The following is a 56,264-nucleotide window of genomic DNA, read 5'->3' on the forward strand; positions in this document are numbered from 1 at the left end:
ACACTGTCGCCCCCCTTCAAGGCGAGCATCTCGCGGGCATCAGCCGGAGTGGCGATCTCCAGCCCCAGTCCCTCGAGGACCTGCCGGATGCGGCGCACCTGGACAGCATTGGAGGTTGCGAGTTTCCCCGGACCGTCCCAAAGGGAATCCTCCAGCCCGACGCGAACATTGCCGCCCATGGCAGCCGCCATCGTCGTGACGGGAAGCTGATGGCGCCCGGCCCCCAGCACGGACCAGACATAGTCATCTCCAAACAGCCGGTCGGCCGTGCGCTTCATGTGCGAAACATCATCCGGATGGGTGCCGATGCCCCCAAGGATGCCGAACACCGTCTGGATGAACAGCGGACCCCTGACCAGCCCCCGGTCGCGGAAATGCGCTAGATTGTAGAGGTGGCTGGTGTCATAGCATTCGAACTCGAAGCGCGTGCCGTTACCGCCGCAATTCTCCAGTATGTGCTCGATATCCTTGAACGTGTTCCTGAACACGGTGTCGCGGGTCTTCTCCAGATATGCCGGCTCCCAGTCGTGCTGGAAGTTTTCGTAGCGGCCGAGCATGGGGTAGAGACCGAAGTTCATCGATCCCATGTTGAGAGACGCGACTTCGGGAGCAAACCTCAGTGCCGGCTGCAGGCGCTCTTCCACGGTCATGGTGGGGCTTCCGCCGGTGGTCAGATTCAACACCGCGTCTGTCGCCTGCTTGATCCGTGGCAGGAAGCGCGCGAAGGCTTGAGGATCTTGGGTCGGCCGGCCATCTTCCGGGTTACGGGCATGCAAGTGCAGGATCGCCGCACCCGCCTCGGCCGCTTCTATGGCATTTGCGGCGATCTGGTCCGGGGTGACAGGCAAGTGCGCAGACATGCTCGGCGTGTGGATACCGCCTGTGATGGCACAGGTGATGATGACCTTGCGGGATGATCGAGCCATAGTCTTTTCCTTCCTTGATCTCAGATGTTCTCGACGTTGCCGCAGACGCTGATGGCTTGTCCGGAAATATTGGCGCCACCGGGCGAGGCTAGAAAGAGCGCCATGGCGGCGACATCCTCCGGCTCGACCATGCGGCGCAGCGAGATGTTGGAGAGATACTGCGCCTCCATCTCCTCGTAGCTGAGACCGGAGGCTGCGGCGCGCTCGCGAATGACGTTTTCGATGCGAGCACCCCGCACGATGCCCGGCAAAATGGCGTTCACCCGGATGCCGTCCGGACCCATCTCCTTCGCCAGGCTCTGGGTCAGCCCGACAATGCCCCATTTCGCAGCCGAATAGGGGGTACGAAGTGCATAACCCAACCGCCCCGCTACGGATGAAATGTTGATGATCGACCCGGCGTCGCTGGCGCGCAGCAGCGGTGCAGCCCGCCGCACCACCAGGAACTGGCCCATCAGGTCGATATCGAGGGTGCGGCGGATGTCGTTGACGGATAGCTCGTCGATCGCGCCGGTCGGTCCAGCAATGCCGGCGTTGTTGATCAGCACATCCAAATCGCCGAGCTTCGCCGCGGTCGCGACCAGAAGCGCGTCGACCTGGGCCTCGTCAGAGATGTCGGCTTTTAGGACGGCGACCTCCGGATGATCTTGCGCAAAACATCGAAGAGCCTCTTCGTCGACGTCACAAATCAGCACCTTCGCCTCGGCTTCCAGGAAGCCGCGGGCGATCGCGGCGCCGATGCCGGAAGCACCGGCAGTCACCAGAACCCGAAGACCGGGGCGCGGGCTCATCCGCTTGATCATGTTCATTTGCTGTCCACTTACTTGCATGCGGGCGATGCTGCCTCAGGCCACTTCGAGCCAGTTGCGCCTTACGTCAGGATGAGCGTCCAGCTCTTCGGGCGTGCCCTTGAAGACGAGCTCGCCGTGGTCCATGACCATCACCTGCCGTGCGACCTTGAGAGCGATTGTCAGTTTTTGCTCGACCAGCACCACCGCCACGCCGCGGCGTCCGATATCGAGGATCACCTCCATCACTACCTCAACGATCTTGGGTGCCAGACCTTCGGTCGGCTCATCGATCAGCAGTACGCGGGGGTTGCCCAGCAGGGAGCGGCAAATCGTCAGCATCTGCTGTTCACCGCCCGACAGATAGCCGGCCCGGATCGCGCGCCGTTCCTTCAGGCGCGGGAAATAGTCGTACATTTCATCGACCGACCAACGATGTGCGCCGGGCGCTCCTTTTTGCACACCCATGGTGAGGTTTTCCTCGACCGTGAGGTTGGGAAAAACCAGTCGCTCCTCGGGCACGTAGCCGATCCCCTGGCGGCAGATGTCGAAGGGTCGCTGCCCGGCCAGTTGAACCCCATCCAGCGTTACCGTCCCGCCGCTCGGCGGCACCAGACCCATCATCGCCTTCAACAGGGTCGAGCGGCCGGAACCGTTTCGACCCAATAGGGATACGACTGACGATTCCGGCACCTCCAGATCGATGCCGTGCAGGATGTGGCTTTTGCCGTAATGGGCGTGCAGTCCCTTTACCTGGAGTAAACTCATGACGCCTCCTGACCCAGATAGGCTTCCTGCACCTCTCGGTTGGCGCTGATGCGCGCCGGCGTATCGGTTGCAAGGATGTTGCCGTAGACGAGTACCGAAACCCGATCGCAAAGGCTGAAAACTACGCTCATGTCGTGCTCGACCATCAGCAGGGTCTTGCCTTCTGTGACGGAGCGGATCAGTTCCACCGCCTGAGCTGTCTCCTCGCGCGACATGCCGGCGGTCGGTTCGTCCAAAAGGATGACATCCGCGCCGGTGGTCAGCGTCATGCCGATCTCGAGCGCCCGCTGCTCCGAATAGGTCAGATCGCCTGCAAGGTCGTGGGCGCGAGCCTCAAGCCCCACCCGGGCCAGCGCCTCAGCCGCTTCCTCGTTCACCTGCTGCATCCGCGCAATCCGGCGAAATAAGCCGTACCGTACGCCATGGCGGGCAAGGACGCCGATGCGCAGGTTCTCGAACACGCTCAGACGATGGAAGATGTTGGTGATCTGGAACGAGCGTGCCAGCCCTCCCCTGTTGATGCGATGCGGCGCCAGACCGCCGATGCTTTGGCCGTTGAGCATGATTTCGCCGGACGACGGCGCGAACATGCCCGAAATCAGGTTGAAGAGTGTGGATTTGCCGGCACCATTGGGTCCGATCACCGCATGCCGTTCGCCCCGTCTGACGTCGAGTTCCAGCCCCTTGATGACCTCGATCGGGCCGAACGACTTGGTAACGCGCGACAGCCTTAGTGCCGGCTGGTCGTTGATCGGGGCGATCATGTTGCACCTCCCAGTACAGCGACGTCTGCCGTGGCTTGCCTACTTTCGTCCATCCTTCCCCAGAGCGCATCGATACGCCGTCTGGCACGAACCATCACGGCGACACCGCAGACCAGGAGGATCAGCGGGAGGAGCCAGGTGAGAGGGCTCACCGGCCGCCATTCGATGCCGAAGAGCGGATAGGACGGCAAGCCGCCGGCTGTAGCCTGCCTCGCCATTGCATATTCCTCGCCGAAGAGAATTGAGACGGTTTCGGTCATGAAGACCACGCCGGCGGCCACCAGCACGCCACCAAGGATCGCGACGAGATAGGGACCTGCGAGCCGCGACCAGTCCAGCTGGCGACGATGGCGAATGTGGTGTTGCAAGACGCCGCCAATTCCCGCAGGTGCATAGAGCATCACCAGCACGAAGATCAGCCCCTGGTAAAAGACCCAGGATCGCGTGACGTCCGAAAGCAGAAACGAGAACAGGGTGAAGGCTGCAGCGCCGATGACGGGGCCGAAGAATATTGTCGACCCGCCGACGAAGGTCTGCAGGACGACCTGCGCCGAAACATCGCTCGCAAACAGGGAATAGTTCGCCGTCTCGTTTGAGATTGCCAAGAGCGCGCCCGCCACACCCGTGAACATCGCCGAGATCGCGAATATGATCACCTTTGATGAATGGGCGTTGTAACCGAGGAACCTTACACGCTGTTCGTTGTCACGCAGGGCAAGCGTCAGACGCCCGAAGGGGGTGTGGGTGTAGGACCAGAGAGCGAGACCGCAAAGCACCACCCACGCCAAGGTCAGGTAATAGACTTCCAGCGTGGAGCCGAAAATGATCCCGCTCCAGGGCATCCGCATAGAGGACACACCCGCTTCGCCGCCGAAAAGGTCCTCCAGCCGCGGCGCCAGCGAATGGAAGAGCTCGGCGATCGCGAGCGTGACCAGGGCGAAGTAGACGCCCGAACGCATTGTGGCGAAGTAGCCGGCGATGAGCCCGATAATGAGGCCGATCGCAGCGCCCGCAAGCGGAACGAGCGGCGTCGGGAAGGGAAAGCCGTCATCGATCGCAATCATCAGATGAAGTGCTGCGAAGGCGCCCAGTCCGAAATAGGCGGCATGGCCGAAGGAAAGCAGCCCCGCCTGGCCGATAAGCAGATTGAACGCCAAGGCAAAGAGGCTTGCGATCAGCACGTTGACCAGCGCGTTCTGCCAGGCGATCCCCATGAACGGAGGGATGACGATCAGCAGGACCAGCAGGACGATGGGAAGAAAAAGTTTACGCATCGGCATCCTCTCTAGTTGCGCTCGCCCATGAGACCTGCCGGGCGGACCAACAGGACGATCAGCATCAGAGCAAACGGGATCGTCGCACTGACCGAGGAGAGCTCCAGTGTCATCAGTCCACCAAAGGAGCGCGCCCACTCGCCCAGGCCTACCAGCGAGAAGAGGGTCGCCAGCGACCAGTCGAGGCCGACGGCAAACGAGGAGAAAAGCCCGATCAGAAGTGACGCAACGAGCGATCCCTTCAGTGACCCGAGGCCGCCGACGACCACGACGACGAAGACAATAACGCCGAGCTCCAGCCCCATGTTGGGATTGGTCGGGTAGAAGGCTCCGGCCACCGCTCCGGCAAGCCCGGCCAGTGCGGCACCCGTCGCGAACACGAACATGAAGACCATCGGGATGTTGTGCCCTAGTGCCTCGGCCATGGCCGGAAGCCGCTCCGCCGCCCGCACGATGATCCCCGTACGGGTGCGGGTCAGAAGCAACCAGAGCGCCGTGAACATCACGATCGCCACGCCGCCGATGAAGAGCCGGTAGAAGGGATAGTCTGCGCCGAATATCTGGAAGGCTGAAAAGCGCATTTCGGCGGGCATCTGGTAGTTCACGGGGAAGTCGCCGAAGCAGAGCTTGATGAGCTCCTCGATGATCAGTGCCAGGCCGAAGGTCAGCAAGAGTTCATGCGCGTGGCCATGGGCATGCACGCGCGGCAAGAGAAAACGTTCAACCGCCATGCCCGTCACGCCAACGAAGATCGGCGCGACGATGATGGCGGCCCAGAAGCCGAAGACGGAGGACACCGCATAGGCGACATAAGCGCCCAGCATGTAGAACGACGCATGGGCAAAGTTTAGCACGCCCATCATGCCGAAGATGAGCGTCAGACCGGCGGAAACCATGAACAACAACAGTCCATAGGTCACGCCGTTCAACGTGGAGATGATCGCGAATTCCATGAGTGTTCCGGGAGCTGACGGTCAGGATGCTGGTCCGTGTCTGGTACGGACCAGCGTTCGATGACGGGGGCCTATTCGGCCGGGCGTTCCATCTTGCAGCTGTCCTGCACCGAGTTGATTGCCTTGTCGCCGGCAATGACCTTCACCGTTTCGAAGCCCATGTTCGTGCCATCGGCAGGATACTTGGGATTTTCCACGACCCTGGAGACAACTACGGGGCGGATCGTCTGGTGATCGTCCTTGCGGACCGAGATCGGGCCGATCGGGCTCTCGTAGGTGGTGTTTTCCAGCGCCAGCGCGATCTTCGTCGCATCAATGTCGCCGCCGCCGAAATCGACGGTCCCCAGCGCCTGTTGCAGGGCACCAAGCGCGAAGGCGGTGTGGCCTTCAACGAAGATCGGATAATGGCCCGTCGCCGCCTTGTAGCTTTCGGCGAATTTACCGTCCGTCGCGGCGTTGTCATAGTTGTTGGCGATATAGTGGCCGATCGCCGTCTTGCCGGCGTTGGCGATATTGCCGGGTTGATCGAGGAAAGCCGTGGCGAATGTGACATCGAGCCCCGCATCGCCTGCCGCCTTCATCAGCAGCAGGAGGTCGTTTGACCAATTCCCAGTGAAGACGGTGTCCGGAGCCGCAGACCTGATCCGCGCGACGAAGGGCGCGAAGTCCTGGATCTTGTTGACGTCGTGGAGAACCTCGTCGACCACCGTGTAGCCGCCCTCTGCTGCCGCTGCCTCGACGGCTGCCTGCATGTCCTGGCCCCAGGAATAATTCTGGTTGATCGAATAAACCTTGTCGCCGAGGTCCCCCGACTCCTTCATCGCGCTGACAAGCGCGCTCACCCGCATCGGAGCGGTCGTGGTGTAGCGGAAGTGGTAGAACTGGCACTTGTTGCCCGTCAGTTCCATGGCCTCGCCGCCCAGGTTGATGAAGATCACTTCCTTGCCGGGATTGCGGATGTTGTGCTTGCGCACGTCCTCGGTGAGCTGACCGGCAATGGCCGAGGAAGCGCCTTGGAAGATGATGTCGACGCCGTCCGCTACGGCCTGGCGAAATTTGTCGGCCGCTTCGGGCGAACCGCCGGCGTTGTCGTATTCCGTGACGGTGACGGGCTCGCCGTTGAAACCGCCCGTATCGTTGATGCGATCGACACCATATTTGACGGCATTGGCGTAAAGGCGACCCGTCGACGTCTGGGCGCCAGAAAGGCTCTCGACAATGCCAATCTTCAATGGCTCGGCGTGAAGTGCAGTAGCGCTGAATGCGGCTGCAGCCGAAATCGCGCTCATGACGAGACTTCTCATATTCTTCTCCTCCCGAATGTCTGTCCGTGTGCCGCACCGTTCAGCGTCGATCGCCAAGGGTCCTCCTGAGGCACTGCAGGCATGTAATCACACACGTCCCGATGTGTAAAGCCTTGAGATATGTGATCACACATCTCACAGCCGCGGCAATATTGCTTTTTGTTGTGAACTCCGCCGATTGAACGTAGAACGACTGATGGCTTGGAGGTCGCGCGGGCGTCCGAGCACCCCAACACTGATTCAACGACCTAGCGAGGCCAGAGGACGTGAACACTTTCGATCCGACAATAAGAAGCCAGCGAACGCTGGTGCCGGTCGATGTGTCGACAGTGCAGGATCGGGTCTACCAGAGCCTTCGACTTGGTCTGCTCAAGGGAGAATTTCTTCCAGGCGAGCAGGTTTCCATTCGCGCCCTCGCGGAAGTATTCGGAACAAGCCCAATGCCGGTGCGTGAGGCGGTGGCACGGCTGATTGCGGAACGGGCCATCGAGCAATCCGGGCCGCGGACGCTTCGGGTTGCGCCTTATCTTGCCTCCGATCACGAGAACTACATTCGCGTGCGCATGCAGCTGGAAGGTTATGCGGCCGAGCGGGCGGCAAGCGCGCCGAAGAACCCGGCTTTGACCGATGCGCTGAGGCGCCATAACGACAGCATCCAGGAGGCCCTTGAGGTCCGCGACTTCGACGCTGCACTCGCTGGCAACCAGGCGTTCCATTTCGAGCTCTATCGTGCCGGCGGCTATCCGCAACTGCTCGACATCATCTCAACCCTCTGGCTTCGCACCGGCCCGATCGTAGCGTCTGCGCGCAAGGATGAGGGGCTCTTCTATCGGATCTTCAATAACGGCGTTCAAATCCACAGCAACGCTATCGAGGCGATTTCCCAGCGGGACCGAGCGGCAGCACGCCACGCGATCAACCTCGACATCCGGTCGTCCCACCTGTCGATCCGACGCTTCTATCAACGTGCGTCCGCGGAGTCAGGATATTGAGTCCCTGACCCGCGCAAGGCCTGCGCGGGTAGGCTTCAGCAATCGGGCACCAGGAACAGGCTCCCGGATGGCAAATGCGTGGCCACTATGATCTGAGCGCTAGCTGATTCCCGAATTGCATCAAGAAGGCGAAGCAGTTCTAGTTGACTCGTTGGGAAAGCGCGCTTTCCGGCTCGTTCCGGCACCCAAAGGCGCTTCAGATATGGGGCGGCAGGCCCGTCAATTTGTCTTTCGCATCGCAGATACAGGCGCGAGACAATCGTCAAGAGTTCATGACTTGAGAAACGCGGCGCCCCGGGACTGGCCTTGCCGAAGAAATTGAATCGGCAGGGAGTGTCAACAAATCAGTCTCTCCGCCTATCAAGCTGCCGTGTCGCTACCCGCAAGACCCAACTGGCGCTGCAGGATGGAGGCTGCGTTGTAGCAATGAAAGGAGACGACCTTTCCATCCCGCAGGTGAAAGACATCGCAGCAAGGAACATCGATGGTCCTCCCGGTGGGAGCGATCGGGCCATCTGGTGTCACCAATGCTCCACTATGCGTGCCGCGAATGGCGAGCTCGACCACGATCACATTTTCCATCGCGTAGATGTTGAAGAGCTCTCGGTGAATATCTGGAAAGGCCTGAGCCATGCCGCCGGCGACCATGGCGATATCCTTGCCGCGGAACTCCATGTTGGTCGGGATATCCCGCACATAGGCATCCCCGGAGAAGAAGGAGACGAACTTGCCGACATCCAGTCCGTCTCCCTCTGCTGCAGCGTATAGCTCTTTGATCATTTGGATATCGTCTCTCATTGACAGCTCCTCGTAATGTTTCCGGCTATCCCGACCTCTGGCGGCGGGCGACGGAAGACATGTAGACACCCACTTGCTCGATGGGTAGAACATACCAAAAGGTAAGCGCGAGGTTGTTAATGGACGGACCGAGCACCCAATGTGGCCTTGACGTTTCGCTGGCGGTTATCGGCGGCAAGTGGAAGCCTTTGATCCTTTACCATCTCCAGGATGGCCCTACTCGATTTTCCGAGATCAGAAGGCGGGTCGGAGGCATCAGCGAAAAAGTGCTGATCCAGCAATTACGGGAGTTGGTCGCAATGACCGTTCTGGTACGCCACGATCACCACCAGGTGCCTCCGGTGGTCGATTACGCGCTGACGCCGTTGGGGGAAACGCTCGTTGAGGCGCTGGTTCCGCTATGCGAATGGGGAAATCGGAACCGAGCTGAGGTAGCGGGCATGCTGCAGCGATCGTCGAAGGTGGCATCCGTGTGAAGCGCGGATGGGGAGGCTAGGAAGCTTTCGCGAGAACTGCTGTCTGCGCAGCGACGTCAGACCTTCGAGTACGAGCCGGATTGGCAACAACTGGTCCTACCGACGGCGGTCGAATTCTGAGGAACTACTCCCGACGGCCAGCCACCGTCTATTTTTCTTTCCATCCTCGAAGCGTCTCCTTGAACAGTTCAAAGGCCGCTGTGCCCCGCCGGTCGGGGTAATAGAGATGGTAACCTGGAAAGGGCTCGCACCACGGCTCCAGAAGGCGGATGAGACGACCGTCGACAATTGGCGTCGCGACCAGATCCTCCAGAATGTAGAGGATACCCAAACCCTCAACGGCGGCGGCGACAAGCAGGTCGCCGTCGTTAAACACCGGCCCCCGACCCGGCACGACCGTCACCGCGCGACCATCGCGCTCGAATAGCCAGGGAGACAGCTCGCCATGTGCATCGCCGTAGGCTATGCAACGATGCGCCGTAAGGTCGGAAGGCCCGATAGGCGCCGGATGGTCGCTCAGGTAGCCGGGAGCAGCCACCACCGCGACGCGAAGGGGTGGCCCGATCGGCAGCGCGATCATGTCCTTCTCCAAACGCTCGCCGAGCCGGATACCCGCGTCGTAGCGGCCAGCAACGATGTCTGTCATCCCGCTCTCCACGCGTACCTCAACTTCGATGCCGGGGTGGTGGCGCATGAAGGACGGGAGCATCGGCCACAGCACCGTGTCGGCGGCATGTTTGCCCGTCGTTATCCGGATGGTGCCGATCGCCGCTCCCCGTGCCTGGGACAGCGCCTCGATCTCGTCGTCCAACCCGGCCAGTGCCGGCGACAGGGTTGCGAGCAGGCGCTCACCGGCAGCAGTCGGGGCGACGCTGCGTGTCGTGCGAGAGAGGAGCCGAAAACCCAGTTGGCCCTCCAGCCGCTTCATGGTCTGGCTCAACGCTGACTGCGTGACGCCGAGCCGCCTTGCGGCGCGCGTGAAGCTGCGCTCCGAGGCAATAGCCGCGAAGACTGCAAGGTCGCTGAGCTGATCCGGCCGCATTGATAATCCCTGCTACTGGGGTCCATTACCTATTAGCGAGTTATCACGATATATTACCAACCCTACATAGCTGATGACGCTCAAGGAAGAGAGGAACGGCTATGGCTAGGGTTTGGTTGGTGACGGGCGCAAGCCGGGGACTGGGCCGCGAGATCATGCGTGCGGCACTCGATGCGGGCCAAACGGTGGTGGCAACGGCGCGGTCCGCTGATGCGGTGCGCGATGGCTTTGAGGTTTACCAGGATCGCCTGCACCCCGTCGCGCTCGATATCACCGACGCCGAGGCAGCGAAGTCGGTCGCTGCGGAAACTGTAAAGCGGTTTGGTAAAATCGACGTGCTGGTCAACAATGCCGGATATGCCGAACTGGGCTTCTTCGAGACCTTCACGGAAGCCGCTGTGCGGCGTCAGTTCGAGGTAAACCTGTTCGGCACGATGAACGTCGCGCGCGCGGTCGTCCCCCACATGCGCAAGCGTCGCTCAGGCCTCATCGTCACAATCTCATCGGTTAGCGGACTGGTCTCCAACGCTGGAGGGTCGGTATACTCCGCGTCGAAATTCGCGGTCGAGGGCTGGATGGAACGCTTTGCGCAGGAGCTTGCCCCGTTTGGTGTCCGCTCTCTCCTGGTCGAGCCGGGGATGCTGCGAACCGACTTCATGGACGGCAAGTCCGCGAGCTTCGGCAGCATCCTCATTCCAGACTATGCCGAGGCAGTCGCCCGGTATCGATCGTTCGTGGACGGGGCAAACGGCAACCAGCCGAACGACCCGAAGCTGCTTGCCGCACGAATTGTGGAGCTCGCTTCACAAGACAAGGCACCGGCGCGCCTCATCTTTGGCGAGGATGCCCAGCAGTGGGCCAGTGAGAAGGTGGACAAGTTGCGAGAGGAGCTCGCTCAGTCCGCCGATCGCGGCTGACAGCCCAAACGCGGCGCCGGCGAGGATGGGTTTGCTCGGCTCCGGCGGCTGTACGAAGAATATTCCAGCTTCTGGCGCCCTAGCGACATTGGCGCTGCCTTGCGATGTCTGCTTCAAGGAGGCGCGACGGCGACCTTTCTGACGGCCATTGAGGGCCGACCGCGGACGGACCCCTTGATCGTGCAGTAGTGAATAAGCTTGAACAGGCCCTCACCTAAACCTGCCGATTAGGGAAGCAGCGCCGTTCAAGCCTCGCCGCCTCGTTTCCATATCAATGTGACAGTCTCCACGTCGCGCGCTGCATTTCGAGAATGCAACGGTTTTGGCGCGCTAACATTTTCCCGAGCCGGACTACATCCCGGACGGGAAGACTTGAGTTCTGGTCCTTCGGATCCATCTGATGGGATTGCAGGTCCAAAATCGTAAGGAGGTCATCGGATGCGGCGGAACATTATGGCAGTGGCTTTCGCGGCTGTAGTCGGAATGTGCGGTGCGGGCCTGGCGCAGGCCGAGCAGATAAAAGCCAGATCGAACGCCAGCCTGGAGACTGATCTCAACTATCTGATGTACACGCCGGACGACTATGCGTCATCCAGCAACTCCTATCCGCTGGTTGTGTGGCTACACGGCGGCGACCAGGGCGGGACCGATATCGAGAAAGTCAAATCGAGTGGCCTTCCGAAATTGATCGAGGGCGGAAAGACATTCCCCTTCCTGGTGTTTTCGCCACAGAACCCGAGTGAAGAACTGCTTTTTCCGATCGAGAAAGTGGAGGTGGCGCTCAACGAGGTTATGTCAAAATATCGGGTGGATCGCACGCGGGTCTATGTCATGGGATTCAGCCGCGGCGGTTTCGGCACCTGGGCAATGGCAGAACAGTTTCCGGAAAAGTTCGCCGCTGTCGTTCCGATCGCTGGTGGCGGTAATCGCCACTATCTGAGCAGGACAAATGAGAAGACGGCATTTTGGGTGTTCCACGGCACGAACGATGAAGTCATCCCTTTGTCGGATTCGATCGTGCTGTACGAGCGGCTCGTCGGTCTGAAGCGCAATGCTCGCTTGAGCGTTCTGGAGGGCGTGGACCACTCAAGCGTCGAATGGGCCGCCTTGAATGATTCCGAGCTTTGGGATTGGCTTCTGAAACAGCGCCTTCAGGCCACGCCCCAGTAAGGCCTTCAAGCCTTTATTCGTGCGGGGAATGCAAGGGCGTATGCTTGCGCCACAAGCAGACATCCCATCTCAATCGATAGCGGCCAATGCGTTATTTAGTTTCTCCACGACCTCAACTCGTGCAGGGGCTCTAGGATTTTCTGCATATTTGTCTTTGAAGGGCCTGCCGGAAAGGGAGACTTTGTGTTCGGTCGTCCAAACGGGGTCCAGCATGGTGCCTGTTTCTTCGCCCGTCTCCCTGCAGAACGCGGTTCGAACGGCCACCACGAGCACCCTCCCGAATCCGGGATCGCGGACTAGGGGTCATGAGCTCGGCGAGAGAGTTTTGCGATCAAATAGTCAGCGACTATCCGAACTGAAGGCAGTTGCCCGCGGCGGTGCGGAACGAGTAGCGTTGTCGCCACACCACCTGCTGTCCATTCGGGAAAAATGCGAACAAGTGCGCCAGATTCAATGAGTGGTGCACAGAAACTGCTCGCAAGGCAAGCTACTCCAAGACCAGCCTTGGCTGCTTCAAGTAGCGAGATCGTCTCGTTAGCCGCGTAGCGAGGGAAAGGCGTGACTTTGGTGACCGAGCCTTGGTCATTGCGAAGCGTCCATACCGATTCCGAGGGCGATGCCATCAACCCATCGAGTTCTCTCGCCTCCCCGGGGCGAGAAAACGCACCTTTCTCCCGGATATAGTCGGGCGAGGCGACCAGCCAGACTGGGTCGTCATATATCCGACGTTGTACGAGATCGGCATCGGACAGAGGGGCGAAGTGGTTGCGGATCGCGATGTCAAAACCCTCCTGCACGATGTCCACGAATCTGTCGGAAACGTCGAGCGTGATGCGCATTTTCGGGTAGCGCGCGGCGAGGGGTGGAAGCAGCGCCGACAAACGGAATTGGGCAATGGGCAAGGATGCTGTGATCCGGACAGTTCCGCTTGGTTCGGCCAGGCGGCCCTTAATGACATGCTCCGCGGCCTCGGCCTCGATCAGCATGGCGGCGGCATGTCGATACAAATCTCGGCCGATCTCCGTCACGGCGAAGCTCCTCGAGGTTCGTTGAATCAGACGGACCCCGATCTCCCGCTCCAATTCAGCGAGCCGCTTGCTCAGCGTGGATTTGGGAAGGCGCAGCGCGCGACCAGCTGCGGCAAAACCGCCGTGATCCACCACTCGAACGAAGATGAGAAGGTCGTTGAGATTGAGCACTAATCCATCCATCGTTCTGTTTTGAAGACGATGGATCTACGAATAGCCGACTACCCCGCTTTCGTCCAATATTGCATCTTTTCAGCAACCCGCTCCCCCAAAGGGGGCGTCGTGTTGGGACATCGAGGGAAGAATAGATCCATGACCAATATTTCGGTTCTCGGCCTAGGGGCGATGGGGCAGGCGCTGGCCGCTCGCCTTCTCCAACAAGGGCATTCGGTCACCCTTTGGAATCGGACAGCTGGCAAGGCTGGCTTCCTAGTTGCTCAAGGAGCGCGTGAAGTCACCAGCGCAGCAGACGCCATTGCTTCAAGCGATCTCACTGTGATTTGCGTATTGGACTATGCCGCCGCGAGCTCTGTGCTCGATGGTGCGGCCTCGGCGCTCGCCGGGCGTGCGGTCGTCAATTTGACCAATGGCACGCCCGCCCAAGCGCGCGCCACCGCCGAGCGGCTCGAAGCCGACTTTCGACGCACATATCGGTACGCTTAAGGCGCTCGGCGCCGCTGCCTATCTCGGTGCCGATGCTGGACTGGCGTCGCTACACGACCTCGCTCTTCTCAGCGGCATGTATGGTCTGTTCGCCGGCTTCTTTCACGCTACTGCCCTTGTCGATTCCGAGGGCATTCACGCGAGGGAGTTTCTCCAGTTGCTTGGCCCCTGGATGACCGCAATGATGGGTGAACTCCCAGGATACGCAGAGAAGATCGATAGCGGCGGGCACGGCCTTAATGTGGTGTCGAACCTCGCCATGCAGGCCACCTCGCTGGAAAATATACTCACAGCCACCCGTGAGCAGGGTGTCGCCACCAGTCTGCTTGCCCCCCTGCTGGACCTGTTTCGAAAACGCGATAGTGCAGGACATGGAGACGAAGACATTTCGGGCGTGTTTGAGCTGATCCGGCGCAGAAGCGGCGCAGGTACCTGAACCCAGAATCGGATGGCGCCGCAAGCCGCGGCAAGTCACGATGCGATCCGTAAGCCCCGCGTGCAGAAATGACGCCGGATAGGGACGCAGACGTCGATATGAAGATCCGGCACGAACTTTTCGATCGACCACCGCGGGAACGCCGGACTTACGGGGCACGTGAGTTAATTCACTATCCTTGGGCCGAGCAGCACCCGGCGCGAGCGCTCGATGGCCGGGCGCCCTAATGTGTTACCTGCGGCTTCTGGAAATTTGCCGCGAGCACCGGATCATCGTCAAGGTGCTGCCACCAAACCGCAGGTTCGATCTGGCCCGATTGCCAGCATTCGACCAGTAGTTCCTGTTCGGTCGAAAGCGGCGGGACCGGGTCCGTAGCGGTGGCTTCGACGTTCGGCCCTACCAAGCCGATTTCGGCAAGGAAGCTTACAAGCGTACCGCGAATGTCCGTATAATGCATAGCCATATCTCGGTCTCCTTTCGGAAGATAACTATCATCGGCGGTGGGGGTTCCTCCCCCGACGCTTCGATCCCCTCGTGGAACGATTCGCCATCCAGTGCATTAGAGTGAGGTCGCGAGGGCGGTCTCCCGTCCCCCCCTTCAGAGATCACAAATCTCCTGCCCTCGCGTCTCTTTTCCTCTGGAGGTAGAGGCTGCATGTTTGATGTCGACTGGGCCATTCCCGTTTCTGTCGAGCTTCATGGTGCAGGAGACCACGATCTGATCTTCTGCACCCGAGACGCCGCAAATTGCCTCCTTGAAGACTGGCCCGTCGACGATGGGGAGCATTTTCATCAGGCTCTCCGCACTTTCATGCTGGTGCTCGATGGAAAAGCAGAGCCGGAGGACGCAAGAGACGCATTCGTCGCGGCCGCAGAGGAAGCGGGGCTGGTGGTGATTGATTAGCGCTTAAGCCTTTTTCCGCGTAAGCGCAGGTTTGGCCGAGCTGTGTGGCGCATTGCTGTCTTTCCAACATCTTCGCCGACCGGGTAGCATGAACCCTGCCTTGCAAGCGACACTAGACCCCAGCGGCCCAACAAGCCTTCCCGTCGAAGCCCCGAACAAAGAGACGCGTGCGTCATCTGGAAGTGAGGTTGGCGGAACTTCGACAGCATTGGTTAGTTCGATCCGTTTGCGGTTGGTTCAAAGAGTATTGAAATTGACATCTGCCCTCGTAGACGAACAATTCAAAGACATCGTCGCATCCATTGGTCGGCGAGCCCCTGATATACCAGGCAGCACTGCGTCGATCCTGGCCGCGCTCCTTGGTCTCGCGATGGGGAAGATGGCAATTGCGGTGTCGGACAACGGTGGGAACCGCTTTTCCGACGCCCGGCGGCGATTGGACGAACTTTCAGAACAGCTTACCGTATCCGCAGATCGTGATCGGCGCCACTTTCGGCGATATTTGGACGTGCTTTCCAAGGAGCCATCCGATCATGAAGCCGCCGATGATAGCGGTCTGCACGAAGCTCAGGCGCAGGCGACCGAAGAACCGCTTGCCGCGGCGCATCTTATCGTGGAGGGGCTTGAGCTTTTCCGGGATGTGGCAGGCTCTATAGACCGCAAAGTGGCAAGCGACCTCCATTCAGGCGCCAGCGTCCTAAGCGCGGCTTTCTGCGGAGCGATGATGGCCGCGGAGATCAACCTGCGTCACCAGGTTGCAATGCGTCGCCGCACTTTTGGCGAGCGTGCCGATCTTTACCGGCGCCGAGGGGCAGCCCTGGAGCAGCTTGAGAAGGTGGCCGCGGACCTGGATTTTCGTTATTGAAATTGCGTCTTTTCCGATTTCATTCAGGGGAGGCTGGGACGCAAGCGCGTCCCAGCCCAAAATCACTCAGCATGCCGGCTGTGGGGTTGCCGCGCTGCCGGAGTTCGACGCCGCTGTACCTGCCGAGCCTTGCTGTGTCGGTGTGGTCTTGCAAGGAGCGTTGGTGGATCCGGTATTGTTCGCATTCCCACCCACGCTGCCTGTTGTAGGGTTATTGGCGTCGAGCGACGTTCCTGTACCACCGGCTCCAGAGCCCACGGAAGCTCCTCTGTTTGTTCCGGATCCGGACGATCCAGAACCTGAATCAGTGCCAGAGCCGGAGCCGCCTGATTGAGCGACTGCTGCCGTGGCTAAGCCCAGGGAAAGAACAGTAGCTGCGAGCATTTTGACGAGCATTTTCCGCTTCCTCTTTGTTGTGGTGGTCTCTCGACCGGAGACAAGTGTAACAACCGGCGCTCGCTATTGTTTCAGCGGCTGTCGAGATGGAGAGGAAAAGTTTATCGGCGAACACAAGCGAACCTCGGAGGAGCTTACGGAATACCCAAATCTGCCGGTGTTGGCCCGCAGCTGACGGCAATTAATCGAGAGACCGCGGCGAAGTGGTTTTCCTCCCCCAGTTTCGAACTCAGGCAGCGTGTACGGTGTCAAGCACCACCGTGCCTTCCCCAGCAGCAGAACGACGTGACCCGACCACACGTCGGCGCTCGATCGTTCCTCAATGCTGATGATAAGCAGAAGCAGGATGTGCGCGACAAAACTCGGCAGCCGCGGATGATCGATACGTTCCTGTCAATCAGCCTATGCCGCCGAGGCACACATATTTGATCTCGACGAATTCCTCGATGCCGTAGCGCGAACCTTCGCGGCCGAGGCCGGAAAGCTTGACACCTCCGAACGGAACTTCAGCGGTCGAGATCAGTCCGGTATTGACGCCCACCATGCCGTATTCAAGCGCCTCGGCGACCCGGAATACCCGGGAAAGATCACGGGCATAGAAATAGGAGGCAAGGCCGAATTCGGTATCATTGGCCTGCGCAATGACATCCGCCTCGTCCTTGAAGCGGAAAAGCGGCGCCACCGGCCCGAACGTCTCCTCCCGCGCCACGGCCATGTCGGCCGTCACATCGGCCAGAACTGTTGCCTCATAAAATGTGCCGCCAAGCGCATGGCGCCCGCCGCCCTGAATGACGCGGGCACCTTTGGATAAGGCGTCGCCGACATGCTCCTCGACCTTTTCCAGAGCCGCCTTGTCGATCAGAGGCCCAAGAACGACGCCCTCGTCGAAGCCGTTACCAGTTTTCAGCTTGCCGACCGCCGTGGCGAGCTTTGCCGCGAATGTATCGTAAACACCGTCCTGCACATAGAGCCGATTGGCACAGACGCAGGTCTGGCCGTTGTTGCGATATTTGGCGATCAGTGCGCCTTCGACGGCTGCATCCAGGTCCGCATCGTCGAAAACGATGAAAGGGGCATTGCCGCCGAGCTCCAGCCCGAGCTTCTTGATGGTCGGCGCGGACTGCCTGTAGAGCTCCGCACCAACTTCCGTCGAACCGGTAAAGGTCAGTTTCCTGACGATCGGATTGGCCGTCATCTCGCCGCCGATCTCGCGGGCCGAACCTGTAATCACGCTGAACAGCCCTTTGGGCAAGCCCGCCCGTTCGGCCAGCACTGCCAGCGCGATCGCCGAAAACGGCGTCTGCGATGCGGGTTTCAGCACCATGGCACAGCCGGCGGCCAGCGCCGGGCCGGCCTTGCGAGTGATCATCGCATTCGGAAAGTTCCACGGTGTAATCGCCGCCACCACGCCGATCGGCTGCTTCATCACCATGATGCGCTTGTCGGGCTGGTGGCCCGGAATGAGATCGCCGTAGACGCGTCGGCCCTCTTCCGCAAACCATTCGATAAAGCTCGCGCCATAAACGATCTCACCGGTCGCTTCGGTCAGCGGCTTGCCCTGCTCGAGCGTCAGGATACGTCCCAGATCGTCCTTGTTGGCGATCATCAGGTCGAACCATTTGCGCAGGATCGCCGAGCGCTCCTTCGCGGTCCTTGAAGCCCATTGCTGCTGAGCGGCCTGCGCCGCTTCGATCGCAGCGCGGGTCTCTGCCGCGCCAAGCTTCGGCACTCGGCCGATGATCTCGCCAGTCGCCGGGTTGTTGACTTCTACCGCGTTCGACGGATCGGCATCGAGCCAGCGCTCGCCCACCAGCGCAGCCTCGCGAAACAGTGTCGGGTCGTTCAGTTTCATCGCCTCATCTCCTTTTGATGCGATTCCTGCGGATCGCCGAGAGCCGCCTTCTCCAGAGGAGAACATATTGCCGACCTCCGGCCAATCCAAGCGCCGGCAATCAGGTTGTGCCTTGGGGGGAATTGAGGCGTCCGATTCTGTCACATGGCAAAAACGGCATGGCCGAGGGCGGAGGACATCATAAGCTGGTGCCACGACACCGGTACGACGAGTGTCCGCGACGAACGTGGTCGTCACGGTGTCACAAGGGATGGGCAGGCAGTCGGTGTGTTAGATGGATGTCAGGTTCTCTGCCTGCTCGATCGCTTCGGCTTTTCCGGGGGATATGGCTGCGGTGGGTTCAAATTCCGAAACCATTTCGTCCCGGCGGTTGGCGCCCTGACGGCGTTGCCGTGCCTTAAACGACCGCCATCGAGCGCCGGATGCTCCCCGGTTGCGGAGAACGGTTCGCGACCCGGCTCCCTGCTCGATGACGCGATCACTATAACCGCGACCGGAAGGTAATGACGGAGCGGGGATGTTTTTCGCGGGCGGCCGCTGAAATGACATAGGAATTTCTCCTGAGGCGGCGCGAAATCATCCGCGCTTCCCCCCCCCGATTTTTAGCGCAAGCCGCGGCAAATCGCGAGGCCGTCATCAACGTCGCAAGCCGGCTGTTTAGAGAGCACGGTTTTGATGGCATCGGATTGAAGGACCTGATGAAAGGTGCGGGCCTCACCCAAGGCGGATTTTATAAGCAGTTCGAGTCCAAGGACGATCTTGCAGCGCTTGCCTCAAGGCGGGCGATGGAAAGCTCGACCGGCAGATGGTCGACCGTCGCGGCCTCGACCCCGGATCCGCTGGAGGCCATAATCCGTTTTTATCTCTCAAAGGATCATCGAGGTGAGAAAGGCGATGGTTGCCCCATGGTGGCGCTCGGTTCTGACGTGGCACGTCGTCAAAGCGAGGAGGTGAAGCTTCCTTTTCAGGACGGCATAAAGGCTCATCTCCAAGTGCTGGACGAACTCATGGACGTGACCGAGGGCTCGGAACCAAGCGGCAAAGCAATGACCATATTGTCGCTCATGGTGGGTGCAGTCACACTCTCCCGCATCCTCGACGAAGCTTTGTCGCAAGACGTCCTCAACGCAGCTGCCGACGAAGTCAGGCGTATTGCGAGCTCTCCAGCAGGACAATGAGGCGTTCTGTCTAAGCCCAGGGGCTTTTGCCGCTGGTTGTTTCGAGTAGGGCAAAAAGCCCTCCGGCCGCGGCTGCCATATGCGTGGTCAATTGGCACTGCAATATTCCGACGAGACGGTAACGTATTGCTTTTTCTGAAGTGGCTTTTCGTTGTTAAACGTAAGCGGCATCTCCGTTTCATTACTGCTGGTACCGACTTTGGCATGAGTCCGCAGGACGGCCATGAGCATCCGGTTTGGAACGAATTGGCGGCGTTCGCATCGCTTGGTCAGATCACGCAGGTATCCGCCCGGCGAATTGATGGATGTGGCCCGCTCGAGGATACAGGCCATAACGATCGCCGTCGTTTCAATCCCCATCGTGGCGCAGGCCTTGGTGTAGGCTGTCTCGCTCACATCGAACATTGAACGCACAACGGCAGCGGCGGCGGCAAGATCGCGCCAGTTTCGGACAGATCCGGCTGGGGCGTAATCGATGATCTGGGGGCATGCTCGAAGCACCAGATCGAGCGTTATCCCTTCGGAAGACGGTGTGTGATTTGGGATGTCTTCATCGACATCAGGCAGCTGTTCGGTGACTTCGACTTGCTGGTCCAACGGATTTGGAGGCGGAAGATGATCTCGGATGCAGATGTTTTCAGATTCAAAATTGAAGTTTGGTTTTGAATCCTGTTTGTGGCGCTCATTCTGGGATTCATTGGCGCTCAGATTCCGAATTTTAACTTGTGACTTCAGACTCTTAACGATGAAGTGGTGAAGTTCGTTCATCTGCCGCCGAATTGGCTGAAGGGTTTCCAAGGTAGGGTTGCGAGGGATCTGAGAGGTAATTGTGCGAAATTCGGCCAACATATCATCCCAATCTCCGGGAAGTGCTTCGGCAATGGCAGTCGCGAGCAGCTTGGAGATATCGCGTCGGCAGATGCTGATCTGTTCTTTGGTTGCCTTGAGATTTTCTCTGTCGGTTACGATCTCGGCAGCAAGGCAATCGATTTCAGAGGCTCTAGCGAGCAGAGGCGCAAGGCTGAAGCCGAAAACCTCGCTGATTTGCCCGCTCCGTGCACGCCGCGCGTAACGTTTTCCATTTGGACTATCCTTGCGGAAAATCAGGCCGGCCTCGATCAGCATGGAGAGATGCCTGCGAAGAGTTGCGGGCGTCATCCCCCTTGCCCGGAGAGAGAGCTGAGCGTTTGAGGGGAAAACAACAAGGCTGCTGTCTTGGCTGAGTTCGTCCGCCGGATAAAACGTCAGGAGCGCATCAAGAACGGTCAACGACCGGTCACTGATCCCCAAGGCTCGGCGGGCTTCGCAGACCGATCGGAATAGTTTCCACTTGTTCCGGCGCATTCCAGGTTCGATCTGGTCGGCGAGATGCTGATTTGCCAGCATTCCAAGCGACATCGATCGCCGCCCGAAGGGCGTCGTTATAAATTCATGCCTCATTTGCCATCACCTTGGTTTAGGCAAAAGAAATCCACCCGCCTGAAAGGCGCCAAAACTCTTGACAGTGATTCTCGGAAATGCGATTCTCGAAGCTGTCGAGACTACGAGGAAAGCTTCCGTGACGGTAACGTTCGGGGGCTTTTTTCTTTTGCTGGATGCTCCTGCTTTGGTTCTGTGTTGTTCAGTTCTTAGAGCGATGCTCTTCGAACAAAGCCTTGAGGCGATCGAGCACGAAGGCCGCAAATTCCGGCGCCTCCCTTCGATCGATAAGAATTTCGACGCGAGTATCGTTGTGGGTGACCTTTGCAAGGCGAGCGCCTGTGCCGGTTGCCCAGACATCCGACTTGGCCTTTTGCGGCCGCGGCTTGAGATGCTCCATCAGCGCCTTGAACCGGTCTTCGGATTCCCACTCGGCGATCTCGGACCGTTCCAGGAAGGCTCTGGCCCGGTCTACGACCTTGTCGGTGGATAGAAGATCGGAAAGCTCCATCCAGCTGCGCCTTCCGACCGATGGCGCGGGACCGATCATATCGATAAGCTCGGCCGGGATCCGCGACACCACTGAGAGCATGTTGGACAGGTCGCTTTTATAGAGCGACATGGCGGCCATGATGACGTCGCGGGGAAAGCGCTGCTGCAACCGCTGCGCAAACCGCGCTTTTTCGATGTAGGTAAGGTCCTGGCGCTCGTTGTTTTCCTGCCCCTGGGCGACGACGAGCTGTTCGTCCGATAGTTCGCGCACGATGGCATTGATCTGCTGGCCGAGCTCGGTGATGGCACGCAAGCGGCGGTGACCGAAAGCGACCTGATAGCGGCCTGGGATTTCCGGATGGGGCCGGACCAGGATCGGTACTTGCTGCCCCTGCTCCCGAATTGACGCCACGAGCCGGTCATGTGCTTCCTTGGCGCCAGGCATACGGTCTGGAATAAAGGAGGGATCGATATCGGCGGTATCCAGTGAGATGACCGCATGGCCCTGCGACAAACGCCTCTCGATCTCTTCGGCACGGCGATTGCGGTCGTTCACTTCGCTTAAGGATTGGCCGATGGCACCAACGGGCGACCGTGATCCGTTCTCCAGCAATTCCGGTGAACCGAGGATCGGCCGCAAACGATTTTTGGCTGTCCGAATTTCCGGCTGGGCTGGCGCCGGGGGTTGCAGATTGGCGAAAACGTCTTTTCTGCTCATGCGGCCCTCCCCCATGCTTTCTTGATCAGGGTCTCTATCTCTGCATTGACGTTGTTCATGGCCTCCAGCGCGCGATCGTATGTCGAGCGCGTAAATTGACCGCGCTCCACTTCAAAGAGCGTGTTGTTGGTAAGCCCGGCATCGGAGACCGCTGTGCTTTTCAACATCGGATGGATCAGCACATGTTCACCGAATATGGAGCGCAGGAATGCCACCATCTGATTTTGAGGCCCATCACTGGGCTCGAAGCGAGTGACGAGATATCGCATCCAATTGTAGTCCGAGCGTGCTCCGGCATTGCTGATCTCTTCGAGCAGATCGCCAGTCATTGCCAGAAACTGGTTCATCGACATGACGTCCAGCATTTGCGGGTGCACGGTGACAAGGACGGATGTCGCGGCCGTCAGCGCCGAGAGCGTGAGGTAGCCGAGTTGTGGCGGGCAGTCGATGACGACGACATCATAGAGATTTTGCGCCTGAGCAAGCGCCTGCCCGATCCTTGCGAAAAACAAGGTGTCTCCGACTTGCCGCTTCATCAGGGCGCGGGGTGTATCATGCTCGAACTCCATCAGTTCGAGGTTTCCGGGAATGAGATGTAAGTCCGGAATATAGGTCGCCCTGACAATCTCGGCGATCGGGCGGCGTTCGCCGTCATAACGGATTGCTCCGTAAAGCGTCTCGTTTGGTCCGACATCGATTTCGGGTTGGTGCCCGAAAAGTGCAGAAAGGCTCGCCTGGGGATCGAGGTCAATGGCAAGGACGCGGTAGCCTCTTAAGGCCAGGTATTGGGCGAGATGCGCCGACGTGGTGGTCTTGCCGGAGCCACCTTTGAAATTCATGACAGCAATGACCTGGAGCGCCTCATCTCCGCGGCGGTGAGGCAGATATCGCCGCCCGCCCCTGCTGCCTTGGTCAAGATGAACGCGCAATGCCTGGATGTCTTCGACGGAATAGCTGCGGCGCCCGCCGGTTTGGCTGGCTGCGAGATCCGGCATTTCGGCAGCGACCTGTCGCAGATAACCCTCGCCGATGCCGATCAATTTGGCGGTCTCAGCCGGCGTGAAATTGCGAATTGTCTTTTCCGCATTGGGCGGAAAGACGGCCATATGGTGTGCCTGCAACTGCGCCGACAGTGCAGCGGAATGATGCTGGATAAGTCCCTTGAGGTCCGCCACCGGGGGAGCGGCATTCTTCTCAACAGCTTGCTTCATTACTTGAGCGCCTAATTTCTAAAACTACGGTTCTGGGCGAGGAAAACGTTTTTTACCGCAGTTGATGAAAGAGACCCGATTCTGTCGATTTGGCAAGGGTTTTTTGGTTAACGACACCCTAACCGGGCCGGCGGTTAGCCGCGGCTAACTTGCGTTTCATACGCGTATCGAGAGCCGCATCCTGGAGAGAAGATCAGATTCGCGGAGCGGCGGATAGGGTCGCGCCACGAATTGGAAGCGAGGCCCGGTCTTCTCTCTCGCTTGTGTTTCGGCAGTTAGCCGCGGCTAACTGCCGTCAATCCTTCGTTCTGTCGGCCGAACCAGGGTTCTCCGGTCGTATTGCGAGCCAGTAAGAAGAGGGGCTCTCTTTGGCGCCGTTGAAATGGCTGGACTGCATTGCTGCGTACGAAAGGGTGCGTATGTCTGGATACGTGCGGAAGGCAGGGGCCTAGCTTTCGGGGCGGCGGCCTAACTTCGCGCGGATCTCTGGCTGGTGTCGCAATCCTGCGCTGGCGCATAAGGCCTTTATCTCCTCTTCGGCCCTGAACTCTCTGTGGGGCCCGCGGACCTCGAACTAGAACGTCCCAACCAGCGAGGTTGTCGTCTCGGCAAACTCGGACTTGCCCGTAGACGTCGCTCCGGGCTGTTGGTCGCATTTGCGCTCAGGGTAGAAGTGGGTTCTGCCAAGGAAAGTCCGGCAAGTCCGGCGCTGCATCGCAGTCATGGGCTGAAGGGCGTCTTTGCCAGGTGACGTGGGGCCCAAGTTGGTGCCGCGGCTTATGCCGAACTGCGAGGTGAACGAGTGTCATCTGATGCATCAGGAAGTCATCCGTGGACTGCATGATCGGGCTGCAGACGGGTTGTCCTGCCATCCCCAAGATGGAACGGAATCTAAGGCGGTAATCTCATGGAGGACTTCCTGCTGCTCCGCGTCTTTGTCGATGATGGCGCCATCGCTGTCGTCATCTCTGCTCCCAGGGAGGATCGATGCTCCGGCAGCCGGCGCAGTGATTTGGCGGAGGACGATATGTGGAGTTGCCCATCATCGATGCGTGCAATGTTGCCTGGGAAGGTCGGCCTAGTCAGAATCAGCCAGCACGGATATGATGAGGGCTACGATTCGTGCATCGCTGCGGCGGTCGAGTTCGTCGCTTCGGCAAAGCTCATGCGGGCGACCCCAATATTCATCATTCGCCGGGTGGGTGGCGATTATGGTTAACACCCAGTGATGAAACCAAACACCCTTATAGCTTTCAAAAGGCAAATCAGATAACGCTTTTTCAATGCGTTACGAATTATCCAAATTGCCCTTACAGGACCTGCTCACGCCCTTATGCGCTGCGACCTCGGCGCTGGCACGGGTGGACGAGCGGATTAGCCGTTCATCTGTCGGGCCGGGATGGTTGGCGCGTACCCATTTTTCCGAAGCATGTGCTTCCTTGTGGGTCGACGGAGAGTTGGTCCAGCTCGAGGACCTGGTGCTTTACGATGCCGGCATGAGCGTGCGTGCGCCAACCCACGAACTGACAATTGCGCATGACGTCCTGCGTACCCGTCGGCGAATTTTTTCTAACCCGCCCGAATGGGCCATGAGTACCGAGGGCTTGCGTTGCCTCAGGGGAAGGGGAGGCGAGACCGATCAATCCGATAACGCCGCAGCTATGACGCATGAGCATTCATCCGAGGAGGGGGACGAGGATGATCCGCTTGCCGTCCATCTTGCTGCCATCGATGCGCTTCTGGCACGAAGCGAGGTGCTGCTTGCTGAGGCCAGAACCAGTGAGCCCCAGCTGCGACGCGACCGGGATCCCCTTGTTTATGAGGCCGATTGGGATGAAGACGAGCGGCTTGCGGAGTGGCGGTCTGTCGTCATGGAGACGGAGGGCCTGCCGCCGCTGCTCAGGGCAGCTTTGCTGCTGGATGCTTGGAACGTCCTGCAGGTCTTTCAGCATGCGCCCTGGCTCGGTCGGCAGTTGACCGCCGCACTCCTGCGGCAGATTGGAGCCACCAGCGCGCATCTCGCAACAATCAATCTCGGGCTGAAGCAGATCGCGCGCGAGCGTCGGGCAAGCCGAGACCGGGATACGCGGCTGAAGGCATTTCTTGACGCGATCACGATGGCGGCTGAATTCGGCTCGAAAGAGCACGACCGGCTGCTCCTGGCAAAACAGCAGATGCAGCATCGCGCCGCCGGCAGGCGGCAGTCATCAAAGCTTCCTCAGCTGATCGAGCTCGTCCTCTCCACGCCAATGGTGTCTGCGGGCATGATCGCCGAGGCGCTCTGCGTTACCCCCCAGGGAGCGTTGAAAATTGCCGCCGAACTCTCGCTGCGAGAACTGACCGGTAGGGGAAGGTTTCGGGCTTGGGGTGTGATCTGAAAACGGATCTGGCGGTCTGCCGCCATGGCAGATAATGGGCCGCCACCTTGGCACATTTGCGCCTCGGCATGTGCTGCGCAAGCAGTTTCAGCCGCTTTCGCCTTCGATCAGCGTCATCGGCCACAGTTTTTGTCGCGGAGCTTTCGGATAAAGTTCGGCATAGGCAGGCATTGCGGACAAGAGCCCTTCGGCGAGGGCAACTCCGAGGTCGCGAAGCGACAGGTCGAATCCTGTGAGAGTGGGAGACAGAAAACGTGCTTGCGGGCTTTGGCGACCGATAATGGCGATATCGCGCCCCGGCTGCAGCCCCACTTCCTCCAGGCCGCGGTAAAGTCCTGTGACGAGCGTCTCATTGACCAGGATGAGAGCGGTGGGGGGGCGTTCGATGGTCTTGATGTCCCGAGCCACCTTGTAACCACCCATTTCGCTCGGAGTAGTCCGGAAGATATGGTGCTCAGACAATATCAACCCGAAACGGGCGAGGGCTTGGCGGCACCTTTCGATAAACACGTAACCGAGATTGAGTTCGCCATGCGGCCAGACAAATCCGATCTCCCGGTGGCCTGCCTTGACGAGCCGCTCGACGGATTGCTCGGCCATTCCCTCAAAATCAAGATCGATCCAGGGCTGGCCGACGTCCGTCAGACTGCGGCCCAGCGTGATAAAGGGGATTTGGTGACGCGCCAGAAATTCAAAACGAGGATCGTGGCGCCGCGTGGCTGACAAAATAAGGCCATCGGCAAAACCGCGCGCGACCATGCGCTTGAGGTAATCGTCCGGGTCCTCTTCCGAGGAGCATAAAAGTGCAACGAGGTCGAGCTTGTGGCGCGCCAACACCGCTTGAACGCCATCAAAGACGCTCATGAAGAAGGTGTCGCCCTGGCCGGTGATTTCCCGGCCCGTCTGCATCATGAAACCGATAACGCCGGTTGCGCCCTTGCGCAGAGCCCGGCCGGATTGGTTGGCGACATAGCCAAGCTTTTCAGCCGCCTCCAAAACACGGCGCCTGGTTTCTTCATTGACGTCGGGTTTGCCGTTGAGGGCGCGCGAAACTGTGCCAATCGAAACATCCAGATGTTCTGCCAGCCGGCGAATGCCCTTCATTGTTCTGTCCACCAGATCGTAATCGTTTTCGAAACCCTATTGACACAGAACGGAAACCGCAACTAGGATCGTAAACGTTTACGGAGATGGTGAAGGAGCATCACCTCTGTCAGCTGGAGGACGATCGTGACATTGAAGGCCGTCTTATGCGGATGTGGCGCCATGGCGCACGGGTGGATGCGGGCTCTTGCCATGCAACCTGACCTGGCGAGGTCGGTTACGATCGTCGGTCTGGTCGATCTGGATGTTGCCGTCGCCCGGTCGCTTGCCGAAGCCTTCGGCCTCAGCGATGTCGAAATCGGAAACGATCTCGATGCGATGCTTGAGAAAACGAATGCCGATATTCTCTTCGATGTGGTGATACCGGCCGCACGCCAGCCTGTCGTTGCAGCCGGCCTGAAACACGGCTGCCACGTGCTCAGCGAAAAGCCCATGGCTGCATCACTCGATGAGGCCCAGCAGCTCGTGCGGCTGGCCGAGGAGGCCGGGCGCATACATGCGGTCGTGCAGAACCGCCGCTTTATCTCAGGCGTGCGCCGGATGCGGCGCTTCGTTGAAAGCGGGGCCATCGGTGACCTGTCCGGCATCCACTGCGACTTTTTCCTGGCGCCGCATTTTGGCGGGTTCAGGGAAGCCATGGACAATGTGCTGCTTCTCGATATGGCGATCCATACCTTCGATGCTGCGCGGTTTGTCAGCGGCAGACACCCGAAATCCGTCTACTGTGTCGAAACCAATCCGCCGGGCTCGTGGTATGCGCATGGAGCGTCGGCAAACGCGGTCTTCCGCTTCAGCGACGAGGTGGTTTTCACCTATCGCGGCTCCTGGTGCGCCGAGGGGCGACGGACGAGTTGGGAGAGTTCCTGGCGGCTGGTCGGATCCAAGGGCATGCTCACCTGGGACGGTGAGGAAAGCTTCGATGCCACGGTTGCCGACGACGAACCCGGCCTACTGCGGGGGCATCGTACTGTCGACGTGCCGGCTGCGCCACATGAGGAAGAGACCCATGGTCATGCCAGCGTGATTTCTGGCTTTCTGGAGTCGATCCGATCCGGTCGGCCTCCGGAGACCGCCGGTTTTGACAATATCAAGAGCCTGGCCATGGTTTTTGGCGCAATCGAGAGCGCAAAAACCGGCCAGCCTGTCGCCATCCAAGCATGAGGTTTCAACGTGAGCAATCCAGCCAAGTCTATTCGCATCGGGACAATGGTCAGCGCGACGAAGGGCAATGCCGCCGAACGGATCGGCCAGATCGCTGATCTTGGCTTTGAGAGCTTCCAGCCCTTCTTCTGGCAAACGACCAACGGCCAGAACGTGGGTGACCTTGGCAAGCGTTGCCGCGAGGCAATCGGCGACCGCGACATCACCATTTCGACCATAGGCATGTTCGGCAATCCGTTGGAAGAAACGGAAATGGATCTGCATACGCTGCAGGGTTGGAAGGATTGCATCGACAACGCCCATCATTTTGGCGCCACATGCGTCGCCGGCTTCACCGGCCGGCTGCGCGGGCGGCCGTTGCCGGAAAGCCTGCCGCGTTACCGCGAAATATGGAGCGAACTTGCCAAGCGGGCTGCCGACAAGGGGATCAGGATCGCCTTTGAAAACTGCGCCATGGATGGCAATTGGCAAACGGGCGACTGGAACATTGCCCATAATCCGGATGCCTGGGAACTGATTTTCAACGAAACGCCGGATGATCATATCGGTCTCGAATGGGAGCCGTGCCATCAGATGGTTTATCTGATCGAGCCGCTGCCGCAGATCCGCAAATGGGCTGCGAAGATCTTCCATGTCCACGGCAAGGACGCGACGATCCGCTGGGACGTCATCCGCGAACACGGAATTTTCGGCAAACATCCTTTCGTTTTCATGCGCACGCCGGGCTTCGGGGATACCAACTGGACGGATGTCATCTCCGAACTGCGACTGGCGGGGTGGACGGGATCGATCGATATCGAGGGGTGGCACGATCCGGTCTATCGCGATGCGCTCGAGATGACCGGCCAAGTACATGCACTGAACTATTTGAAGTCCTGCCGGGGCGGTGACTTTGTCATCGATCCAGCCTGACGCAGCCTCTCTTGCCGGATGACCTGGAGGAGGCATTCGCAGCGAGTACAACCTGAAGGAGGAGAGCATGGATATTCGTAAATTGGCCCTGATCGGCGCGCTTGCGGTCGCAAGCCTGTCGACGTTTTGGACCTCGGCGCGTGCCGAGGAGGTGAAGATTACTGTCTGGTCGCTTGACCGCGACATCCAGCCGGCACCGAACCTCATCAAGGATTTCAACAACCTGAAGACAGGCATCACCGTCGAATACCGTCAGATCCAGTTCGATGACGTTGTGAGCGAGGCGATGCGAGCCTATTCGACCGGGCAGGCGCCGGATATCATCGCCGTCGACAACCCGGAGCACGTCCTGTTTTCATCGCGTGGCGCCTTCCTCGACCTGACCGATATGATTGCCCAGTCGAGCGTGATCAAGCCTGACAACTATTACCCCGGTCCGTTGAAGTCGGTGATGTGGAAGGAGCGATATTTTGGCGTGCCGAAGGCGACCAACACGATCGCGCTTTACTACAATAAGGATATGTTCCGCGCCAAAGGGCTTGATCCTGACAAGCCGCCGCAGACCTGGGACGAACTGGTCGATACAGCCCGCAAGCTGAGCGACCCGGCCAAAAACGTCTACGGCATCACCTTTTCTGCGAAGGCGAACGAGGAGGGCACGTTCCAGTTCCTCCCCTGGGCGCAGATGGGCGGCGGCGGCTACGACAAGATCAATGCGCCGGGAGCCGTCAAGGCGTTGGAAATCTGGAAGACGATTATCGACGAAAAACTTGCATCTCGCGACACGCTGACCCGCAGCCAATGGGATTCCACCGGCACCTTCAACTCGGGCAATGCCGCCATGGCGATTTCCGGCCCTTGGGAGCTGGACCGCATGGTCAAGGAGGCGAAGTTCGATTGGGGTGTGGCACTCCTGCCGCTTCCGGAAGCGGGTTCGAAGCGTTCGTCGGCCATGGGCGATTTCAACTGGGCGATCTTTTCAAAAACGCAACACCCGAAGGAAGCTTTCAAGGTGCTTGAATATTTCGTGTCGCAGGACAATCGGATGTTCAAGGATTTCGGCCAACTGCCGGCCCGCTCGGATCTTGCTATTCCATCGACCGGTCAGCCGTTGAAGGATGCCGCGTTGAAGGTCTTCCAGGAGCAGCTGCAATATGCCCAGCCGCGGGGCCCGCATCCGGCCTGGCCGAAAATTTCCAAGGCCATTCAAGATGCCATCCAGGCCGCGTTGACAGGCCAGATGAGCCCTAAGGAGGCGCTCGATCAGGCCGACCAGAAGATCAAGGCGGTGCTCGGCTGATGCTGAGGTGGCGTCTTCGCTAGCCGCTTTCCTTCCTCCCGGCCGGGGCCGCAGTGGCCAGTCCTTGCGGCTCCGGACCGGAGTTGAATGTCGATCTGGAGGAAACATGAAGAGACTGCTTCTTTCCGTCAGCGACGGGCGTGGCTTCGACATAGCCCTGGTGTCGGTGCCGCTTATCTTCCTGTTCACGATGGCGGGCCTGCCGCTTGTCTACAATATCGTCATGAGCTTCCAGGAAGTGGACATGTTCAGCCTCGGCACGATCTTTCGACCGTTCGTTGGGCTCAAGAACTATACAACCTTATTTTCCATGCCGGAGACCTGGCCGATCCTCAAAAACACCGCGCTTTTCGTTATCGCCTCGATCGCCGGCCAGTTCATCATTGGTTTTGCGCTCGCGCTCTTCTTCTGGACGAACTTTCCAGGCGCCTCCTGGATGCGCGGCCTCTTTCTCGTCTCCTGGGTCATGCCGGGCCTGGTGGTCGGCGCCATCTGGAACTGGATCTTGTCCGGCGATTTTGGCGTCCTGAACTATTTGCTGCGGGAATCCGGCCTCATCACCGGACATATTTTTTGGCGCTCCGACCCTGATTTCTCGCTGTGGGCGGTCGTCATTGCCAACATCTGGCTTGGCATTTCCTTCAACATGATCCTTCTTTCGGTCGGGTTGTCGACGATACCTCAGGATCTTTACGAGGCGGCAGAGCTCGACGGAGCCAATGTCATCCAGCGCTTTTTCACCATCACCCTGCCGATGATGCGTTCGACGATCGGAGCTATCATTTCGCTGGGGCTGATCTTCACGCTGCAGCAATTCGACCTTTTTGCTGCGATCACCGCCGGAGGACCGAACAATTCCTCCAATGTGGCACAATATTGGGCCTGGGATCTTTCCTTCCGACAATACGATTTTGCTCAAGGCGCAACGATATCGGTCATCATGATCGTTTTTGTGATGATCGCCTCGGTCGTCTATGTGCGTTCCACGCGCCATGAGGTACGCGGATGAGTTGGGCCTTGCGCGACAAGATCATGTTGATCATCGCAGTTCTGCTGGCGGCGGTCTATCTGTTCCCACTCTATTGGATGTATGTGACGGCGATCAAAACAGGCTCGGCGATGTTTGCCTCGCCTCCGTCCTTCTGGCCCGCCGATCCTCAATGGAGCATCTACCGCTCGGTCTGGGAGAGCCGAAACGTCGGCCGTTATCTTTGGAATTCGGTGGTGATCGCCTCGGGGGCGGTGTCGATGATCGCCGTTCTTGGAACGGGTTGCGCCTATGTGCTTGCTCGTTACCGTAATGCCTGGGTGGATGCCGGCCTGTTCCTCGTCCTGATGCTGCAGGTACTGCCGGCCTCGCTGATGATCACCCCGATCTTCGTCGGATTTTCGCAAATAGGTCTCCTGGACTACCCGCGCACTGCTGTCATCCTGGCGATTGCGGCCAAAAGCATGCCGTTCTTTGTGGTCCTGGTGCGCGCGACCTTCATGAGCGTGCCGATGGAGCTCGAGGAAGCCGCGCTTGTCGACGGAAATTCCCGCTTCGGAGCCTTCTTCCATATCGTTCTGCCGCTTGCGCGCAACGGCATTCTCGTCAGCGCCATTCTGATTTTCATGCAGGCTTTCGGCGAATTCGTCTACTCGAAGTCTATGATCCAGGCGATCGAATATCAGCCGGCAAGCGTGGGGCTCAACTCGTTCATGGGGCCCAATACGAACGAATGGAACAATATCATGGCCTATGCGGCGATGTATGTGACCCCGATTCTTGCCATCTTCGTCCTCTTGCAGCGCCGGATCGTGTCCGGCCTGACGTCGGGAGCTCTTAAATGACCGTGCACCAGATCGAGCTGACGGGTATCAACAAATATTACGGCGCCTACCATGCGCTGCGGGATATCGACCTGAAGATCCGCAAAGGCGCGTTTGTGGCATTGGTCGGACCATCGGGCTGCGGGAAATCCACGCTTCTGCGTTCATTGGCTGGCCTTGAAACGATTTCAAGCGGCGACCTCGTCATTGCCGGGACGAAGATGAACGGGGTGCCGCCTCGCAAGCGCGACCTTGCCATGGTTTTTCAATCCTATGCGCTCTATCCGCATATGACGGTCGAACAGAACCTCACCTATAGTCTTCGCATCCGGGGTGTCGATAAGGCCGAGGCCAAGCGCAAGGCCGAGGAGGTCGCAGCGACGACGGGCCTTTCCCACCTTCTTGGCCGGTATCCGCGAGAGCTCTCCGGCGGTCAACGCCAGCGCGTGGCGATGAGCCGGGCGATTATCCGCAACCCTAAAGCGTTTCTGTTCGACGAGCCATTGTCCAATCTGGACGCTGCGTTGCGCGTGCATATGCGCAAGGAGATCCGCGCCCTTCATGATCGGCTCAAGGCAACGTCCGTCTACGTTACCCACGATCAGATCGAGGCGATGACCATGGCCGATCATGTGGTCGTCATGCGTCAAGGGATCATAGAACAACAGGGCGCGCCGCTGGATCTCTATGATCGTCCGGTGAACAAATTCGTTGCCGGCTTCATCGGCTCGCCTGCCATGAATTTCGTGCCTGCGTCGTCCGGGGCCGATGGAAAGTCTCTCCGCCTCGAATTCGAGGCGCCGCAGGCGATTCCTTTGACAAGACCCGTCCAGGCGGGCCAGCCGTTATTGGTCGGTATTCGGCCGGAGCATTTCGAACTTGCCGGCGATGCGGACGCGATGCTGCGTCTGCCCGTCGGCGCCGTGGAAACCACGGGCGCCAGCACTTACATCACCACCGCGACGGAGCCGGAACTCGTCATTGTGCTCAATAGCCGTGCAGCGATCCGATCCGGCGAGGTGATAGGGTTGCGGTTCGATCCGTCCCACCTACACCTCTTCGACCAGCAGACCGAGATGCGGCTCGGCTGATACTGACCGCGACCGCATGCAACAAGACGCAGTCTCTCCGCCGCGTCTGGTGGTCGGCTCACGAAAAGGAGGGGAAAGCCCACGCAGTAGCTCGCGTGGGTCGTCGAACCGAGGTGAAGGCCGGTTAAGCGGCGGGCTGCCTGGTTTTCCGCAGGTAAGGCAGGATCGTCTCGAACGAGCCGAACCTGGCGATGGCGTCCTCGTTCGATACGGCAGCCGTGATGATGACATCATCTCCCTGCTGCCAGTTTGCGGGCGTAGCAACCTGATGTTTTGCGGTCAGCTGGATGGAGTCGATCGCGCGCAGGATCTCGTTGAAATTGCGGCCGGTGGTCATCGGATAGGTGAGGATCAATTTGATCTTCTTGTCAGGGCCGATAACGTAGACGGAGCGGACTGTGGCATTGTCCGCCGGGGTGCGGCCTTCCGACGAACTGCCTGCACCGGCCGGCAACATATCGTAAAGCTTGGCAACGTTGAGGTCTCGGTCGCCGATCAATGGATACTCGACGTCGAAGCCGGTTGCCGTCTTGATGTCGCCCTTCCACTTTGCGTGGCTTTCGACCGGATCGACGGAGATGCCGATGATCTTCACGCCGCGCCTTTTGAATTCACCTTCGAGGCCGGCCATGGTGCCGAGTTCCGTCGTGCAAACTGGGGTAAAGTTTTTCGGATGCGAAAACAGGACGGCCCAGCCATCGCCGATCCATTCATGGAAATGGATCGTGCCTTGACTGGTCTCTGCCGTGAAGTCCGGGGCGATGTCGTTGATACGAAGGCTCATGATATTCCTCTTGGTGCTGAAGCCGGTGCGACATGCGGTAATCTGTACCGTACTCTCGATTTTCCCGGCTTATTCTTCGAGGAAGTTTATTCCAATTGTGCGGAAGAATGCGGTGCTGCAATCTCTCCACGTCAAGCGGCTTGTTGGTTCCTTTCACTGAGAACCTGCTCGGCTCCCCGTTTTCGTTCGAGTCCGATTTGTCATACTTACTTTTCGCAAAAGCCAAGTCTTCTTAGACCTTAGGCCAGTTGCGGCGCCATGCTTTTAAAACGAGAATGAGGCACCGTTCGGTGGGAGGAGCCGATGCAAGAGCATGTCACGCATGCAGATCAGGTCTATGTGTCCGCGCAATCGGCTGCCGCCAGCTCGCGCGTTGTGGCCTCCTGGCGACGCTGCATGACGGTCCACCGTCTCGCGCCCGAAGAAAAAAGGTTGCCTCTCCGCCTGACGGAGCAGGAATTGCGCCTGGTGCGCGCGCAATCGCAAGAACTGATTGCCCAGGCGGTAGATGAACTGGATCTATTGTTCCAAACCGTCGGCAAGGCCGGATGTTGCCTGCTCCTGACCGACCACGAGGGCATAGCGCTTGAAAGGCGCGGCGTCGCCGCCGACGACAAGGAATTTCACGACATTGGCTTGTGGCCTGGTTCGATCTGGACCGAAGCCAGCATCGGCACGAACGGCATCGGCACGGCGATTGCCGATGATCGGGCCGTGTCCATCATTCGCGACCAGCATTTTTTCAGTTCCACAATCAACCTCAGCTGCACGACCGCCCCGATCCGCGATTCACGTGGCCAATTGGCCGGAGCACTGGACGTCTCGACTTGCCGCGACGACCTCAATGAGACCACCCTCTCGATCATTTCGCAGACCGTCCGCGATACGGCCATGCGGATCGAACTTAACCTCTTCCGTCACGCTTTTGCGGGAGCCCGTTTCGTCGTGCTTCCAACTCCGACCGGCACGATGTCCGCGCTGCTTGCTGTCGACAAGAGCGACATGGTGCTTGGCGCCACCCGGACGGCGCGCTCCGCTCTTGAACTCGATGACGAGCGCATAGATGCGGGCATCTGCGCAGCCGACCTTCTTGGCGAAGGCGTAGGCGCCGAGCGGCAGGACTTGAGGGAGGCCGAGCGTGCAGCTCTCCTACGCGCCTTATCCAGGGCTAATGGAAACGTGACCCAGGCTGCTCTTTCCCTCGGGATGAGCCGGGCGACGCTGCACCGGAAGATCAACAGGTTCGGTTTGCACTGATTGCTGCAGATTGCCTGACGATCTGTCGCAGATTTGCGACACTGTGCACTGCGGTATGATGTTCCGCCTCTGTCACATCTACGGAAAGAAAGGCAGATTCTCTTTCGGTTCGGGATGAACCTGTTATCCTGGGAGGATCAGATGCTGCATCAGAAAATTATCGAATCTCCGTTCAAGCTTAAATACGGCAATTACATCGGTGGCGAATGGCGGGAGCCGATTAGCGGTCGGTATTTCGACAATATCACGCCTGTCACGGGTGGAACGATTTGCGAGATCCCGCGCTCGGACGAGAAGGACATCAATGCGGCCCTCGATGCCGCCCATGCCGCCAAGGACAAGTGGGGGCGCACCTCGACCACGGAACGCGCCAACATCCTGATGAAGATGGCGCAGCGTATGGAGGACAAGCTTGAGGTTCTGGCCCAGGCGGAAAGCTGGGACAACGGCAAGCCGATCCGTGAGACCATGGCAGCCGACATTCCCCTTGCCATCGACCATTTCCGCTACTTTGCCTCTTGCATTCGGGCGCAGGAAGGTTCGATCGGCGAGATCGATCACGATACGGTTGCTTATCATTTCCACGAGCCACTGGGCGTCGTCGGCCAGATCATTCCATGGAATTTCCCGATCCTGATGGCGGCATGGAAACTTGCTCCGGCACTTGCCGCCGGCAACTGCGTCGTCCTCAAGCCTGCCGAACAGACACCGGCATCGATCCTCGTATGGGCGGAGATCGTCGGCGACCTTCTGCCTCCTGGCGTACTCAACATCGTCAACGGTTTTGGGCTTGAAGCGGGGAAACCACTCGCCACCAGCAACCGGATCGCCAAGATTGCCTTCACCGGCGAAACGTCGACCGGCCGGCTCATCATGCAATATGCCAGCCAGAACCTGATTCCGGTCACGCTCGAACTCGGCGGCAAGTCGCCCAACATCTTCTTTGCCGATGTCATGGCCGAAGACGACGACTTTCTCGACAAAGCGCTTGAAGGCTTTGCCATGTTCGCGTTGAACCAGGGCGAGGTCTGCACCTGCCCGAGCCGCGCGCTGGTCCAGGAATCGATCTACGATCGTTTCATGGAAAAGGCCATCAAACGCGTTGAAGCGATCAAACAGGGAAATCCCCTCGATGCCGCGACGATGATCGGAGCCCAGGCATCCAACGAGCAGTTGGAAAAGATTCTTGCCTATCTCGATATCGGCAGACAGGAGGGGGCTGAGGTGCTGACCGGTGGCGGGCGCAATGATCTCGGCGGCGACCTCGCAGGCGGCTATTATGTAAAGCCGACGATCTTCCGGGGCCACAACAAGATGCGCATCTTCCAGGAGGAAATCTTTGGTCCGGTCGTGTCGGTCACGACGTTCAAGGATGAAAAGGAAGCTCTGGAAATTGCCAATGACACTCTCTACGGTCTTGGCGCCGGTGTGTGGACCCGCGATGGTATGCGTGCCTACCATTTTGGCCGGGAGATCCAGGCGGGACGTGTCTGGACCAATTGCTACCACGCCTATCCCGCCCATGCTGCCTTCGGTGGTTACAAGCAGTCAGGCATCGGCCGCGAGACGCACAAGATGATGCTCGATCACTACCAGCAGACCAAGAACATGCTGGTGAGCTATAGCCCGAAGGCGCTCGGCTTCTTCTGAGCGTCTTTCAATCGTCGGGAGCCCCATCCTTTTGGGGCTCTCCTTTCTGCGGCGCGGAGGGAAAGAAAGATGGCCGAGTCAGAGAACGAAGCGCCGGTTCTGGCGACGCAGCAGGCCCTCGATCTCATTTTGGAGATCCAGCAGGATCACCCCGATATCCTGTTTCATCAGTCGGGCGGTTGTTGCGATGGATCGTCCCCCATGTGCTATCCCAAGAGCGAGTTTCGTATCGGCGAAAACGACGTACGGCTTGGCGAAATCGGCGGCGTGCCTTTCTATATCAGCGGCGGCCAGTACGAAGCCTGGAAGCACACCCAATTGATCATCGACGTCGTCCAGGGCCGCGGGGGCATGTTCTCGCTTGATAACGGCCGGGAACGACGCTTCCTCACCCGCTCAAGAATACGCGGCGGCGAGAGCTGCCCGATTTTTCGGTAAATGCACCCCATCTCAAGACGACGGGTGGGCAGCTGCGTCGCGGTGGGATCGGCCTCAGGCAGTGCCGTCAACAATCACCAGTGGGCGCCCATGCGTACAGGTTTCGATACGGGCGCTCACCCGGTAGACGTCACTCAGGAGCGATGCGGTAATGACCTCCGCTGTAGGCCCGTTGGCTACGAGCCGGCCGTCGGCGACGACCATGGTATGATCGCAGTATCGCATGGCGTGGTTGAGATCATGCAGTGCGATCAACACGGCAATCCCGCTTTTTCGCGCAAGCCCGCGCATATACTGCAGCACTTCGATCTGCCGGAAGAGATCGAGCGCCGAAGTGGGTTCGTCCATCAGAAGAACCTGCGGCTTGCGCACCAGGGCCTGTGCGATCGCAACCAGCTGGCGCTGTCCACCTGAAAGAGCGCCGAGATCGCGAAATGCCAGGTCCGTGATGCCGAGCGAATGAAGGATCTCGTCTATGCCGTGGAGATCCTGATCGGCAACGCGCCAGCCCGAGCCCTGCTTTGCGGCAAGCAGCACGGATTCGTAGACGGTCAGGACCGCGTTGGCGCCTGTATCCTGGGGCATATAGCAGACCGGCCGCGACAAGGCCTCCTCTCCGCTGACTTCGACGACGCCGTCGCCTTTGAGCAGGCCGGCGATTCGCTTGAACAGGGTGGATTTACCGGCGGCGTTCGGTCCGATCACGGCGGTCAAATGACCCCCTTCGATAGGTCCGGTGGTAATGTCGGCGAAGATGTGAGTGCGACCATAGCGCGCTCCGACGCCGGAAAGCTCGATGCTTACCATGCGCGCCTCCTGTTGGTGAAGATCAGTGAGAAGAAGAAGGGCACGCCGACGAGGGCCGTGATAACGCCGATCGGCAAAATGGCGCCCGGGATCAGCACTTTTGATACGACCGAAGTTGCCGAAAGCAACAAGGCCCCGCAGATGGCGGAACCCGGCAGAAAGAACCGCTGATCCTCACCAACGAGCATACGCGCGATATGCGGGCCGACCAGTCCCACAAAGCCGATGGTACCCACAAAGGAAACCGGAATGGCTGCAAGCAGGCTCACAAGCATCATCGTCTCCAAACGGAGCCTTCTGACGCTGACGCCGAAGGAGGAGGCTTTCTCGTCGCCGAGCCTAAGCGCCGTCAGTGCCCAGGCATTGCGGGCAAACAGTGGAATGACGACGACCAGTATCGCTCCGGTGACGGCGACCTTGCTCCACGTGGCCTTGGTGAGCGAGCCCATGGTCCAGAAGACCACGGCGGCAAGCGCCTGTTCGGATGCGAGATATTCGAGCAGCGACAGAAGTGCATTGAAGGTAAAGACCAGAGCGATGCCGAGCAGAACGATTGTCTCGACGGTAACGCCTCTGAGTGTCGACACGCCGTAGATGAAGAGCGAGGCGGCCATCGCCATTAGGAAGGCGTTGATGGGAACCATGTACTGTACGGCCGCCGGAAAGACCGCGACACCCGCAACGAGGCCCAGAGCTGCGCCGAAGCCGGCTGCGGCAGAAATTCCCAGCGTGAAGGGGCTGGCGAGGGGATTGGCGAGGATCGTCTGCATCTGCGCGCCGGCGACCGAGAGGCAGGCGCCTACGGTCACAGCCATCAACGCGATCGGCATGCGGATATCCCAGATCACGACACGAAGCTGGTTCGGTACTGTGCCTGGCGTGAAGATCGCAGCCAGTACCTCACCCAATGAATATCGGGCTGGACCGAGGCCGATATCGATGGCGATGCTAAGCGCGAGCGCCGCCAGCAGACAGCAGAGGATCAAGATTCTCCGCGCAGCAAGGCTCCGGTAGCGCCGGCCCCCTTCGACAACAGATTGCTGCTGAATCAAGACGGCCATCAGTTCAGTCCTTTTTCCAGCGAGACGAAATAGCCGGGCTTGTAGGTGACAGGCAGGAATTTCTGGTGAAACTCAATGAAAGTCGCTTCCGGATCGAGATCGGCAAACAGTTCCGGATGGAACCACTTGGCGAATTGCTGGATCGGAATGAACTCGTAGGGCGCGCCGTAGAATTGGTGCCAGACGGCATGAACCTGCCCGGTTCTGACGGCTTTCACCTCGGGAAAGGGGGTTCGCTTCATCAGGTTGGCGAGACGTTCGCGCGCAGCTTTGAGATCGGCACCTCGGCCGACCGCGACAAATTGATTGATGTCGGATTCGGCGGCCCAGTTGGAACCGGTGACGATGACCTGGTCCGGATCGGAGACGATCAGTTGCTCGGGATTGAGATCGCCGAAGGTCGTCCCGATGATCCCGTCCGCAATATTCTGGCCCCCCGCCTGATCGACCATGGCACCGAAATTATAGGGACCGAATGTGCGGCAGCACCTGTCTTCGCCGGAAATGCCCGGAGACCGTTCGATGAATACTTTCGGACGCTTCAGATCCTTGACGACCGCCAGACGATCGGTGACGCGGGCGATCTGGGCTTTGCGATAGGTCTTAAAGGTTTCGGCCTTGTCGCTCGCTCCGAACAACTTGCCCAGTATGTCGATTGAGCGTTCCGTATTCTTGTCTGGATCGATGCGGAAATCGAGATAGACGACCTTGATGCCGGCTGCGGCCGCCTTGTCTTCGAAGCCGCTCTCCTTGGCCACCTTGGCGGCTTCGAGATTTAAGGTGATGACATCCGGGGAAAGAGTGATCGCGGTTTCAAGGTCGAAATTGCCCTGGGGCACATAACCGAACTGCGGCAGATTGGCGATTTCGGGGAAGCGTTCGACATAGGCCTGATAGCTGTCGGGATCCTTCTTCAAGAGATCGTCGCGCCAGCCGACGATCGTGTCGAAGGTTCTATCTCCGCGCAAGGCGGCAATCACATGGACCTGGCGCGCTTCTCCGACGATCACGCGTTTGGCAGGTAAGTCGATATCGACCGTTCTGCCGGCGACGTCAGTGATTTCAACAGCAAGAGCCGAGCTGGCCAGAAACGGAAACAGGACGACAAGCGCCCGAATAAACCATGTGATGATCATTACTCTATCCTTTGGCGGCCGGCGGTTGGCACCGCCGGCCCCTTGGGTTTACCAAATATCAGAGGCCCGCCTTCAGCGACGCGAAATAGCCGGGGTTGTAGGCGACCGGCAGGAAACGTTCGTGCAGCTGCTTGAAGGTTGCATCCGCATCGAGATCGGCAAACAGTTCGGGATGCAGCCATTTGGCGATCTGCTGCACAGCAACAAACTGATACGGGCTGTTGTAGAACTGGTGCCAGATGGCATGCACATTGCCGTTTGCCGCTGCCTTGATGCCGGTAAAGGCGGGCCGCTTCATCAGTGCAGCGAGCTTTTCTTGAGCTTTTGCTTTGTCGGCGCCCGGACCAACGCCTACCCAGGCGCCGCCGGGAACGTAAAGCTCCCAATTCGACCCTGTCACGATCACCTGATCGGGATTGGAGGCGATGATTTGCTCGGGATTAACCGTGCCGAAGGTGCCCGGAATGATGCTCTTCGCCATGTTGGTTCCACCGGCGAGTTCCACCATGCGGCCGAAATTCTCGTTGCCGAAAGACATGCAGCAATCGTCCGAATAGCCGCCGGCGCGCTCGATAAAGACAACCGGCTTCTTCAGATCGGTTGTTTTTTCGAGCTTGTCCGTTACTCGGGCAATCTGCTCGTCGTGGAATTTGACGAATTCCTCAGCGCGCTCTTCCTTGCCAAACAACTTGCCGATGATACGCATGGAATCATCGGTGTTTTCCATGGGCTTTTCCCGGAAGTCGATGTAGACGAGCGGGATGCCGACCTTGGCGAGCTTTTCGATATAGCCGCTTTCCTCGGTGGCTGATTTTGCCTCGGTGTTCATAATGATCACGTCCGGCTTCAGTGCGACGGCCTGTTCGATGTCGAACGTGCCATCCTTCATGCCCCCGAAGGTGGGGATCTTTGCCATCTGCGGAAACTTGCTCAGATAGATATTGTAGCCGTCGAGATCGGCCTTCTTGAAATCGTCGCGCCAGCCGACGACGCGTTTGAAGGGTTCATCGGTATCGAGAGCAGCCGTGAAGTAGATCTGCCGGCCTTCGCCCAGGATCACGCGCTCGACCGGCACGCTCACCTCGACCTCGCGGCCGGAGATGTCTGTGACCTTGATCTTTTCGGCAGCCGTGGCAATCGTTGGCAAAACTGCAAGCATAACCGTGGCGGCACCGGCCGCCATCTTGAGCTTCAACACGGGGTTCCTCTCCTGTGTAGGTGTTAATAACGGCGATTTATGTTTTCATGACTTTATCCGTCAAGAAATATCTTTTAGAAGTCTTCCAATCTAATTCGACTCGTCCAAGAGATTTCGCGATGCTCAACCAGACTGCCCTGCATAACCATGACCTGCGTGATGAAATCAAAGCCTATTGGTCCCTGAGAGCCGAGACCTTCGATACGCAGCCTGGACATGAGATTTTTTCGGAGGAGGAGCGGGCAGCGTGGCACGCGCTTCTGCGTAAGCATCTCGGAGACGGTAGGGGCAAAGTCGCGCTAGATCTTGCTTGTGGAACCGCAGTCGTCTCGCATCTGATGGACGACCTCGGCTTCAAGGTGACCGGGATGGATTGGTCCGAAGCCATGCTGGAGCGGGCGAGGGCCAAAGCCAAGACCCGAGGCCGGCAGATCCGCTTCCTGGTCGGTGATGCTGAGCGCACCATGGAAGCCGACGAGACCTATGACGTGGTCATCAACCGTCATCTCGTCTGGACGCTTGTCGATCCCCTGGCCTGCTTTCGTGAATGGCATAGGGTTCTGAAGCCGTCCGGCAAGCTGTTGATCATCGACGGTGACTTCGTCAATCCGAGTCTGGTATCGCGTTTGGCGAAGAAGTTGTCGGTGTGGCTGGCGAAGGCGGGCTTCGGCGAGAGCGGGCAGCAGAATGGCCCTCACACGGCGGAGCTGACACAGACGCACCAGAGCATTCTGTCGCGGGTCCATTTTTCGCAAGGGGCTCGGGCCGATGCAGTCGTGGATCTGCTCAGGCAAGCGGGTTTCGAGAAGATTACCGTCGATACAGGTTTGGGAGCGATCCACCGAAGCCAACGCAAGAATTTCAGCTTTTTGAAAGGGCTCGAGCGGGCTACCCAGCACCGTTACGCGATTTGTGCCGAAAAGCTGGGTTGACCCGCAGGCGAGAACCTCCCGCTGCAACAAGGCGGCCGAGTAGTCAGCCCAGAGTCACGCCATTCGTCGCCACGAAGACGGAGTAGACGGATGTGGTGGCGGTAATAAAGAGCCTGTTGCGACGGGGGCCGCCGAAGGTGAGATTGGCGACCGTCTGCGGCACCAGGATCTTGCCGAGCAGGGTTCCTTCGGGAGAGAAACAATGGACGCCGTCGCCGGCACTGGTCCACAGATTGCCCTGCACGTCGATGCGAAAGCCGTCGGGCAGGCCGTTATCGAGACTGCAAAAGACCCTTCCGTTCGCGACGGTCATCTCCCCGACAACGTCAAAGACGCGGATGTGGCGCGGCGCGGTCAGGTCGTGGCTTGAAGCGGAATCGGCGACATAGAGCCTGGTTTCATCGGGCGAAAAGGCGAGCCCGTTGGGCTGGCCGAAGTCGGTTATCACGGCTTCGAGCGCGCCGGTTTCCGGATCCAGCCGATAGACGTTGCGGGTAGCTTGCTCGGGTTCTGCTCGATAGCCTTCATAGTCGGACTTGATGCCGTAGGTAGGGTCGGTAAACCAGATACTGCCGTCGGAGCGGACCACGACGTCATTGGGGGAGTTCAACCGCTTGCCCTGATAACGGTCTGCCAGAATGGTGAGCGTGCCGTCGACCTCCGTCCGCACCACGCGTCGGCCGCCGTGTTCGCAGGATATCAGCCGGCCTTGGCGGTCGCGCGTATTGCCGTTGACGAAATTGGAAGGGAAACGGAAAACCGAAACACCGCCGTCTGGCACCCAGCGCAACATGCGCTGGTTGGGAATATCGCTCCAGATCAGGCAGTTGAGGTCGGCGAACCAAACAGGCCCCTCCGCCCAACGGCATTCGCCGTAAAGTTCCTCCAGTCCGGCACTGGCCACGATCAGCTGCCGAAAGCGTTCGTCGTGAATTTCATAGATCGACAATTTTTGGAGCATGGCTACTGTCCGATTGGGGTTCATCGGGTGGATCGGCGTCCGCCGGCCACGAGGATGACGGCGATGATGATGAGGCCGGTGAGGATGAGACGGAAACCTGCGCCGAAGCCATAGGTATTCAGCATCGATACAACGAGGAACATGAAGAGCGAGGCTCCCCAGATCCCGGGAATATTGGAATTCCCCCCGGCCACCGCGGTTCCGCCGATCACGACGACAGCAATCGACATGAGGAGGTATTCCGTCCCCATATTGAGAGCGGCACCGCCGGAGAAACTGGCAAGCAGATAGCCGCAAAGAGAGGCGAGCACAGCGCAAAGAATGTAGGTTACGAGCCGCGTGCCATCGACCGGAATGCCGGCCATGCGCGCGGCAGGCATGCTCTGACCGACTGCGGAAATCCAGCGCCCGTAAATGGTCTTTTCCAAGAGCAGCCACGCGACGGCCGAGAGGATCAGAGCCACGAGCGCGACATTCGGGATGCCGAAAAGGCTGGATGTGGTAAAGCTTGCAAGCATTTCCGGCGGCTTGATGCGCAGGCCGCGATTGGCCCATATGGCCGTCGACTGGACGATAAAACTCATCGACAGGGTTGCGATGATCGGTGGAATTCTCAAAAGTTTGATCAGCGCGTAATTGCCCAGCCCGATAATGGAGCCAAGTCCGACGGATAGGATGAGACCAACCAGGATCATGCTGTCCTGCACATCCATCAGTTTCAATGCCAGCGTGCCCGAAAGCGTCATCGTGGCCGGCACGGACAGGTCGATATTGCCCGGCCCCAGAGTGATGACGAACATTTGGCCGATGCCGACGACGACGGAGAACGCGGCAAAGGTCAAAGCCGCCTGAGACAATCCGAGCGAGCTGGCTCCACCGGTGAAAAGCACCGTGATGATCCAGACGGCGGCCGTTGCTGCGAAGGACCAGATCCAAGGCTTGGCGAGGAGCAGTCGATGTGCATTCATCGGCTTTTCTCCCGCTTTTCCAACCGGTTCAGGAACAGACGCATCGCCAGAACGATGATCAGGATCGCGCCCTGAGCGCCGATCTGCCAGTCCGGCGAAATCCGCATGAAGGAGAGGAACGAGCCGGCAAGTGCCAGCGTCAACGCGCCGATGACGGCTCCGATCGGCGAAACCTTGCCGCCGACGAATTCGCCGCCGCCGAGGATAACGCCGGCGATGGAAAGCAGCGTGTAGCGAAGCGCGATATTGGCGTCCGCCGAGGTCGTCAGGCCGACGAGCGCAATCCCTGACAGCACCGCGAAGAGGCCTGCGAGTCCATAGGCGGCGGCCCGCACCTTGATGACGGACCAGCCGGCGCGTTCCACCGAGCGGACATTGCCGCCCACCCCGCGGATGAGCACGCCGAAGGACGATCGCATGATGAGGAAATGGGTTATGAGAGCGATCACCACGCTGGCGACGATTGCCATCGGGACGAACGGGGGCTTCGACGTCATCAGCCAGCGTGCCCATCCCGGGGCGGCGCCGCCGGGCGACGGCAAGATTAACACCGCAAGGCCGCCCCAGACGAAGCTCATGCCGAGCGTCACGACGATTGCTGGAAGTTCGCGGACATAGATGATGACGCCGATCGCTGCGTAAGCGGCGATCGCGCCCAAGAATATCAGCATACCGGTTCCCGGTGAGGCCTGCAGGAAGGTGGCTGTGACACAGGCGCAGAAGCTGACGAACGTGCCCATCGACAGATCGAGGTCGTTGACCGCCATGATGAGCATCTGCGCAACCGTCGCGAGCGCAATCGGGACGGCGAGATTGAAGAGCAGGTTGAGCCCGGTATAGCTCATGGCACGCGGCTGCATATAAAACACGGCTGCCAGCAGAACCGACAGCGAGGCCGCCGGGATGATCAGCCGAACGGTGCCAGAGGAAATTTTCATGCCGCTTCTCCAGCGCTGAATGAGGCGGCGAGCACGTTCTTTTCGGTGATCTCGTCACCGGTGAGTTCGGCGACGATCGCTCCCTCGCGAAAGACATAGACCCGGTCGCAAAGGCGAATCTCGTCCATTTCCGTGGAATACCAGATGAAGGTCCGGCCCGAAGCGGCCTCGGAACGAAGAATTTGATAGACCTCCTGCTTGGTCCCGATGTCCACACCACGCATCGGGTCGTCCATCAGCACGGTTCTCGCCGTGGTGGCGAGCGCGCGCGCAAACAGGACTTTCTGCTGATTGCCGCCGGACAGCGACAAGATTCGGTTTTCCAGGTCCGGAGTACGGATCTCGATGCGGTTCTTCCAGCCGAGGCCCAGTCTGCTTTCGCGCGCATTGTCGATGAGCATGCGTGAGGAAAGATCCTGCAGGGAAGCGATGCTGAGGTTCTTCAGGATGCTCCAGAGCGGGAAGGTACCGTTGAGGCCGCGGTCTCCCGCGACGAAGGCAAGTTCGCCCCCGCGCCCCGGCCACCAATTGCTGTTGCGTGAGAGGTAGAGGTCGAGAAGTGCTTCGGTCTGACCATGGCCGCCAAGGCCTGCGAGTCCCACGATTTCGCCGCGATGGGCCTCAAAGGCGAGCCCGCGTCCACGCCGGGGCGGCATCGAAAGTACAGGCGAACCCGACCTTGCGGCGGCCGAGCGCAGGTATTCCTGTTCGCGCACGACATTGCCCATGGCTTCGACAAGGCTCCGGGAATTCATTTCCGAGGCCTGACGATCAGCGACAACGCGACCGTCCTTCATCACCACGATACGATCTGCGGTCGACAGGATTTCACCAAGAATGTGCGAGATCAGCAAAACCGCGCCGCCGCCTGCAACAAAACGTCGAATATAGGCCATCATCTGCGCGGCAAGCCCTGCGTCCAGCGAGGACGTTGGCTCATCCAGAATGACTAGTTTCGGCGGAGCGCCAAGCCCCGCAAAGCTGATGGCAATTTCAACCATCTGGCGTTCGGCAATCGAAAGATCGTCCACGGTGCTGTCGCAATCGATCAGATGGCCGGGAAAGATGTCCTGAAGCTGCCTTTTTACGAGTGCCAAGGCGCGGCTGCGCCAATCCCAGCCTTTCAGGTCTGGATGCATGATCCTGACGTTTTCGTTGACGGTGAGGTTGGGGCAGAGCGAAAGTTCCTGGAAGACGCACCGCACGCCATTGGCCCGCGCCGCCGAAATTCCGTGCGCGCCGGTTTTGCCGCCATAGCTAACGACGCCTTCCTGAGGCGAGAGGCCGCCATTGATGACGTTGACGATGGTCGATTTGCCGGCCCCGTTATGGCCGACGAGACCGACGCATTCGCCGGCCTGGATAACAAGATCGACGCCGTCGAGCGCTTTGACGGCACCGAAGGCGACCTTGATGCCGCGGGCGGCTACCACCTCGTTTTTCATTGGGTCTGCAGTCATGAAGGCTCGTGTTTGTGGCGCGGCCGAGAGGCCGCCGAGATAGGATTGGCGGAGCGGATGGCCCGCCAACCGTATCGGCTCTCTCTAACCGTCACTTCGCGGCGCTGATCACCTTCTGGGCGTCCTCAAGCGAATATTCGACATTCGCTACACCGCCCTTCTGGGTTTTGGAAAGGTTCGCCTCGAGGTTATCCTGGTCGATGCGCAGGAAGGGCACGACGAGGTCCTTTTTGACGTCCTTGCCGTCGAGGATCTGCTGGGCGACCCAGAAAGCCAGGGTCGAGACGCCGGGGGCGATCGAGACGGACATCGTCTCGTAGCTGTTCTTGTCCTTCTGTTGTTTCCACCAGACAAGTTCGTCCTCGCGGTTCCCCATGACAATCGTTGGGGTCGGCCGCTTGGCCGCCGCAAAGGCTTGGGCGGCGCCATAGCCGTCCCCGCCCTGGGTCACGACAGCGGCGATTTCCGGAAGGCTCGGGAGGATGCCGGCAACGGCGCGTTGAGCCACATCCTGAGCCCAGTCGCCATTAACGGATCCGACGATCTTGAACTGCGGATTTTTCTGGACGCCAGCTTGAATGCCCGCGTGAATTTCATCGTCGACCGAAACCCCCGCAAGACCCCTGATCTCCAGCAGGTTTCCACCCTTCGGCAGTTTTTTCGCAAGGTATTCGACCTGGCTTTCGCCCATCGCCTTGAAATCTACCGCAATCCGCCAGGCGCAAGGCTCGGTGACGATGCCATCGAAGGAAACGACGGTGATACCTGCGTCGCAAGCTTCCTTGATCGCGCCATTCAGAGCGGTCGGGGAGGCCGCGTTCACGACGATGGCGTCATAGCCCTGCAGGATGAGGTTCTGGATCTGCGCAGCCTGTTCGGTTGCCTGGTTTTCAGCTGTCGTGAAAGGATCGGCTGCTGCGACGATACCTTTGGCAACGGCCTCCTTGGTGATCTTGTCCCAGCTCGTCAGCATGGCTTGCCGCCATGAGTTGCCGGCATAGTTGTTAGACAGTGCAATCTTTTTGTCGGCGGTGTCTGCGACCGCGGAAAGTGGGATTGCGATGCAGGCTGTGGCGACAGATGCAAACAGCATCTTCCTGATGATCATGATTTCCTCCCTAGTCCCGACGGGCTCATCTCCGGCCGCTCCTCAACGGTTTGCGGAGATAGTGAAAGCGCTGAGGCCCGGTTGCTCAGTAGATCGAGAATGAGGAAAAATACCGGTGTTGTACAGGCGCATCCAAGCAATCTGTTTGCGGATATTCGCGCAAAATATGCGGGTTTCCGCAGGACAAAGGTGTAAAGCAGGCGCTTAATTGCAAAAGGACTTGGGAGGAGGTCCAGGCATGCTCAATCCGGCGCGAGAATCGCTGTTCGACCGTTATCTCGGGATTTCGCGGCTGCTCGCGGGCCAGCTCGATTTTCATTCCATCATCCAGGCCGTGGCTGCCGAGATCAGCCACATCATCCCGCACGACCATCTCGATGTGTGCATCAAGATGGTCGACGGCAAATATCACATTGCCTATGAAAGCGGTCTTGAAACCGCCTGGAGCAAACACCCGCCGGCTCTCTTGACCGGCAGCCCGATACGCAGCCTTCTATCGGGCGAGGTGGATTTTCTTCTTTCGCCGGATGCCTGCACAGATCCGAGATTTCATTTTGAGGGTGCCTTTTCGAGCCCGATCGTCGAACTGTCGCTGCGCAGCCGACTGCACGTGCCTCTCAAGGTGCAGGGAGATATTATCGGCGCACTGAGCTGCTCCAGCCATTCCCATGACTGTTACACCATGGAGGATGTCGAGAACGCCCGCTCGATTGCCGACTTGCTGGCCCCCTATTTCTTTGCGCTGCGGGCCGCCGAGCAAGCGAAACGCTCGGCCATCGTGGAGGCTGAAGCCCGGGCTCGCGAGGAGGGGCTGAGACTCGGTGCGTTGAAGCTTACCGAGGCCTTGGAGGCGGAGCGGCAGCGCATCGGCATGGACCTGCACGACCAGACGCTCGCCGACCTGACGCGGCTTGCCCGACGCATGGAACGGCTGAGCGGGCAGGCAGAGCTGCCCGGGGAAAGTTTGGAGCCCCTGTCTCGAGCGCTGCAGCAGTGCATGCATGATCTGCGACAAATTATCGAAGAGGCAAAACCCACGGTTCTGCAGCTCTTCGGCGTCGCGGAAGCGATCGAAAACCATCTCGATCGTTCGGCGCGAGAAAGCGGCCTGTCGATCCAATGGCGGATGGTGGACGAAAGCAATGGTGCGCTCGACGCCCTGGGCCAAACGGTGGCGACGGCGCTGTTTCGTATCGTGCAGGAGGCCGTCAATAATGCCATCCGCCATGCCCAGCCGGAGGTCATCCTCGTGCATATAAGAAATCTGAACGGCACTTTGTCCATCGAGGTTATCGATGACGGTAGCGGCTTGATGTCCTCCCGCAATCCGGGAGGCCACGGAATTGACAATATGAAGACGCGCGCCCGTCTCATCGCTGCAAGATTTGAGATCGGTCAGAACGACTCAGGCCCCGGCACCTTCGTGAAGGTCCAATTGCCTCTCGGCCGCAAACGAATACGGGATCATTAAAATGAGGGTTTTGATCGTTGAAGACGACCCGTTGCACCGTTCTTATCTGCATGAAGCGGTTCGTGCGGCGCTGCCGGAATGCGACATGGTCGTCGAGGCGGAAAGCGGCCAGAGCGGTGAGATTGAAGCTCGCAAGGCGCGCGTGGAACATGTCGTCATGGATCTGCAGATGAGCGAGCGCAACGGGATCGAAGCTGCCCGCACCATCTGGCGCGAAAGACCCGACACCAAAATTCTCTTCTGGTCCAATTATTCGGATGAAGCCTATGTACGCGGCGTCTCGCGGATCGTACCGGAAGGGGCGACTTACGGTTATGTGCTGAAATCGGCCTCGGATGAACGGCTGAAACTGGCGCTTCGAAGTGTGTTTGTCGAATCCCAATGTGTCATCGACCGCGAAGTGAGGGGCATCCAGCAAAAGAGCCTGGGCAATGCTCACGGACTGACCGATGCGGAATACGAGATCCTCGTGGATGTGGCACTCGGCCTGACCGACAAGGCGATTGCCCAACGCAAGAGACTTTCTTTGCGCAGCGTCCAGAACAGGCTGCAGCAGCTTTACGAAAAGCTCGAAGTCTATGATCTGCCGGACGACGGCATGGAAGGCTGGTACAACCTGCGCATGCGTGCCGTCGCAGTTGCGCTACTCCGCAAAGTCCTGAATTCCAGCGCGTTGGAACGCGCCGAGCGGGAGCTGCAGGACCGCAGCGGCTCCTGACTCGGCTGCGGCCTTGTCTTTCACGACGACGGTCGTGGATTACCCAAGCTGTAGAAGCCGATGCTTATCGCCATCCCAGCGCCGGGGCCACGTGCGAGAGAATAGCTTCGATCACGTGGGCGTTGTAGTCGACGCCGAGCTGATTGGGCACGGTCAACAACAGCGTGTCGGCTTCCGCAATCGCCTCGTCCCTCGCCAGTTGCTCGATCAGAACCTCCGGTTCGGCGGCGTAGCTGCGACCGAAAATCGCCCGGGTCTTCTCGTCGATGAAGCCGATCTGATCCTGGCCGTCGTCTCCATGGCCGAAATAGGCGCGGTCGCGATCGTCCACCAGCGCGAAAATGCTGCGGCTGACTGATACCCGCGGCTCGCGCTCATGACCGGCGGCTTTCCATGCCTCCCGGAAGACGCGGATTTGAGCGGCTTGCTGGATATGAAAGGGCTCCCCCGTCTCGTCGTTCTTGAGTGTCGAGCTCTGAAGGTTCATCCCCAGCTCTGCCGCCCATTGAGCCGTCGCATTGGAACTTGCGCCCCACCAGATACGCTCGCGCAATCCCTCGGAATGCGGCTCCAAGCGTAGCGGGCCTGGAGGATTGGGGAACATCGGCCGCGGATTGGGCTTGGCAAAACCTTCGCCGCGCAGAACGTCGAGGAATACTTGCGTATGATGCCTCGCCATCTCCGCGTCGGTCTGTCCCTCGGGCGGCACATAACCGAAATAACGCCAACCATCGATCACCTGCTCCGGCGAACCGCGGCTGATGCCAAGTTGCAAGCGGCCGCCGGCGATGATGTCGGCGGCACCTGCGTCTTCAGCCATGTAGAGGGGATTTTCATAACGCATGTCGATCACCGCGGTGCCGATCTCGATACGACTGGTTTTGGCACCGACGGCCGCCAGCAAAGGGAAAGGCGAGGCGAGCTGGCGGGCAAAATGATGAACGCGGAAATAGGCTCCGTCGGCCCCCAGTTCCTCCGCGGCAACCGCCAGATCAATGGACTGCAAGAGTGCGTCGCTGGCGGAGCGCGTTTGTGATTGGGGCGACGGCGTCCAATGGCCGAAGGACAGAAAACCGATCTTTTTCATGACGAGTTTGCCTTACCTGACGATGAGTCATGCCTTATGGCACAGAATGATCACCAAGGCAGGGGCAAAACATTTGTGTGCGCGGGCCATCCTGCACTTGAGACGGCGACGCAGACACCGATGTTGGAGCCACGCTGTCTGGAGACCTATGGACGATCCGCACCTATAAAAGCGCCAGAAATCGCGCGATGTCCGGCATCGCTCGGATGGACTAGATCGGCGGAGGCCAAGGCGCCGTCGCCGTAAGCTTTCATGGTCTCGTAAACAGGCGCATAAAAAAGTGAGAAGCGTCGTGCCAGCATGAGCACCGCTTCGGCATAACTTTCGAAACCCATCCGCGTCTGGCCCGTGAATCCGGCGCTACCAACCGAAAACCCAGCATCAGGAATGTAGGGCGGGCTGCCGATTGCGAGCCGATCTCCGTGGCCGGCTCTGATCAAATTTTCCAGCATCCATGCATAGTCGCGCGTGAAGTTCGGGACATTCATGGTGTTCGGCGCCGCCGTATAACGGGCATCGTTATACCCATAGAGAATTAGGATCGCGTCGTGGTGGTGTGCATCCAGGAGCGCGTATTCAAAACGGCCGATGCCGTTGTCCGGCCGTGCTTTGTCATCCGCAAGGTGTGCTCCCTGCAGCACCGTGCCGGGGATCGCGCAATTACGGATCGGGAAGCCATCGACCTCGGCTGCGAATAGAGCCGGCCAGGCAAGATGTGGCTGGCTGGCATTGAAGCCGGCGGTGATGCTGTCACCGAAGACGCGGATGCCGGAAATTCCCAGCGATTTCAAATGTTCTCCAAACCTCATCGGTCCTCCTTCATTTTCCCGCTTGACAGTCGGTCGTCTAATTTTGTTTATACGTATTAGCTGCTAATACGCATTAGCAGTCAAGAGGAGCTTGGGAGGATGATGCGTGGCGGGCACTAAGCGCTTGACCCAGCGCGATATTGCGAAACTGGCCGGTGTGAGCCAGGCGACCGTTTCGCTTGTCCTCAATGGTGCTCCCACGGCCTTGGCGCGTATCCCGCAGGAAACCCGCGAGCGCGTTCAGCACGTTATCCGGACGACCGGCTACGTGGCTGATCCGATTGCCCGACGCATGGCCAAGGGCCTCAACCGTATCCTCGGCGTCTTCACCTATGAGCCGGCTTTTCCGAGCGAGCAGGCGGACTTTTTCACGCCTTTTCTGCTCGGCATCGAGGAAGAGGCGCAGGCACAGAATTACGACCTTCTGCTTTTAACCGGCGCAGGCGTCGGGCGGGAACGCAAAATCTTTGCCGATGGCAACCGGCTTCGGATCGCTGACGGTTGCCTCGTGCTCGGCCGCGAGTTCGATCGGGCTGAGTTGAGGCGGCTGGTGCTGGGTGACTACCCCTTTGTGGCTATCGGCCGACGTGAGGACGCTGGCGGACCCGTTCCTTATGTCGGCGGCGATTACGCCAAAGGCACCCGTGCATTGGTCGAAAAGGCGAGAGCGCTCGGGCACGAGAAACTCGCCTATGTCGGCCCGAGCGGCTCGGCGGAATCGATCGTCGACCGCTGGCGCGGTTTTTCCGAAGTGATCGCTGAAGGCGCCGAACTGGTCCTGCACGTGAACGAGGTCGGCCGACCTGCTGGTGAAGCGCTGGATGCGATCGTCGCAAGTGGTGCGACCGCGGTCTTCTTCGTCGAACTGGCTGATGCGGTGCGTGTCGAGGCGGCGGCGAGGGCGAGAGGGCTTTCCGTGCCTGAGGACTTCTCAGCCATCGTGCTCGGCAGCCACGTGCGTGCAGAACGCAGCCATATGCAGTTTACCGCCTTCGACATTCCCCGCGAGGAAATGGGGCGACAGGCTACGGCGATGCTGGTGCGTCGCATCGAGGATGCGGCCCCGATCGAACAAATTCTTCTGACTTGTGAACCGGTCGAGGGGCAAACCCTCGCGAACAAACGGACGTGATTGAAATGCCTGCAAAAGAGATGCGTGCGGATATTCTGGTGGTCGGCGGCGGCCTCGGCGGCGTGGCGGCGGCCATCGGTGCTTGCCGGGCGGGCAAAAGTGTCATCATGACCGAGGAATTCGATTGGATCGGCGGCCAGTTGACGAGCCAGGCAGTTCCCTCCGACGAACATACCTGGGTCGAGCAATTCGGCATCACACGCTCCTACCGCAAGCTGCGCAACGGCATCCGCCAGTATTACCGCGACAACTACCCGCTGACCGAAGGCGCTCGCGCCTGGGGTGATCTCAATCCGGGTGGCGGGTGGGTCAGCCGTATCTGCGCCGAGCCGCGTGTCAGCCTTGCGGTGATGGAAGCGATGCTGATGGCCTATCGCGGTGCCGGCCGCCTCAAGGTGCTGCAGCCCTTTCGTCCGGTCGCGGCGGATGTAGAGGGCGACATCATTCGCTCGGTCGCCGTCCGTCATCGCGATACGGGTTGGGAGATCGTCATCTTCGCAGATTATGTGCTCGACGCGACCGAACTCGGCGACCTGCTGCCGATGACCGGTACGGAATATGTGAAGGGTTTCGAGGCGCAGTCGGATACCGGCGAGCCGAGCGCACCTTCCGAAGCGCAGCCGAACAATGTCCAGGCCGTTTCCGTTTGTTTCGCGGTCGATTGTGTCGATGGCGACCGGACGATCGACAAGCCGGAGAACTACGACTACTGGCGCAAGTATGAGCCGCATTTCTGGGGCGGGCCGCTACTCGGCTTCACCGCACCGCATCCGCGCACGCTGGAATTCACCACCCGCTCATTCACGCCGAATGTCGACGACGATCCATTGGCTGTCGATGCCGACCAGCGAAAGGGTGGTGGCGATGAGAACCTCTGGCTCTTCCGTCGCATCGCGGCGCGGCGCAATTTTACGCCTGGTTTTTATCAGTCCGACATTTGCTTCGTAAACTGGCCGATGATCGACTACATGGACGGTACGATCATTGACGTCTCGGAAGAGGAAAAGGCGCGCCACCTCAAAGGCGCCGCGGACCTTTCCTATTCGGTCTTCTACTGGCTGCAGACGGAAGCACCGCGTATTGACGGCGGGCAGGGCTATCGCGGCCTTCGTCTGCGCGGCGACATCACCGGCACCGAGCACGGTCTCGCCATGGCGCCCTATATCCGTGAAAGTCGCCGCATCAAGCCGGTCACTCGCATTGTCGAACAGGATCTTTCCCATGCGGTACGCGGCGACAAGGGCGCGGTAAACTATCGCGACAGCGTCGGTATCGGCATGTACCGCATCGACCTGCACCCCTCGACCGGTGGCGACAACTATATCGACGTGCCGTCCTGCCCGTTCGAGATCCCGCTTGGGAGTCTGCTGCCGCAGCGGATGAAGAACCTCATCGCGGCCGGCAAGAATATAGGCACCACCCATATCACCAATGGCTGCTACCGCCTGCATCCGGTCGAATGGAACATCGGCGAAGCCGCGGGCATGCTCGCCGCCTATTGCCTCGAAAAGGGGCTGAAGCCGCATCAGGTGCAGGCAAACGACGAGCATCTGCAGGATCTTCAGCGGGCGCTTACCCGTGAGGGCATTGAAATCCGTTGGCCGGATATCTCGGCCTATTAATCAAACCCATCTTTGGAGGAGGAACGGGAATGAACTATCATAGGGCACTGAAATCGGCGGTCGCGGCATTGGCGCTTGCTATGCCGCTCGGCTGGAGCTGCACTGCCACTGCGCAGGATGCGGTCAATCTGCGCATGACCATCTGGAGCGCCAACGAGGCCCATCTGAAGCTGTTCAATGAGATCGCCGCAGGTTTCAAGAAGGATCATCCTGATGTCACGGTGACATACGAGTCGCTGCCGTTCGATACCTATACGACCGCGCTGACCACCCAGATCGCTGGCGGCAACGCGCCGGACATGGCCTGGATCTTCGAGACCGCAGCCTACGACTTTGTCAATTCCGGTGCGCTTTTCCCGCTGAGCGATACCCTTAAGGCAACCAAGGGCTACAATCTCGAAGAGCTAAGTGCGAGCGCCGCCGAACGCTGGTCGAAGGATGGCAAACTCTATGCCTATCCGTTCTCGACGTCGCCGTTCGCGATGTTCGTCAACAACGATCTCATCAAGGCTTCAGGCGCCAAGCCCCCAGCCGAATTGATTGCTGCCGATCAGTGGAGCTGGGACAATGCCATCGCGACGGCTTCGGCAGTAGGTCAAACGGGCAAGGGTGGGCTGATCGTCCGCGATTTCAACTACCAGATCTGGCAGAATCTCGCCTCGGTCTGGAACGGCTGGGGCGCTTCGCCCTGGAGCGCCGACGGCAAGGCATGCACTATGGCCGAAAAGCCGATGGTCGATGCGCTAACCTTCATCCATGACGCGATCTTCAAGAAGAAGGCGATCCCGGGTCCCGGAGAAAACGTCGATTTCTTCGCCGGCAATGCGGCAATGACGATTACCCAGATCAGCCGCGCCTCGTTGCTGCCGAAGGAAAAACCCTTTGCCTGGGATCTCGTACCGCTGCCGAAGGGGCCAGCCGGCAACTACGCGCTGATCGGCCAGGCCGGCCTCGGCGTCATGCAGGCGGGCAAGAACGCCAAAACCGCTGCCGAATTTGTCGCGTATATGACCAATCCGGAGAACTCGGCCAAGCTCAGCCAGTTCTTCCCCTCGGCCCGCAAGTCGCTGCTGAATGCCGAAGTGCTGAAAAAGACCAACCCGCTCTTGAGCCAGGAGCAAATCGACACGGTCGTGATCTCAGGCATCGCTACGGGCAAGGTTATCCCGGGTCATACGGGTTTTGCGCAGATCCAGCAGGCGGTGCGCTCTGGCCTCGATGCGATTTGGCGTCCGGATGCGGATATCCCGGGCACGCTCCAGAAGATCTGCGGCCAGATCGGCCCGCTCCTGAAACGCTAAGGAAGCATAAGATGGCTGTCGCGCAGGATCACGCAAGTCCGGAAGGACGCTCCTCATCGCCGTTCTGGACGATTGCCCGGCGCGACAGCCTCGCCGGTTTCCTCTTCATCGCCCCGCAGTTGGTCGGCATCATCGTCTTCGTGCTGATCCCACTCGGGCTCGTGTTCTGGTATTCCCTGCACGAATGGAATGTGCTTGCCAATACTTTTACCTATACAGGCGCACAGAACTATCAAATGCTGATCGAGGATAGCAATCTCCTCGAAGTACTCGGTGCGACAGCCGTCTTTTCCGCGGGCCTGGTCGTCTTCAATCTGTCGCTGGCGCTGCTTTT

The 56,264-nt window shown here is 59.3% G+C and carries 55 protein-coding genes (2 of these 55 only partly in view); 27 read left to right on the top strand and 28 right to left on the bottom strand.

Annotated elements, in window-relative coordinates; translation table 11 throughout:
• The 7 genes from EDE09_RS15725 to EDE09_RS15755 all read right to left on the bottom strand — a co-directional run.
• A protein-coding gene (locus EDE09_RS15725; protein WP_105370831.1) for a 3-keto-5-aminohexanoate cleavage protein crosses the window boundary here: on the bottom strand, positions 1-926 show its 5' portion. The gene continues 10 nt to the left of window position 1, outside the view; the window shows 926 of its 936 coding nt (coding positions 1-926); it begins with the start codon at positions 924-926; its stop codon lies beyond the left edge, outside the window.
• A 20-nt stretch (positions 927-946) separates the two neighbouring features.
• Positions 947-1,735 (bottom strand): SDR family oxidoreductase, encoded by a 789-nt coding sequence (locus EDE09_RS15730; protein WP_105370832.1) that lies wholly within the window; start codon positions 1,733-1,735, stop codon positions 947-949.
• A gap of 36 nt (positions 1,736-1,771) precedes the next feature.
• Positions 1,772-2,482, bottom strand: coding sequence for an ABC transporter ATP-binding protein (locus EDE09_RS15735; RefSeq protein WP_132411562.1), 711 nt, complete (start codon positions 2,480-2,482; stop codon positions 1,772-1,774).
• Positions 2,479-3,246, bottom strand: a complete 768-nt coding sequence (locus EDE09_RS15740) for an ABC transporter ATP-binding protein (protein WP_132411564.1) — start codon at positions 3,244-3,246, stop codon at positions 2,479-2,481. Before EDE09_RS15740 ends, EDE09_RS15735 begins: the two co-directional genes overlap by 4 nt.
• On the bottom strand, positions 3,243-4,526 hold the full coding sequence (locus tag EDE09_RS15745; protein ID WP_132411566.1) for a branched-chain amino acid ABC transporter permease: 1,284 nt from the start codon (positions 4,524-4,526) through the stop codon (positions 3,243-3,245). The genes EDE09_RS15740 and EDE09_RS15745 overlap by 4 nt, the downstream gene beginning before the upstream one ends.
• A 5-nt stretch (positions 4,527-4,531) precedes the next feature.
• A complete protein-coding gene (locus EDE09_RS15750; protein WP_105370836.1) occupies positions 4,532-5,473 on the bottom strand; it encodes a branched-chain amino acid ABC transporter permease in 942 nt (313 codons plus the stop codon).
• A gap of 71 nt (positions 5,474-5,544) precedes the next feature.
• Positions 5,545-6,777 carry a branched-chain amino acid ABC transporter substrate-binding protein gene (locus EDE09_RS15755; RefSeq protein ID WP_132411568.1) on the bottom strand — a complete coding sequence of 411 codons (1,233 nt, stop codon included), beginning with the start codon at positions 6,775-6,777 and terminating at the stop codon, positions 5,545-5,547.
• Between the two features lie 266 nt (positions 6,778-7,043).
• Here EDE09_RS15755 and EDE09_RS15760 point away from each other — a divergent pair, with 266 nt between their 5' ends.
• Positions 7,044-7,769 carry a GntR family transcriptional regulator gene (locus EDE09_RS15760; RefSeq protein ID WP_132411570.1) on the top strand — a complete coding sequence of 242 codons (726 nt, stop codon included), beginning with the start codon at positions 7,044-7,046 and terminating at the stop codon, positions 7,767-7,769.
• A 360-nt stretch (positions 7,770-8,129) separates the two neighbouring features.
• Here EDE09_RS15760 and EDE09_RS15770 read toward each other — a convergent pair whose 3' ends face one another.
• Positions 8,130-8,567 carry a nuclear transport factor 2 family protein gene (locus tag EDE09_RS15770; RefSeq protein ID WP_105370839.1) on the bottom strand — a complete coding sequence of 146 codons (438 nt, stop codon included), beginning with the start codon at positions 8,565-8,567 and terminating at the stop codon, positions 8,130-8,132.
• A gap of 119 nt (positions 8,568-8,686) precedes the next feature.
• Here EDE09_RS15770 and EDE09_RS15775 point away from each other — a divergent pair, with 119 nt between their 5' ends.
• Positions 8,687-9,043, top strand: a complete 357-nt coding sequence (locus EDE09_RS15775; protein WP_132411572.1) for a helix-turn-helix domain-containing protein — start codon at positions 8,687-8,689, stop codon at positions 9,041-9,043.
• Positions 9,044-9,191: 148 nt separating this feature from the next.
• On the opposite strand, the gene EDE09_RS15780 is transcribed toward EDE09_RS15775, so the two are convergent.
• Positions 9,192-10,085 (bottom strand): LysR family transcriptional regulator, encoded by an 894-nt coding sequence (locus tag EDE09_RS15780; protein ID WP_132411574.1) that lies wholly within the window; start codon positions 10,083-10,085, stop codon positions 9,192-9,194.
• Between the two features lie 101 nt (positions 10,086-10,186).
• Here EDE09_RS15780 and EDE09_RS15785 point away from each other — a divergent pair, with 101 nt between their 5' ends.
• Positions 10,187-11,002 (top strand): SDR family NAD(P)-dependent oxidoreductase, encoded by an 816-nt coding sequence (locus EDE09_RS15785; protein WP_132411576.1) that lies wholly within the window; start codon positions 10,187-10,189, stop codon positions 11,000-11,002.
• 438 nt (positions 11,003-11,440) lie between these two features.
• Positions 11,441-12,172 carry a prolyl oligopeptidase family serine peptidase gene (locus EDE09_RS15790; protein ID WP_105370842.1) on the top strand — a complete coding sequence of 244 codons (732 nt, stop codon included), beginning with the start codon at positions 11,441-11,443 and terminating at the stop codon, positions 12,170-12,172.
• 296 nt (positions 12,173-12,468) lie between these two features.
• Here the strand turns inward: EDE09_RS15790 and EDE09_RS15795 are convergent, their stop codons facing one another.
• The gene (locus EDE09_RS15795) at positions 12,469-13,371 is read right to left on the bottom strand and encodes a LysR substrate-binding domain-containing protein (RefSeq protein ID WP_105371043.1); all 903 of its coding nucleotides are present in this window, start codon (positions 13,369-13,371) and stop codon (positions 12,469-12,471) included.
• Between the two features lie 141 nt (positions 13,372-13,512).
• Here EDE09_RS15795 and EDE09_RS28670 point away from each other — a divergent pair, with 141 nt between their 5' ends.
• Both EDE09_RS28670 and EDE09_RS15800 read left to right on the top strand, forming a co-directional pair.
• Positions 13,513-13,863, top strand: coding sequence for an NAD(P)-binding domain-containing protein (locus tag EDE09_RS28670; RefSeq protein ID WP_245505155.1), 351 nt, complete (start codon positions 13,513-13,515; stop codon positions 13,861-13,863).
• On the top strand, positions 13,787-14,299 hold the full coding sequence (locus EDE09_RS15800; RefSeq protein WP_245505156.1) for a hypothetical protein: 513 nt from the start codon (positions 13,787-13,789) through the stop codon (positions 14,297-14,299). Before EDE09_RS28670 ends, EDE09_RS15800 begins: the two co-directional genes overlap by 77 nt.
• Before the next feature lie 223 nt (positions 14,300-14,522).
• Here EDE09_RS15800 and EDE09_RS15805 read toward each other — a convergent pair whose 3' ends face one another.
• Entirely contained in the window at positions 14,523-14,762 is a 240-nt protein-coding gene (locus EDE09_RS15805; protein ID WP_105370844.1) for a hypothetical protein, read from the bottom strand.
• A 192-nt stretch (positions 14,763-14,954) separates the two neighbouring features.
• Between EDE09_RS15805 and EDE09_RS15810 the strand changes: the two genes are divergently transcribed.
• Both EDE09_RS15810 and EDE09_RS15815 read left to right on the top strand, forming a co-directional pair.
• Positions 14,955-15,203, top strand: coding sequence for a DUF982 domain-containing protein (locus EDE09_RS15810; RefSeq protein ID WP_105370845.1), 249 nt, complete (start codon positions 14,955-14,957; stop codon positions 15,201-15,203).
• Positions 15,204-15,456: 253 nt separating this feature from the next.
• Complete coding sequence (locus tag EDE09_RS15815; protein WP_165924194.1) at positions 15,457-16,068, top strand: cyclodeaminase/cyclohydrolase family protein; 612 nt, start codon at positions 15,457-15,459, stop codon at positions 16,066-16,068.
• 793 nt (positions 16,069-16,861) lie between these two features.
• On the opposite strand, the gene gabD is transcribed toward EDE09_RS15815, so the two are convergent.
• Positions 16,862-18,316: an NADP-dependent succinate-semialdehyde dehydrogenase gene (gene gabD / locus EDE09_RS15820; protein WP_132411580.1), complete on the bottom strand. Its 1,455-nt coding sequence runs from the start codon at positions 18,314-18,316 to the stop codon at positions 16,862-16,864.
• Between the two features lie 578 nt (positions 18,317-18,894).
• Here gabD and EDE09_RS15825 point away from each other — a divergent pair.
• Complete coding sequence (locus EDE09_RS15825; RefSeq protein ID WP_132411582.1) at positions 18,895-19,494, top strand: TetR/AcrR family transcriptional regulator; 600 nt, start codon at positions 18,895-18,897, stop codon at positions 19,492-19,494.
• 87 nt (positions 19,495-19,581) lie between these two features.
• Here EDE09_RS15825 and repC read toward each other — a convergent pair whose 3' ends face one another.
• The 3 genes from repC to repA form a co-directional block, all read right to left on the bottom strand.
• Entirely contained in the window at positions 19,582-20,934 is a 1,353-nt protein-coding gene (repC, locus tag EDE09_RS15830) for a plasmid replication protein RepC (protein ID WP_132411584.1), read from the bottom strand.
• Positions 20,935-21,115: 181 nt separating this feature from the next.
• On the bottom strand, positions 21,116-22,123 hold the full coding sequence (gene repB / locus EDE09_RS15835) for a plasmid partitioning protein RepB (RefSeq protein WP_132411586.1): 1,008 nt from the start codon (positions 22,121-22,123) through the stop codon (positions 21,116-21,118).
• The gene (gene repA, locus EDE09_RS15840) at positions 22,120-23,334 is read right to left on the bottom strand and encodes a plasmid partitioning protein RepA (protein ID WP_112800820.1); all 1,215 of its coding nucleotides are present in this window, start codon (positions 23,332-23,334) and stop codon (positions 22,120-22,122) included. Before repA ends, repB begins: the two co-directional genes overlap by 4 nt.
• Before the next feature lie 907 nt (positions 23,335-24,241).
• Between repA and EDE09_RS15845 the strand changes: the two genes are divergently transcribed.
• Both EDE09_RS15845 and EDE09_RS15850 read left to right on the top strand, forming a co-directional pair.
• Complete coding sequence (locus EDE09_RS15845; RefSeq protein WP_132411588.1) at positions 24,242-24,553, top strand: hypothetical protein; 312 nt, start codon at positions 24,242-24,244, stop codon at positions 24,551-24,553.
• 64 nt (positions 24,554-24,617) lie between these two features.
• Entirely contained in the window at positions 24,618-25,712 is a 1,095-nt protein-coding gene (locus EDE09_RS15850) for an RHE_PE00001 family protein (protein WP_132411590.1), read from the top strand.
• A gap of 87 nt (positions 25,713-25,799) precedes the next feature.
• Here EDE09_RS15850 and EDE09_RS15855 read toward each other — a convergent pair whose 3' ends face one another.
• Positions 25,800-26,816, bottom strand: coding sequence for a LacI family DNA-binding transcriptional regulator (locus tag EDE09_RS15855; protein WP_132411592.1), 1,017 nt, complete (start codon positions 26,814-26,816; stop codon positions 25,800-25,802).
• A 126-nt stretch (positions 26,817-26,942) separates the two neighbouring features.
• On the opposite strand from EDE09_RS15855, the gene EDE09_RS15860 reads away from it, so the two are divergent.
• From EDE09_RS15860 to EDE09_RS15885, 6 genes are all read left to right on the top strand, one after another.
• The gene (locus tag EDE09_RS15860) at positions 26,943-27,977 is read left to right on the top strand and encodes a Gfo/Idh/MocA family oxidoreductase (protein ID WP_132411594.1); all 1,035 of its coding nucleotides are present in this window, start codon (positions 26,943-26,945) and stop codon (positions 27,975-27,977) included.
• Between the two features lie 9 nt (positions 27,978-27,986).
• On the top strand, positions 27,987-28,889 hold the full coding sequence (locus EDE09_RS15865; RefSeq protein WP_132411596.1) for a sugar phosphate isomerase/epimerase: 903 nt from the start codon (positions 27,987-27,989) through the stop codon (positions 28,887-28,889).
• Between the two features lie 67 nt (positions 28,890-28,956).
• Positions 28,957-30,189 carry a sugar ABC transporter substrate-binding protein gene (locus tag EDE09_RS15870; RefSeq protein ID WP_132411598.1) on the top strand — a complete coding sequence of 411 codons (1,233 nt, stop codon included), beginning with the start codon at positions 28,957-28,959 and terminating at the stop codon, positions 30,187-30,189.
• 106 nt (positions 30,190-30,295) lie between these two features.
• Positions 30,296-31,198, top strand: coding sequence for a sugar ABC transporter permease (locus EDE09_RS15875; protein ID WP_105370859.1), 903 nt, complete (start codon positions 30,296-30,298; stop codon positions 31,196-31,198).
• On the top strand, positions 31,195-32,022 hold the full coding sequence (locus EDE09_RS15880; RefSeq protein ID WP_105370860.1) for a carbohydrate ABC transporter permease: 828 nt from the start codon (positions 31,195-31,197) through the stop codon (positions 32,020-32,022). Before EDE09_RS15875 ends, EDE09_RS15880 begins: the two co-directional genes overlap by 4 nt.
• Positions 32,019-33,092 carry an ABC transporter ATP-binding protein gene (locus tag EDE09_RS15885; protein ID WP_105370861.1) on the top strand — a complete coding sequence of 358 codons (1,074 nt, stop codon included), beginning with the start codon at positions 32,019-32,021 and terminating at the stop codon, positions 33,090-33,092. Before EDE09_RS15880 ends, EDE09_RS15885 begins: the two co-directional genes overlap by 4 nt.
• Positions 33,093-33,216: 124 nt before the next feature.
• Here the strand turns inward: EDE09_RS15885 and EDE09_RS15890 are convergent, their stop codons facing one another.
• A complete protein-coding gene (locus EDE09_RS15890) occupies positions 33,217-33,876 on the bottom strand; it encodes a peroxiredoxin (RefSeq protein WP_105370862.1) in 660 nt (219 codons plus the stop codon).
• Positions 33,877-34,179: 303 nt separating this feature from the next.
• On the opposite strand from EDE09_RS15890, the gene EDE09_RS15895 reads away from it, so the two are divergent.
• The 3 genes from EDE09_RS15895 to EDE09_RS15905 all read left to right on the top strand — a co-directional run bounded on the left by EDE09_RS15895 (position 34,180) and on the right by EDE09_RS15905 (position 37,221).
• Positions 34,180-35,133, top strand: a complete 954-nt coding sequence (locus EDE09_RS15895) for a GAF domain-containing protein (protein WP_105370863.1) — start codon at positions 34,180-34,182, stop codon at positions 35,131-35,133.
• Between the two features lie 141 nt (positions 35,134-35,274).
• A complete protein-coding gene (adh, locus tag EDE09_RS15900; protein ID WP_105370864.1) occupies positions 35,275-36,783 on the top strand; it encodes an aldehyde dehydrogenase in 1,509 nt (502 codons plus the stop codon).
• A gap of 69 nt (positions 36,784-36,852) precedes the next feature.
• On the top strand, positions 36,853-37,221 hold the full coding sequence (locus EDE09_RS15905) for a DUF779 domain-containing protein (protein WP_105370865.1): 369 nt from the start codon (positions 36,853-36,855) through the stop codon (positions 37,219-37,221).
• A gap of 54 nt (positions 37,222-37,275) precedes the next feature.
• Here the strand turns inward: EDE09_RS15905 and EDE09_RS15910 are convergent, their stop codons facing one another.
• From EDE09_RS15910 to EDE09_RS15925, 4 genes are read right to left on the bottom strand one after another with little or no spacing between them, the layout of a single operon-like run.
• Positions 37,276-38,028, bottom strand: coding sequence for an ABC transporter ATP-binding protein (locus EDE09_RS15910; RefSeq protein ID WP_105370866.1), 753 nt, complete (start codon positions 38,026-38,028; stop codon positions 37,276-37,278).
• Positions 38,022-39,089, bottom strand: coding sequence for an iron ABC transporter permease (locus tag EDE09_RS15915; protein ID WP_105370867.1), 1,068 nt, complete (start codon positions 39,087-39,089; stop codon positions 38,022-38,024). Before EDE09_RS15915 ends, EDE09_RS15910 begins: the two co-directional genes overlap by 7 nt.
• The gene (locus EDE09_RS15920; RefSeq protein ID WP_105370868.1) at positions 39,089-40,225 is read right to left on the bottom strand and encodes an ABC transporter substrate-binding protein; all 1,137 of its coding nucleotides are present in this window, start codon (positions 40,223-40,225) and stop codon (positions 39,089-39,091) included. Before EDE09_RS15920 ends, EDE09_RS15915 begins: the two co-directional genes overlap by 1 nt.
• A 58-nt stretch (positions 40,226-40,283) precedes the next feature.
• Positions 40,284-41,384: an ABC transporter substrate-binding protein gene (locus EDE09_RS15925; protein ID WP_245422775.1), complete on the bottom strand. Its 1,101-nt coding sequence runs from the start codon at positions 41,382-41,384 to the stop codon at positions 40,284-40,286.
• A 158-nt stretch (positions 41,385-41,542) separates the two neighbouring features.
• On the opposite strand from EDE09_RS15925, the gene EDE09_RS15930 reads away from it, so the two are divergent.
• Positions 41,543-42,355 carry a class I SAM-dependent methyltransferase gene (locus EDE09_RS15930; protein WP_105370869.1) on the top strand — a complete coding sequence of 271 codons (813 nt, stop codon included), beginning with the start codon at positions 41,543-41,545 and terminating at the stop codon, positions 42,353-42,355.
• Between the two features lie 43 nt (positions 42,356-42,398).
• Here EDE09_RS15930 and EDE09_RS15935 read toward each other — a convergent pair whose 3' ends face one another.
• The 5 genes from EDE09_RS15935 to EDE09_RS15955 all read right to left on the bottom strand — a co-directional run bounded on the left by EDE09_RS15935 (position 42,399) and on the right by EDE09_RS15955 (position 47,790).
• A complete protein-coding gene (locus EDE09_RS15935) occupies positions 42,399-43,316 on the bottom strand; it encodes an SMP-30/gluconolactonase/LRE family protein (RefSeq protein ID WP_105370870.1) in 918 nt (305 codons plus the stop codon).
• Positions 43,317-43,336: 20 nt separating this feature from the next.
• Positions 43,337-44,284 (bottom strand): ABC transporter permease, encoded by a 948-nt coding sequence (locus tag EDE09_RS15940; protein ID WP_105370871.1) that lies wholly within the window; start codon positions 44,282-44,284, stop codon positions 43,337-43,339.
• A complete protein-coding gene (locus EDE09_RS15945; RefSeq protein ID WP_105370872.1) occupies positions 44,281-45,222 on the bottom strand; it encodes an ABC transporter permease in 942 nt (313 codons plus the stop codon). The genes EDE09_RS15940 and EDE09_RS15945 overlap by 4 nt, the downstream gene beginning before the upstream one ends.
• Positions 45,219-46,682: a sugar ABC transporter ATP-binding protein gene (locus tag EDE09_RS15950; RefSeq protein WP_105371045.1), complete on the bottom strand. Its 1,464-nt coding sequence runs from the start codon at positions 46,680-46,682 to the stop codon at positions 45,219-45,221. The genes EDE09_RS15945 and EDE09_RS15950 overlap by 4 nt, the downstream gene beginning before the upstream one ends.
• Before the next feature lie 91 nt (positions 46,683-46,773).
• Positions 46,774-47,790, bottom strand: coding sequence for an ABC transporter substrate-binding protein (locus EDE09_RS15955; RefSeq protein ID WP_112800843.1), 1,017 nt, complete (start codon positions 47,788-47,790; stop codon positions 46,774-46,776).
• A 238-nt stretch (positions 47,791-48,028) separates the two neighbouring features.
• On the opposite strand from EDE09_RS15955, the gene EDE09_RS15960 reads away from it, so the two are divergent.
• Together EDE09_RS15960 and EDE09_RS15965 are read left to right on the top strand one after the other, a co-directional pair.
• Entirely contained in the window at positions 48,029-49,261 is a 1,233-nt protein-coding gene (locus EDE09_RS15960; RefSeq protein ID WP_105370874.1) for a sensor histidine kinase, read from the top strand.
• Between the two features lies 1 nt (position 49,262).
• Positions 49,263-49,979 (top strand): response regulator transcription factor, encoded by a 717-nt coding sequence (locus EDE09_RS15965; protein ID WP_132411600.1) that lies wholly within the window; start codon positions 49,263-49,265, stop codon positions 49,977-49,979.
• Between the two features lie 64 nt (positions 49,980-50,043).
• On the opposite strand, the gene EDE09_RS15970 is transcribed toward EDE09_RS15965, so the two are convergent.
• Both EDE09_RS15970 and EDE09_RS15975 read right to left on the bottom strand, forming a co-directional pair.
• Positions 50,044-51,066 (bottom strand): LLM class flavin-dependent oxidoreductase, encoded by a 1,023-nt coding sequence (locus EDE09_RS15970; protein ID WP_105370876.1) that lies wholly within the window; start codon positions 51,064-51,066, stop codon positions 50,044-50,046.
• Positions 51,067-51,212: 146 nt separating this feature from the next.
• A complete protein-coding gene (locus EDE09_RS15975; RefSeq protein WP_132411602.1) occupies positions 51,213-51,875 on the bottom strand; it encodes a GDSL-type esterase/lipase family protein in 663 nt (220 codons plus the stop codon).
• 106 nt (positions 51,876-51,981) lie between these two features.
• On the opposite strand from EDE09_RS15975, the gene EDE09_RS15980 reads away from it, so the two are divergent.
• The 4 genes in view from EDE09_RS15980 to EDE09_RS15995 are tightly spaced (at most 29 nt apart) and all read left to right on the top strand, a layout consistent with a single transcriptional unit that may run on beyond the window.
• Positions 51,982-53,007 carry a LacI family DNA-binding transcriptional regulator gene (locus tag EDE09_RS15980; RefSeq protein ID WP_132411604.1) on the top strand — a complete coding sequence of 342 codons (1,026 nt, stop codon included), beginning with the start codon at positions 51,982-51,984 and terminating at the stop codon, positions 53,005-53,007.
• 20 nt (positions 53,008-53,027) lie between these two features.
• The gene (locus EDE09_RS15985) at positions 53,028-54,629 is read left to right on the top strand and encodes an FAD-dependent oxidoreductase (RefSeq protein WP_132411628.1); all 1,602 of its coding nucleotides are present in this window, start codon (positions 53,028-53,030) and stop codon (positions 54,627-54,629) included.
• 29 nt (positions 54,630-54,658) lie between these two features.
• Positions 54,659-55,930, top strand: coding sequence for a sugar ABC transporter substrate-binding protein (locus tag EDE09_RS15990; protein WP_132411606.1), 1,272 nt, complete (start codon positions 54,659-54,661; stop codon positions 55,928-55,930).
• Between the two features lie 11 nt (positions 55,931-55,941).
• On the top strand, positions 55,942-56,264 hold the 5' portion of the coding sequence (locus EDE09_RS15995) for a sugar ABC transporter permease (protein WP_132411608.1). It continues 610 nt past the right edge of the window; only the first 323 of its 933 coding nucleotides appear in the window; its start codon is at positions 55,942-55,944; the stop codon falls past the right edge of the window.

Origin of the sequence: Neorhizobium sp. S3-V5DH, assembly GCF_004343065.1 — a bacterium.
GTDB classification, from domain to species: Bacteria; Pseudomonadota; Alphaproteobacteria; order Rhizobiales; family Rhizobiaceae; genus Neorhizobium; species Neorhizobium huautlense.

Bases quoted from the DNA above. Each gene is read 5' to 3' on its own strand.
- EDE09_RS15730 (WP_105370832.1), bottom strand. From the start codon at position 1,735: ATGAACATGATCAAGCGGATGAGCCCGCGCCCCGGTCTTCGGGTTCTG.
- EDE09_RS15735 (WP_132411562.1), bottom strand. From the start codon at position 2,482: ATGAGTTTACTCCAGGTAAAGGGACTGCACGCCCATTACGGCAAAAGC.
- EDE09_RS15740 (WP_132411564.1), bottom strand. From the start codon at position 3,246: ATGATCGCCCCGATCAACGACCAGCCGGCACTAAGGCTGTCGCGCGTT.
- EDE09_RS15745 (WP_132411566.1), bottom strand. From the start codon at position 4,526: ATGCCGATGCGTAAACTTTTTCTTCCCATCGTCCTGCTGGTCCTGCTG.
- EDE09_RS15750 (WP_105370836.1), bottom strand. From the start codon at position 5,473: ATGGAATTCGCGATCATCTCCACGTTGAACGGCGTGACCTATGGACTG.
- EDE09_RS15755 (WP_132411568.1), bottom strand. From the start codon at position 6,777: ATGAGAAGTCTCGTCATGAGCGCGATTTCGGCTGCAGCCGCATTCAGC.
- EDE09_RS15770 (WP_105370839.1), bottom strand. From the start codon at position 8,567: ATGAGAGACGATATCCAAATGATCAAAGAGCTATACGCTGCAGCAGAG.
- EDE09_RS15775 (WP_132411572.1), top strand. From the start codon at position 8,687: ATGGACGGACCGAGCACCCAATGTGGCCTTGACGTTTCGCTGGCGGTT.
- EDE09_RS15780 (WP_132411574.1), bottom strand. From the start codon at position 10,085: ATGCGGCCGGATCAGCTCAGCGACCTTGCAGTCTTCGCGGCTATTGCC.
- EDE09_RS15785 (WP_132411576.1), top strand. From the start codon at position 10,187: ATGGCTAGGGTTTGGTTGGTGACGGGCGCAAGCCGGGGACTGGGCCGC.
- EDE09_RS15790 (WP_105370842.1), top strand. From the start codon at position 11,441: ATGCGGCGGAACATTATGGCAGTGGCTTTCGCGGCTGTAGTCGGAATG.
- EDE09_RS28670 (WP_245505155.1), top strand. From the start codon at position 13,513: ATGACCAATATTTCGGTTCTCGGCCTAGGGGCGATGGGGCAGGCGCTG.
- EDE09_RS15800 (WP_245505156.1), top strand. From the start codon at position 13,787: ATGGCACGCCCGCCCAAGCGCGCGCCACCGCCGAGCGGCTCGAAGCCG.
- EDE09_RS15805 (WP_105370844.1), bottom strand. From the start codon at position 14,762: ATGGCTATGCATTATACGGACATTCGCGGTACGCTTGTAAGCTTCCTT.
- EDE09_RS15810 (WP_105370845.1), top strand. From the start codon at position 14,955: ATGTTTGATGTCGACTGGGCCATTCCCGTTTCTGTCGAGCTTCATGGT.
- gabD (WP_132411580.1), bottom strand. From the start codon at position 18,316: ATGAAACTGAACGACCCGACACTGTTTCGCGAGGCTGCGCTGGTGGGC.
- repC (WP_132411584.1), bottom strand. From the start codon at position 20,934: ATGAGGCATGAATTTATAACGACGCCCTTCGGGCGGCGATCGATGTCG.
- repB (WP_132411586.1), bottom strand. From the start codon at position 22,123: ATGAGCAGAAAAGACGTTTTCGCCAATCTGCAACCCCCGGCGCCAGCC.
- repA (WP_112800820.1), bottom strand. From the start codon at position 23,334: ATGAAGCAAGCTGTTGAGAAGAATGCCGCTCCCCCGGTGGCGGACCTC.
- EDE09_RS15845 (WP_132411588.1), top strand. From the start codon at position 24,242: ATGGAGGACTTCCTGCTGCTCCGCGTCTTTGTCGATGATGGCGCCATC.
- EDE09_RS15850 (WP_132411590.1), top strand. From the start codon at position 24,618: ATGCGTTACGAATTATCCAAATTGCCCTTACAGGACCTGCTCACGCCC.
- EDE09_RS15855 (WP_132411592.1), bottom strand. From the start codon at position 26,816: ATGAAGGGCATTCGCCGGCTGGCAGAACATCTGGATGTTTCGATTGGC.
- EDE09_RS15870 (WP_132411598.1), top strand. From the start codon at position 28,957: ATGGATATTCGTAAATTGGCCCTGATCGGCGCGCTTGCGGTCGCAAGC.
- EDE09_RS15875 (WP_105370859.1), top strand. From the start codon at position 30,296: ATGAAGAGACTGCTTCTTTCCGTCAGCGACGGGCGTGGCTTCGACATA.
- EDE09_RS15880 (WP_105370860.1), top strand. From the start codon at position 31,195: ATGAGTTGGGCCTTGCGCGACAAGATCATGTTGATCATCGCAGTTCTG.
- EDE09_RS15885 (WP_105370861.1), top strand. From the start codon at position 32,019: ATGACCGTGCACCAGATCGAGCTGACGGGTATCAACAAATATTACGGC.
- EDE09_RS15890 (WP_105370862.1), bottom strand. From the start codon at position 33,876: ATGAGCCTTCGTATCAACGACATCGCCCCGGACTTCACGGCAGAGACC.
- EDE09_RS15895 (WP_105370863.1), top strand. From the start codon at position 34,180: ATGCAAGAGCATGTCACGCATGCAGATCAGGTCTATGTGTCCGCGCAA.
- adh (WP_105370864.1), top strand. From the start codon at position 35,275: ATGCTGCATCAGAAAATTATCGAATCTCCGTTCAAGCTTAAATACGGC.
- EDE09_RS15905 (WP_105370865.1), top strand. From the start codon at position 36,853: ATGGCCGAGTCAGAGAACGAAGCGCCGGTTCTGGCGACGCAGCAGGCC.
- EDE09_RS15910 (WP_105370866.1), bottom strand. From the start codon at position 38,028: ATGGTAAGCATCGAGCTTTCCGGCGTCGGAGCGCGCTATGGTCGCACT.
- EDE09_RS15915 (WP_105370867.1), bottom strand. From the start codon at position 39,089: ATGGCCGTCTTGATTCAGCAGCAATCTGTTGTCGAAGGGGGCCGGCGC.
- EDE09_RS15920 (WP_105370868.1), bottom strand. From the start codon at position 40,225: ATGATCATCACATGGTTTATTCGGGCGCTTGTCGTCCTGTTTCCGTTT.
- EDE09_RS15925 (WP_245422775.1), bottom strand. From the start codon at position 41,384: ATGCTTGCAGTTTTGCCAACGATTGCCACGGCTGCCGAAAAGATCAAG.
- EDE09_RS15930 (WP_105370869.1), top strand. From the start codon at position 41,543: ATGCTCAACCAGACTGCCCTGCATAACCATGACCTGCGTGATGAAATC.
- EDE09_RS15935 (WP_105370870.1), bottom strand. From the start codon at position 43,316: ATGCTCCAAAAATTGTCGATCTATGAAATTCACGACGAACGCTTTCGG.
- EDE09_RS15940 (WP_105370871.1), bottom strand. From the start codon at position 44,284: ATGAATGCACATCGACTGCTCCTCGCCAAGCCTTGGATCTGGTCCTTC.
- EDE09_RS15945 (WP_105370872.1), bottom strand. From the start codon at position 45,222: ATGAAAATTTCCTCTGGCACCGTTCGGCTGATCATCCCGGCGGCCTCG.
- EDE09_RS15950 (WP_105371045.1), bottom strand. From the start codon at position 46,682: ATGACTGCAGACCCAATGAAAAACGAGGTGGTAGCCGCCCGCGGCATC.
- EDE09_RS15955 (WP_112800843.1), bottom strand. From the start codon at position 47,790: ATGATCATCAGGAAGATGCTGTTTGCATCTGTCGCCACAGCCTGCATC.
- EDE09_RS15960 (WP_105370874.1), top strand. From the start codon at position 48,029: ATGCTCAATCCGGCGCGAGAATCGCTGTTCGACCGTTATCTCGGGATT.
- EDE09_RS15965 (WP_132411600.1), top strand. From the start codon at position 49,263: ATGAGGGTTTTGATCGTTGAAGACGACCCGTTGCACCGTTCTTATCTG.
- EDE09_RS15970 (WP_105370876.1), bottom strand. From the start codon at position 51,066: ATGAAAAAGATCGGTTTTCTGTCCTTCGGCCATTGGACGCCGTCGCCC.
- EDE09_RS15975 (WP_132411602.1), bottom strand. From the start codon at position 51,875: ATGAGGTTTGGAGAACATTTGAAATCGCTGGGAATTTCCGGCATCCGC.
- EDE09_RS15985 (WP_132411628.1), top strand. From the start codon at position 53,028: ATGCGTGCGGATATTCTGGTGGTCGGCGGCGGCCTCGGCGGCGTGGCG.
- EDE09_RS15990 (WP_132411606.1), top strand. From the start codon at position 54,659: ATGAACTATCATAGGGCACTGAAATCGGCGGTCGCGGCATTGGCGCTT.